General features: G+C 63.7%; 48 protein-coding genes and 4 pseudogenes (2 of these 52 only partly in view). 28 read left to right on the forward strand and 24 right to left on the reverse strand.

The window, feature by feature from the left end; genetic code table 11:
* Both FEZ61_RS16035 and FEZ61_RS16040 read left to right on the forward strand, forming a co-directional pair.
* Nucleotides 1-427, forward strand: partial view of an ATP-binding protein gene (locus FEZ61_RS16035; RefSeq protein WP_068383792.1) — the 3' portion only. It extends 1796 nt beyond the left edge of the window; the window shows 427 of its 2223 coding nt (coding positions 1797-2223); its start codon lies off the left edge, out of view; the stop codon is at nucleotides 425-427.
* A gap of 207 nt (nucleotides 428-634) precedes the next feature.
* Complete coding sequence (locus FEZ61_RS16040; RefSeq protein ID WP_093254550.1) at nucleotides 635-1222, forward strand: LysE family translocator; 588 nt, start codon at nucleotides 635-637, stop codon at nucleotides 1220-1222.
* Here FEZ61_RS16040 and FEZ61_RS16045 read toward each other — a convergent pair.
* The gene (locus FEZ61_RS16045; protein ID WP_173149655.1) at nucleotides 1202-2026 is read right to left on the reverse strand and encodes an AraC family transcriptional regulator; all 825 of its coding nucleotides are present in this window, start codon (nucleotides 2024-2026) and stop codon (nucleotides 1202-1204) included. The two genes, FEZ61_RS16040 and FEZ61_RS16045, sit on opposite strands and share 21 nt — an antisense overlap.
* Nucleotides 2027-2466: 440 nt before the next feature.
* Here FEZ61_RS16045 and FEZ61_RS16050 point away from each other — a divergent pair, with 440 nt between their 5' ends.
* The 3 genes from FEZ61_RS16050 to mqo all read left to right on the forward strand — a co-directional run bounded on the left by FEZ61_RS16050 (nucleotide 2467) and on the right by mqo (nucleotide 5400).
* The gene (locus FEZ61_RS16050; protein WP_017640008.1) at nucleotides 2467-3375 is read left to right on the forward strand and encodes an AEC family transporter; all 909 of its coding nucleotides are present in this window, start codon (nucleotides 2467-2469) and stop codon (nucleotides 3373-3375) included.
* A gap of 97 nt (nucleotides 3376-3472) precedes the next feature.
* Nucleotides 3473-3868: a cupin domain-containing protein gene (locus tag FEZ61_RS16055; protein WP_017640009.1), complete on the forward strand. Its 396-nt coding sequence runs from the start codon at nucleotides 3473-3475 to the stop codon at nucleotides 3866-3868.
* 17 nt (nucleotides 3869-3885) lie between these two features.
* Complete coding sequence (gene mqo / locus FEZ61_RS16060; protein WP_173149453.1) at nucleotides 3886-5400, forward strand: malate dehydrogenase (quinone); 1515 nt, start codon at nucleotides 3886-3888, stop codon at nucleotides 5398-5400.
* Between the two features lie 42 nt (nucleotides 5401-5442).
* Here mqo and FEZ61_RS16065 read toward each other — a convergent pair whose 3' ends face one another.
* From FEZ61_RS16065 to FEZ61_RS16080, 4 genes are all read right to left on the reverse strand, one after another.
* On the reverse strand, nucleotides 5443-6324 hold the full coding sequence (locus FEZ61_RS16065) for an NAD(P)-dependent oxidoreductase (RefSeq protein WP_173149455.1): 882 nt from the start codon (nucleotides 6322-6324) through the stop codon (nucleotides 5443-5445).
* 201 nt (nucleotides 6325-6525) lie between these two features.
* A complete protein-coding gene (locus FEZ61_RS16070; RefSeq protein ID WP_017640012.1) occupies nucleotides 6526-7281 on the reverse strand; it encodes a molybdopterin-dependent oxidoreductase in 756 nt (251 codons plus the stop codon).
* Entirely contained in the window at nucleotides 7268-7894 is a 627-nt protein-coding gene (locus FEZ61_RS16075; RefSeq protein WP_017640013.1) for a cytochrome b/b6 domain-containing protein, read from the reverse strand. Before FEZ61_RS16075 ends, FEZ61_RS16070 begins: the two co-directional genes overlap by 14 nt.
* A 69-nt stretch (nucleotides 7895-7963) precedes the next feature.
* Nucleotides 7964-8575, reverse strand: a complete 612-nt coding sequence (locus FEZ61_RS16080; protein WP_017640014.1) for a hypothetical protein — start codon at nucleotides 8573-8575, stop codon at nucleotides 7964-7966.
* Nucleotides 8576-8695: 120 nt separating this feature from the next.
* Here FEZ61_RS16080 and FEZ61_RS16085 point away from each other — a divergent pair, with 120 nt between their 5' ends.
* The 3 genes from FEZ61_RS16085 to FEZ61_RS16095 all read left to right on the forward strand — a co-directional run bounded on the left by FEZ61_RS16085 (nucleotide 8696) and on the right by FEZ61_RS16095 (nucleotide 16019).
* A complete protein-coding gene (locus FEZ61_RS16085) occupies nucleotides 8696-9367 on the forward strand; it encodes a heavy metal response regulator transcription factor (protein WP_027598269.1) in 672 nt (223 codons plus the stop codon).
* Entirely contained in the window at nucleotides 9364-10746 is a 1383-nt protein-coding gene (locus FEZ61_RS16090) for a heavy metal sensor histidine kinase (RefSeq protein ID WP_017640016.1), read from the forward strand. Before FEZ61_RS16085 ends, FEZ61_RS16090 begins: the two co-directional genes overlap by 4 nt.
* A gap of 140 nt (nucleotides 10747-10886) precedes the next feature.
* Entirely contained in the window at nucleotides 10887-16019 is a 5133-nt protein-coding gene (locus tag FEZ61_RS16095) for a DUF4011 domain-containing protein (protein WP_173149457.1), read from the forward strand.
* 506 nt (nucleotides 16020-16525) lie between these two features.
* Here the strand turns inward: FEZ61_RS16095 and FEZ61_RS16100 are convergent.
* Entirely contained in the window at nucleotides 16526-17881 is a 1356-nt protein-coding gene (locus FEZ61_RS16100; protein WP_173149459.1) for an OprD family porin, read from the reverse strand.
* A 154-nt stretch (nucleotides 17882-18035) separates the two neighbouring features.
* On the opposite strand from FEZ61_RS16100, the gene FEZ61_RS16105 reads away from it, so the two are divergent.
* Nucleotides 18036-18971: a DNA/RNA non-specific endonuclease gene (locus FEZ61_RS16105; protein WP_093254527.1), complete on the forward strand. Its 936-nt coding sequence runs from the start codon at nucleotides 18036-18038 to the stop codon at nucleotides 18969-18971.
* A gap of 355 nt (nucleotides 18972-19326) precedes the next feature.
* Here the strand turns inward: FEZ61_RS16105 and FEZ61_RS16110 are convergent, their stop codons facing one another.
* The gene (locus FEZ61_RS16110; RefSeq protein ID WP_017640020.1) at nucleotides 19327-20334 is read right to left on the reverse strand and encodes a hypothetical protein; all 1008 of its coding nucleotides are present in this window, start codon (nucleotides 20332-20334) and stop codon (nucleotides 19327-19329) included.
* Nucleotides 20335-20459: 125 nt separating this feature from the next.
* Complete coding sequence (locus tag FEZ61_RS16115) at nucleotides 20460-21806, reverse strand: Nramp family divalent metal transporter (RefSeq protein ID WP_064307416.1); 1347 nt, start codon at nucleotides 21804-21806, stop codon at nucleotides 20460-20462.
* Between the two features lie 218 nt (nucleotides 21807-22024).
* Between FEZ61_RS16115 and mntR the strand changes: the two genes are divergently transcribed.
* Nucleotides 22025-22474: a manganese-binding transcriptional regulator MntR gene (gene mntR, locus FEZ61_RS16120; RefSeq protein WP_017640022.1), complete on the forward strand. Its 450-nt coding sequence runs from the start codon at nucleotides 22025-22027 to the stop codon at nucleotides 22472-22474.
* 101 nt (nucleotides 22475-22575) lie between these two features.
* Nucleotides 22576-23889 (forward strand): PAS domain-containing methyl-accepting chemotaxis protein, encoded by a 1314-nt coding sequence (locus FEZ61_RS16125; protein ID WP_173149461.1) that lies wholly within the window; start codon nucleotides 22576-22578, stop codon nucleotides 23887-23889.
* A gap of 20 nt (nucleotides 23890-23909) precedes the next feature.
* Here the strand turns inward: FEZ61_RS16125 and FEZ61_RS16130 are convergent, their stop codons facing one another.
* Nucleotides 23910-25070: an MFS transporter gene (locus FEZ61_RS16130; protein ID WP_173149463.1), complete on the reverse strand. Its 1161-nt coding sequence runs from the start codon at nucleotides 25068-25070 to the stop codon at nucleotides 23910-23912.
* Nucleotides 25070-25603, reverse strand: a complete 534-nt coding sequence (locus FEZ61_RS16135) for a GNAT family N-acetyltransferase (protein ID WP_017640025.1) — start codon at nucleotides 25601-25603, stop codon at nucleotides 25070-25072. Before FEZ61_RS16135 ends, FEZ61_RS16130 begins: the two co-directional genes overlap by 1 nt.
* 64 nt (nucleotides 25604-25667) lie before the next feature.
* On the opposite strand from FEZ61_RS16135, the gene FEZ61_RS16140 reads away from it, so the two are divergent.
* The 7 genes from FEZ61_RS16140 (at nucleotide 25668) to FEZ61_RS16170 (ending at nucleotide 31977) form a co-directional block, all read left to right on the forward strand.
* On the forward strand, nucleotides 25668-26591 hold the full coding sequence (locus FEZ61_RS16140; protein WP_173149465.1) for a LysR family transcriptional regulator: 924 nt from the start codon (nucleotides 25668-25670) through the stop codon (nucleotides 26589-26591).
* Between the two features lie 71 nt (nucleotides 26592-26662).
* The gene (locus FEZ61_RS16145) at nucleotides 26663-26986 is read left to right on the forward strand and encodes a metalloregulator ArsR/SmtB family transcription factor (protein WP_064309359.1); all 324 of its coding nucleotides are present in this window, start codon (nucleotides 26663-26665) and stop codon (nucleotides 26984-26986) included.
* Nucleotides 26987-27069: 83 nt separating this feature from the next.
* Nucleotides 27070-28116 (forward strand): ACR3 family arsenite efflux transporter, encoded by a 1047-nt coding sequence (arsB, locus tag FEZ61_RS16150; RefSeq protein ID WP_017640028.1) that lies wholly within the window; start codon nucleotides 27070-27072, stop codon nucleotides 28114-28116.
* A complete protein-coding gene (gene arsC, locus FEZ61_RS16155) occupies nucleotides 28113-28538 on the forward strand; it encodes an arsenate reductase (glutaredoxin) (protein WP_173149467.1) in 426 nt (141 codons plus the stop codon). Before arsB ends, arsC begins: the two co-directional genes overlap by 4 nt.
* A gap of 11 nt (nucleotides 28539-28549) precedes the next feature.
* Nucleotides 28550-29725, forward strand: a complete 1176-nt coding sequence (gene chrA, locus FEZ61_RS16160) for a chromate efflux transporter (RefSeq protein WP_173149469.1) — start codon at nucleotides 28550-28552, stop codon at nucleotides 29723-29725.
* Between the two features lie 177 nt (nucleotides 29726-29902).
* A complete protein-coding gene (locus FEZ61_RS16165; RefSeq protein ID WP_173149471.1) occupies nucleotides 29903-31153 on the forward strand; it encodes a hypothetical protein in 1251 nt (416 codons plus the stop codon).
* A 146-nt stretch (nucleotides 31154-31299) separates the two neighbouring features.
* Nucleotides 31300-31977, forward strand: a complete 678-nt coding sequence (locus FEZ61_RS16170; protein ID WP_017640032.1) for a type 1 glutamine amidotransferase domain-containing protein — start codon at nucleotides 31300-31302, stop codon at nucleotides 31975-31977.
* 349 nt (nucleotides 31978-32326) lie between these two features.
* Here FEZ61_RS16170 and FEZ61_RS16175 read toward each other — a convergent pair whose 3' ends face one another.
* Complete coding sequence (locus tag FEZ61_RS16175) at nucleotides 32327-33241, reverse strand: NmrA/HSCARG family protein (RefSeq protein ID WP_173149473.1); 915 nt, start codon at nucleotides 33239-33241, stop codon at nucleotides 32327-32329.
* 76 nt (nucleotides 33242-33317) lie between these two features.
* Here FEZ61_RS16175 and FEZ61_RS16180 point away from each other — a divergent pair, with 76 nt between their 5' ends.
* Nucleotides 33318-34352 carry a LysR family transcriptional regulator gene (locus FEZ61_RS16180; protein ID WP_242455174.1) on the forward strand — a complete coding sequence of 345 codons (1035 nt, stop codon included), beginning with the start codon at nucleotides 33318-33320 and terminating at the stop codon, nucleotides 34350-34352.
* 244 nt (nucleotides 34353-34596) lie between these two features.
* A complete protein-coding gene (locus FEZ61_RS16185; RefSeq protein ID WP_173149474.1) occupies nucleotides 34597-36543 on the forward strand; it encodes an EAL domain-containing protein in 1947 nt (648 codons plus the stop codon).
* A gap of 478 nt (nucleotides 36544-37021) precedes the next feature.
* Here FEZ61_RS16185 and FEZ61_RS16190 read toward each other — a convergent pair whose 3' ends face one another.
* The gene (locus FEZ61_RS16190) at nucleotides 37022-37396 is read right to left on the reverse strand and encodes a helix-turn-helix domain-containing protein (RefSeq protein WP_017640036.1); all 375 of its coding nucleotides are present in this window, start codon (nucleotides 37394-37396) and stop codon (nucleotides 37022-37024) included.
* A 170-nt stretch (nucleotides 37397-37566) separates the two neighbouring features.
* On the opposite strand from FEZ61_RS16190, the gene FEZ61_RS16195 reads away from it, so the two are divergent.
* Nucleotides 37567-38592 (forward strand): NAD(P)-dependent alcohol dehydrogenase, encoded by a 1026-nt coding sequence (locus tag FEZ61_RS16195; RefSeq protein ID WP_173149476.1) that lies wholly within the window; start codon nucleotides 37567-37569, stop codon nucleotides 38590-38592.
* A gap of 687 nt (nucleotides 38593-39279) precedes the next feature.
* Here FEZ61_RS16195 and FEZ61_RS16200 read toward each other — a convergent pair.
* The 3 genes and pseudogenes from FEZ61_RS16200 to FEZ61_RS16215 all read right to left on the reverse strand — a co-directional run.
* Nucleotides 39280-39434, reverse strand: a pseudogene (locus tag FEZ61_RS16200) (transketolase family protein); the annotation flags it as partial.
* Nucleotides 39435-39644: 210 nt separating this feature from the next.
* Nucleotides 39645-40259: a TetR family transcriptional regulator gene (locus tag FEZ61_RS16205; protein ID WP_017640038.1), complete on the reverse strand. Its 615-nt coding sequence runs from the start codon at nucleotides 40257-40259 to the stop codon at nucleotides 39645-39647.
* 228 nt (nucleotides 40260-40487) lie between these two features.
* Entirely contained in the window at nucleotides 40488-41213 is a 726-nt protein-coding gene (locus FEZ61_RS16215) for an SDR family oxidoreductase (RefSeq protein WP_173149478.1), read from the reverse strand.
* A gap of 158 nt (nucleotides 41214-41371) precedes the next feature.
* Between FEZ61_RS16215 and FEZ61_RS16220 the strand changes: the two genes are divergently transcribed.
* The 3 genes and pseudogenes from FEZ61_RS16220 to FEZ61_RS16230 all read left to right on the forward strand — a co-directional run.
* On the forward strand, nucleotides 41372-42259 hold the full coding sequence (locus FEZ61_RS16220) for an AraC family transcriptional regulator (protein ID WP_242455175.1): 888 nt from the start codon (nucleotides 41372-41374) through the stop codon (nucleotides 42257-42259).
* Nucleotides 42260-42271: 12 nt separating this feature from the next.
* A pseudogene (locus FEZ61_RS24455) lies at nucleotides 42272-42900 on the forward strand (Gfo/Idh/MocA family oxidoreductase); the annotation flags it as partial.
* 6 nt (nucleotides 42901-42906) lie between these two features.
* Nucleotides 42907-43495: pseudogene (locus FEZ61_RS16230) on the forward strand (substrate-binding domain-containing protein); the annotation flags it as partial.
* A gap of 295 nt (nucleotides 43496-43790) precedes the next feature.
* Here the strand turns inward: FEZ61_RS16230 and FEZ61_RS16235 are convergent.
* On the reverse strand, nucleotides 43791-44147 hold the full coding sequence (locus FEZ61_RS16235; RefSeq protein ID WP_242455188.1) for a hypothetical protein: 357 nt from the start codon (nucleotides 44145-44147) through the stop codon (nucleotides 43791-43793).
* Nucleotides 44148-44156: 9 nt separating this feature from the next.
* Nucleotides 44157-44360, reverse strand: a pseudogene (locus FEZ61_RS24705) (TetR family transcriptional regulator); the annotation flags it as partial.
* Between the two features lie 242 nt (nucleotides 44361-44602).
* On the opposite strand from FEZ61_RS24705, the gene FEZ61_RS16245 reads away from it, so the two are divergent.
* A complete protein-coding gene (locus FEZ61_RS16245) occupies nucleotides 44603-46660 on the forward strand; it encodes a PAS domain-containing protein (protein WP_157225817.1) in 2058 nt (685 codons plus the stop codon).
* Nucleotides 46661-47026: 366 nt separating this feature from the next.
* Entirely contained in the window at nucleotides 47027-47647 is a 621-nt protein-coding gene (locus FEZ61_RS16250) for a tyrosine-type recombinase/integrase (RefSeq protein ID WP_173149482.1), read from the forward strand.
* A 185-nt stretch (nucleotides 47648-47832) separates the two neighbouring features.
* Here FEZ61_RS16250 and FEZ61_RS16255 read toward each other — a convergent pair whose 3' ends face one another.
* The 3 genes from FEZ61_RS16255 to FEZ61_RS16265 form a co-directional block, all read right to left on the reverse strand.
* A complete protein-coding gene (locus FEZ61_RS16255; RefSeq protein ID WP_017640045.1) occupies nucleotides 47833-49152 on the reverse strand; it encodes an NtaA/DmoA family FMN-dependent monooxygenase in 1320 nt (439 codons plus the stop codon).
* A gap of 159 nt (nucleotides 49153-49311) precedes the next feature.
* Entirely contained in the window at nucleotides 49312-50154 is an 843-nt protein-coding gene (locus FEZ61_RS16260) for an NAD(P)-binding domain-containing protein (protein ID WP_256204531.1), read from the reverse strand.
* Nucleotides 50155-50868: a nitroreductase gene (locus FEZ61_RS16265; RefSeq protein WP_017640047.1), complete on the reverse strand. Its 714-nt coding sequence runs from the start codon at nucleotides 50866-50868 to the stop codon at nucleotides 50155-50157.
* Between the two features lie 105 nt (nucleotides 50869-50973).
* On the opposite strand from FEZ61_RS16265, the gene FEZ61_RS16270 reads away from it, so the two are divergent.
* Nucleotides 50974-51348 (forward strand): helix-turn-helix domain-containing protein, encoded by a 375-nt coding sequence (locus FEZ61_RS16270; protein ID WP_178121603.1) that lies wholly within the window; start codon nucleotides 50974-50976, stop codon nucleotides 51346-51348.
* Between the two features lie 494 nt (nucleotides 51349-51842).
* Here FEZ61_RS16270 and FEZ61_RS16275 read toward each other — a convergent pair whose 3' ends face one another.
* Genes FEZ61_RS16275 through FEZ61_RS16285 form a run of 3 tightly spaced genes read right to left on the reverse strand, consistent with a single transcriptional unit; the run spans nucleotide 51843 to nucleotide 55909 of the window.
* The gene (locus tag FEZ61_RS16275; protein ID WP_017638602.1) at nucleotides 51843-53186 is read right to left on the reverse strand and encodes an MFS transporter; all 1344 of its coding nucleotides are present in this window, start codon (nucleotides 53184-53186) and stop codon (nucleotides 51843-51845) included.
* Between the two features lie 57 nt (nucleotides 53187-53243).
* Nucleotides 53244-54629, reverse strand: coding sequence for a four-carbon acid sugar kinase family protein (locus FEZ61_RS16280; RefSeq protein ID WP_017638603.1), 1386 nt, complete (start codon nucleotides 54627-54629; stop codon nucleotides 53244-53246).
* A gap of 2 nt (nucleotides 54630-54631) precedes the next feature.
* The gene (locus FEZ61_RS16285) at nucleotides 54632-55909 is read right to left on the reverse strand and encodes a ribulose-bisphosphate carboxylase large subunit family protein (RefSeq protein ID WP_173149484.1); all 1278 of its coding nucleotides are present in this window, start codon (nucleotides 55907-55909) and stop codon (nucleotides 54632-54634) included.
* 188 nt (nucleotides 55910-56097) lie between these two features.
* On the opposite strand from FEZ61_RS16285, the gene FEZ61_RS16290 reads away from it, so the two are divergent.
* Nucleotides 56098-56976 (forward strand): LysR substrate-binding domain-containing protein, encoded by an 879-nt coding sequence (locus FEZ61_RS16290; RefSeq protein ID WP_026083551.1) that lies wholly within the window; start codon nucleotides 56098-56100, stop codon nucleotides 56974-56976.
* A 39-nt stretch (nucleotides 56977-57015) separates the two neighbouring features.
* Here the strand turns inward: FEZ61_RS16290 and FEZ61_RS16295 are convergent, their stop codons facing one another.
* Nucleotides 57016-57098, reverse strand: the end of a protein-coding gene (locus FEZ61_RS16295) for an SDR family oxidoreductase (RefSeq protein ID WP_017638606.1). Its footprint extends 685 nt past the window's final position; the window shows 83 of its 768 coding nt (coding positions 686-768); its start codon lies beyond the right edge, outside the window — the gene reads right to left on this strand; the stop codon is at nucleotides 57016-57018.

Genomic DNA, 57098 nt, shown 5'->3' on the forward strand with positions numbered 1-57098 from the left:
CGTCTGTGCGCAACCCATCCTGCTGTCGCGACCGCTGGCGGAGATCAAGAACATCAGCCTGGAATACGCGGCCGATCAGGATATTCAGGTGCTGGTGGAAGCCGAGCGCATCTTCCAGGTGCTGATGAATCTGCTGGGCAATGCCATCAAATTCACCGCGCCGGGTGGTCTGGTCCAACTGAGCATGCAGCGGGTCGGTCCCATGGCCCAGATCAGTGTGAGCGACAACGGTCGTGGCATGAGCCAGGCGCAGCAGGCGCGGGTCTTCGAGCGTTTCTGGCATGTGCAGGAAGACAACCCCACCGGCCATGGGCTGGGGCTGTATATCGCCAAGGGCATCGTCGAGGCCCATGGTGGCGAGCTGAGCGTCACCAGTACCCTGGGCGAGGGCAGTACCTTCACCTTCACCCTGCCCATCGCGCCCTAGCCGTCAGGACGTGAAAGAAGAAAGCCCCGGTGGCCGACAGCGACGTTGAAACCACCGGGGGAGCGCTCGGCTCGCTGTAATGGACGTCAGCGAAACGCCGCGAATTCCCGCCTTTCGTCGGGCTCGAAGGGTCATTTTCTTCAATACGGCGGACGGTCACGCTCGCTAGGGTCAGGTCTGCGCAATCGACGAGACCTAGCGATGACCCTGACCCTGATCCTGTCCATGGCCACCTTTGCCCTGGTGGCTTCCCTTTCGCCCGGCCCGGTCAACCTGGTGGGCTTCAATACCGGCCTGACCCATGGCTGGCGCCCGGCCCTGTGGCATGTCGCGGGCGCCACCCTTGGCTTCGTGGTGTTGCTGGTGGCGGTCGGCCTTGGCCTGCATGGGGTGCTGGCGGCCTGGCCGATGCTGCTCTGGGTCTTGCGCGCGGCCGGCGCGCTCTTTCTGCTGTACCTGGCGTGGAAACTGGCGAGGGCCTCCGGGGACCTGGGCACCGGCCAGCTGCGGCACTGTCCGGGCTTTCGTGATGGTGCCTTGTTGCAGTGGCTCAATCCCAAGGCCTGGCTCGCCGCCGCGGCCGGGGTGGCCCTGTTCGTCGGCGAGGATCGCGGGCGCCTGGCGCTATTCGCCGTCCTCTATCTGGTGATCTGCTTCGCCTCGCTCGCCTGCTGGGCGGTGGCCGGCGAATGGCTGCGCGGTCGCGCCCTGGCGGCGCCCCGCCTGCGCCTGCTCAATCGCGGCCTGGCGGTGCTGCTGGTGCTGTGCGCCGCCTCACTGCTGTGGGAGGGTTGAAGCGGCGCGGTACTGGCCAGGGGTAGCTGCCACCAGGCGCTTGAAGGTGCGCTGCAGATGCGCCTGGTCGGCGAAGCCGGTGGCCAGGGCGACCTCCGCCAACTCCTCGCCCTGGCGCAGTCGTTGCCGCGCCAGCCGGATGCGGCGGTCGATCAGATAGGCGTGGGGCGTCAGGCCATAGCGCCGGCGAAAGCTGCGAATCAGCTGAGTGGGCGAGAGATCCGCCACCTGACTGAGCTGGTCCAGGCTGACGCCCTCGCCGCAGTGGGCATCGAGAAACTCGGCGGCCCGGCGCAAGCGGCGATCCTCACGCTCCCGCGCGGCAGCGATGGGCGTGCGCCCCAGTCGGGCCAGCACGGATTCGAAGTACAGCAGCGCCCGGCTCTGGCGCTGCAGTGTGGTGCTGTCGGGGGCGACCAGGCAGGCATGCAGGGCCTCCAGGCCAGCGTAGAGGGTGACATCCCTGGACAGCTGCACGGCCAGCGGTTGGAAGTCCTCGGCGCCTGGGCGCTGCAGCTCGGCCAGCCAGCCAGCATCCACATGCAGCATGCGATAGCGCCAGGCGTCCTCGCCCTGGGGATTGCAGGCATGGACGTCGCCGGGATTCATCAGCACCAGGGTACCCGCCCCTACCAGTTCGCGGGTCGGTCCATTGTGATAGCGGCTGCGCCCACCCAGCACGGTGCCGATGGAAAAGGTCTCGTGAGAATGAGGGGCATAGCAGAGCGCGCGACCGTCCTGGATGGAGCGGGCTTCGAGAAAGGGCAGCGCGGGATCGCGCCAGAAACTCGGGGTGGTGGTCATCATCCTTCTCCCCGCAAGGACCGCCAGTGCCCGGGCCGCCCCGGGAATCCAGCCGGTAGCTTAGAGGAAGGGCAACGCTCCCGCATCCAGGAGCGACCGACGCGGCGCGCGGAAGCGCAGCCGCGCGAAGAGCGAGAGGTGAAATCACAAGAAGGCAAGCACGGGAATCCGACCAAGGTCTAGATGCGACAATTTTCCGCACAAGATCTGTAAACAAAAGTTTCTAAACACCGTCAACAGGAGAGCAAAGCCGCCTTCCAGAGCGCTTCAGGCGAGGCCACCACCTCCGCCGTAGGGCACGCCTGGAGCGACACCTTGTCGATCCCAGCTCAGGAGTTTCGGATGAACCGTCGTACCGCCGACATCCCCGCGCGACTCACCTGCCAACCACCTTCAGCCGCTGCCCCTGGCGCCCTCGTCATCCCTGGGAGGGCGCGGCCATGATCGAGATCATCGCCCAGGCCCTCGCGCCCATCGTCTTCGTCACCGCCCTCGGCTGGTGTGCCGGTCGCTGGCGAGTCATGCCCGCGGAGGCGAGCAAGATCCTCGCCGCCTTCGTAGTCACCTTCGCCCTGCCCATCAGCCTCTTTCTCGCTGCCGCCAAGACCCGGCCCGAACAGATCCTCAACCTGCCCTATGTGGCGACCCTGGCAACCGGCCTGATCGGCATCTGGCTACTGGGCCTGGCGCTGGGTCGCGTGCGCGGCGGACACAACTGGCGCGAGGCGACCCTGCGTGGCATCACCGTGGCCTTTCCCAACATGGCCTACTGCGGGCCGCCGGTCCTGCTCGCGGCGGTCGGCCCGTCCGCCCTGTTGGCGGTGATCGTCGGCAACCTGATCGTCACCCTGGTGATCATTCCCTTGTCGCTGGTGCTCTTGAGCAGTGGCGGGGCCGCCCAGGCGCTCGCCAAGGCCGTGCGCCAGCCGCTGGTGCTGCTGCCCTTGCTGGGACTGGCCTGCGCCCTGCTCGGCCTGCGGCCCCCAGCATTGCTGGTGGCGGCGACGGACGAAATCGGCCGGGCGGCAGGCGGCGTCGCCCTGTTCACCCTGGGCCTGATCCTGGCCAGCATCCGCCCAAGCTTCGACCGGGACATCCTCGGCAACCTGCTGCTGAAGAATCTGCTGCAGCCGCTAGTGCTGCTGGGTATGGGTCTGGCGCTGGGCCTGCACGGCGAGCTGCTCCAGCAGGTGTTCCTGCTCGGCCTGCTGCCATCGGCCACCGCGGCGCCCAGCCTGGCCATGGCCCAGGGCGTCTATGCCGAGGAAGCAGCGCGCAGCGTGTTGTTCAGCACCCTGCTCGCCATTCCCGGAATAGCCCTGGGCATCGTACTGGCGGCCAGCCTGTAAGAGGCCGGCCCTCACGTGAACCGGGGCCCGGCGGGTGCCCCGTTGCCTTGGTGAAACCCGCGCCGCAAGCAACCTACCGATGTTTCAGGAGACAGAAATGGCCATTCGATGTGTACGGCTCTGGACCGGCAACGACGGTAATTCGTTGTTCGAGGAAGGGCAGTTGGAACTGGGCGAAGGCCTGCATGGCAAGGCCTCAGGCCTGCCCATCGCGGTAAACGAGCTGTCCTTCCAGGAAACCACGGCGGGAGGTGCCTTCGAATGGCACCAAGACCCGCAGCCCCAGTTCGTCATCACCCTGAGCGGCACCCTGGAGTTCGAGGTCAAGTCGGGCAAGACCTTCGTGCTGCGGCCCGGCGACGTCCTGCTGGCCCAGGACGACACTGGCTCCGGGCACCGCTGGAAGCTGCTCGGCGACGAGCCCTGGCGGCGTGCCTACGTCATCTACGAGCCCAACGCGAACCTGCGCTTCGTTCCCAACCAGCCGGCGTAATGCCTGAGGAAACTGTCATGTCGTCATTGTCTTCCACGGATTCGCCCGACGTCGTGTTGATCGGCGCCGGCATCATGAGCGCTACCCTGGGTACCCTGCTCAAGGAACTCGACCCCAGCCTCAGCGTGACGCTGTTCGAGAGCCTGCACGATTGCGCCCAGGAGAGTTCCCAGGGCTGGAACAACGCCGGTACCGGCCATGCCGCCAACTGCGAGCTGAACTACACGCCGCAGCGCAATGACGGCAGCGTCGACATCGCCAAGGCGCTCAAGGTGAATACCCAGTTCGATCTCTCGCGCCAGCTCTGGGCCTCCCTGGTCCGCAAGGGTGCGATCCCGGACCCGCAGGCTTTCATCCACGCCTGCCCCCATATGAGCTTCGTCTGGGGTGCGGACAACGTCGCCTTCCTCCGCGAACGCTATCGGACGATGAGCGCCCATCACTGCTATCACGGCATGGAATACAGCGAGGACGGAGCCCAGATCGCTCAGTGGGCACCGCTGATCATGGAAGGACGCGGTGCCGACGAGCCGGTTGCCGCCACGCGCATGGTGACCGGCACCGACGTCGACTATGGCGCCCTCACCCACCTGCTGGTGCGCCAGCTCAGTCAGCAATCCGGTTTCGCCATGCACTATCACCAACGGGTGGTGGACCTGGCGCGTACCGACAGTGGTTACTGGCGGGTGACGGTGGAGGACGTCGAGCACGGTGGGCGCACGGAGGTCACCGCCAAGTTCGTCTTCATCGGTGCCGGTGGCGGCTCGCTGCCGTTACTGCAGAAGTCCGGCATCCCCGAAGGGCACGGTTTCGGCGGTTTTCCCATCTCCGGCATCTGGCTGCGCTGCGACGTCCCGGCGCTGGCCGAACGGCATCAGGCCAAGGTCTATGGCAAGGCGCCCTCGGGTTCGCCGCCCATGTCGGTCCCACACCTGGACACCCGCATCGTCGGCGGCCAGCGCTCGCTGCTGTTCGGACCCTATGCGGGCTTTTCCTCGCGCTTCCTCAAACACGGCGCCCTGACCGATCTCTTCACCTCGCTGCGTCATGACAACATCCTGCCGCTGCTGAACGTGGCCAAGGACAACCTGGACCTGACCGAATACCTGATCGGGCAGATCTTCCAGAGCTCCAGCCAGCAATTCGCCATGCTGCAGCAGTTCTTCCCCCTAGCGAAGAAGCGCGACTGGCAGGAAGCGGTGGCCGGGCAACGGGTGCAGACCATCAAGCCCACCGGCCAGCATGGCCTGCTGAGCAAGAAGGGCGAACTGGAATTCGGCACTGAACTGGTGAGCGCCGCGGATCGCTCCATCGCCGCGCTGCTCGGCGCCTCACCGGGTGCTTCGACAGCCGCAGCCATCGCTCTGGAGGTGCTGGAAACCTGCTTCCCGGAGCGTCTCACCGAAGACGCCTGGCTGCCGGCGTTGCGGCGCATCCTGCCGACCTACGGCCTCGACTTGAAGACCGACGCGGCAGCCTGCCGGCAGAGTCGCGCCGAGACCGCCAAGGTCTTGGGGATCGCCGACGTGTGAGGCTCCTCCTTGGCCGCATGCACGGGCATGCGGCCATCCCCCTTACCGGGTAGCGGCGTCTTCGGCTTCTTCCAACAGGACATCGGCCGTGATGACGTAGTCCGCGTCGGGATGCAGCTCGGCGCCCAGGGCCAGTTGCTGCGCTGCAGCGGCCAGGGTTGGCGCGCCCTGGAAGGTGGCATTGAGTTCGGCCAGCAGGAGGCCCATGTCCTTGTGCATCAGCGCCGCCGGGAATTGCGGCGCGAAGTCGCCGTCGCGCAGGGCTGCCAGCTTGCGCTGGTGGTGGGGCGAAAGCACCGCCAGGTCACCGAACACCTGGAACAGCACCTCGGCATCGAGACCGGCGCGGGTGGCATAGGCCAGGGCTTCGGCCAGGGCGGCGAGACCCGCGCCCATCAGGCCGTTGATGGCCAGCTTGATGGCCGCGCCTTGCCCGGTCGGACCGACGTGATGCACGGTCTTGCCCAGGGTTTCGAGGATCGGCCGCGCACGCTCCACCGCCTCGGGTTCGCCGCCGGCCAGGACCACCAGTTGCGCCTGTTCCGCCTCGGGGGTGCTGCCGGACACCGGTGCCTCGACCACGGCGATGCCACGGGCGCGGCCGGCCGCTTCCAGGCGCAGCGACAGCGCGGGCGAATTGGTGCTGGTATTGATCAGCAGGCGCCCGCTTTCCAGACGGGCGAGGACGCCGTCGGCACCGAGCAGCACCTGTTCGAGGATGGCGTCATTGGGCAGAGAAACGATCACCACTTCCGCCTGGGGCAGCAGGGTCGCCAGGGGCTCCATGGGCGTGCCGTGGCGCTCGCCGTCCTGCTGGTGTTCGGCGTAGGCGCGGACCGGATAACCGGCCTCGCGCAGGTTGGCGCCCATGCGCTGGGCCATGGCGCCAAAGCCAATGAAACCGATCGAGGGATGAGCGGACATGAGGGGAGCTCCCGGTAGAGGATGGTGGTATCTCGACTCTACCTCCGGGCCGGGGTTCCGCCATCAAAAGCTTAGGCAAAGTCTCGCGAGCTAGAGCCAAACAAGGCGAAAAGACCTGAGGAAGCGCAGTTTACGAGTGGTAAATGAGCATTCCGAAGGTCTTTTCAACGCAGTTCGGCCGACGCGCAGCAGACGTTGCGCCTAGATCCCGCTGAACCAGTTGTAGCCCTGGTCCTCCCAGTACCCGCCGGGATAGTCGTTGGTCACGAACAGGGCCTGGATGTGCTTGGGATTCTTGAAGCCGAGCTTGGTGGGCACCCGCAGGCGCAGCGGATAGCCGTAGTCCGGAGGCAGCGCGACCTGGCCGAAGTCCAGCGCCAGCAGGGTCTGAGGATGCAGCGCCGAGGCCATGTCGATGCTGGAGTAGTAGCGGTCGGCGCACTTGAAGCCGACGTACTTGGCCGTGGTGTCGGCGCCGATGCGTTCGAGGAAGGTACGCAGGGGCACCCCACCCCACTGGCCGATGGCGCTCCAGCCTTCGATGCAGATGAAGCGGGTGATGTCGGCGCGCTGCGGCAGGCGGCGCAGGTCTTCCAGGGTCCAGGCCTGTTTGTTGGCGACCAGGCCGGAGACCTCCAGGCGGTAATCGCTCAGGTCGACTTCCGGAACGTTGTATTCGGGGTAGAAGGCGTTGAAGGGAAAGGGATCGGTGATCTGGCTGGCGGCATAGGTCGGCGCCAGGCGTTCGCGACCGAACAGCCAGGCCTGCACCCGGTCGTTGAAGCGCGACATGGACCAGAGCACCTTGTCGACGCTGTCGCCGTCCTGCAGGTTGCAGCCGCTGAGCATGGCCAGGGCGCCCACCGTCAGGCCCTGCTTGAGCAGCAGGCGTCGCTGCAGATTCTCCACCTGCCGCTGTTGCGCCGGTTCCAGGCGCAGGCGTTCACGCCGACTCATCGTTAACCTCCTCGTGCGCCCGACCGGTGATCATCGGCGGCAGGGTGCGGGGGACCAGGATGACCAGGGCCAGGTGCACGACGACGAAGGCGCCGATGCCGGCCATGGCGAAGAAATGCACGTAGCGAGCGGTGTCGAAGCCACCGAGCAGGGCCGCCAGCCCCTGCAATTGCACCGGTTTCCAGATCGCCAGGCCGGAGAGCACCACCAGCACGCCGAGGGCCAGTACGCCCCAGTAGAGCAGGCGCTGCACGGCGTTGTAGGTGCCGAGGTGATGACCCAGACGCAGGCGCACGGCCGCGGCGAAATCACGGCCGATGGCGCGCGGTGACAGCGGCAGGAAATCCCGCCGGAAGTGGCCGCTGAACAGGCCATAGAGCAGATAGATCAGGCCGTTCGCCAGCAGCAGCCAGAAGACCGCCAGGTGCCAGGCGATGGCGCCGCCCAGCCAACCGCCAAGGGTCGCCCAGGCGGGAAAGGTGAAGGGGAACAGCGGCGAGGCGTTGTAGATCGCCCAGCCGCTCATGAACATGCAGGGCATCGCCAGGGCGTTGAGCCAATGGGTGAGGCGCACCGGCCAGCGGTGCACCAGACGCCGTCGCGAGGTGGTCATGATCTGTCCCTCTTCACCGCGAGATGGGGGCGGTCGCCATCCCAATCAGGCGACCGCGGGGGGGGGGTCTTACATGGGCGGGGTGAAACCGTCCTTACCTACGGCCACGCCCTTGGCGTGCTTGCCGTCTTCGGCGGGGAACAGCACCACCTTGGCGCCGGGCTTGAGCAGGCTGCGGTCGCCCTTCTCGACATAGGCGATGGGCACGTCTTCCGGTACCACCAGCTGCTTCTCGCCGCCTTTGTACTGCACGGTCAGGGTACGGCCATTGGCCTTCTTGAGTTCGCCCACGGTACCGTTGGTCATGGTGCCGGTGCTGCCGTCAGCGTTTTCCCAGCCGTAGTGGCCTTCACCGGAGCCGCGCAGGCTGGCCTCGAACACGGTCACCTCCAGCGCCTTGAGGGTGCCATCGGGCTGAGGGGTGGCGGCGGAGCCGATGAAGCTGTTGGCTTCGATGCGATCCAGGTTGGCCTTGGATACGGCGCGGTAGCTGGTCTTGTCGTCCAGCATCAGCGTCTGGTGGGCACCGTTGCGGGTGGTGAAGGCCAGGGTGTCGCCCTGGACGCTGTCCACGGTGCCGCGCATGGGCTTGACGGTGGGCATGGGCGCGGCCTGGGCCAGCAGGGCGCTGCTGGCGAGCAGCAGGGCAAGGGAACCGCGGAGCAGAGTCTGGGTACGCATGAAGCCTCCTGGGATAGGGAATCGCCCCGCCACAGTGCGACGCGTGGGGGGTCAGCAAGATGACCGGCGAATGACAAAAATGTCACCCAGCGAAGCGACCGGAGGCCCTACCATTACGTCATGCACATTCTCCTCATCGAAGACGACCAGAAGACCGGCGAGTACCTGAAGAAGGGTCTCGGCGAATCCGGCTACGCGGTCGACTGGACCCAGCACGGCGCCGATGGCCTGCACCTGGCCCTGGACGGCCGTTACGACCTGATCATCCTCGACGTCATGCTGCCCGGCATCGACGGTTGGCAGATCATGGAGGTCTTGCGCAAGAAGCTCGACGTGCCGGTGCTCTTTCTCACCGCCCGCGACGGCCTGCAGGATCGCATCCGCGGCCTGGAGCTGGGCGCCGACGACTACCTGGTCAAACCCTTCTCCTTCGTCGAATTGCTGCTGCGCATCCGCACCCTGTTGCGCCGTGGCGTGGTGCGCGAGCCCGAGCATTTCCACCTGGCCGATCTGCAGCTGGATCTTCTGCGGCGACGGGTAACCCGCGGCGACGACCTCATCGTGCTGACCAACAAGGAATTCGCCCTGCTGCACCTGCTGCTGCGCCGCGAAGGCGAGGTGCTGTCGCGCACCCTGATCGCCGCCGAGGTCTGGGACATGAATTTCGACAGCGACACCAACGTGGTGGACGTGGCCATCAAGCGGCTGCGCGCCAAGGTCGATAACCCCTACCCGGTCAAGCTGATCCATACCGTGCGTGGTATCGGCTACGTCTGCGAGGTTCGGCCTTGAGTGCGCGCTCACCCTCGCTGATCCTGCGCGCCACCCTGGGATTCGCCCTGGTGGCGCTGCTCGCCGTGGGCGGTGCCGGCCTGTTTCTCTACCACAGCCTGGAACGGACGGTGCTGGAGCGCGCCGACTACGCTCTGCTCGGTCGCCTGGCGCATTTTCGCAGCCTGCTCAGCGCCGACCTGTCGCTGGAGACCCTGGGCCGCAGTCCGCAGCTGTTCGCCAACATGCTGGGCAACGAGCAGGATGTCTTTCTCATCGGCGCGCCGGGTGCCAAGCCGGTGATCGCCTCCAATCCGCTGAATATCGCCCTCCCGGATCTTGCCGTGGTACCCCAGACGCGGCGACCGACGCCGGCCGATATACGGGAAGGCACCCTGGCCGACGGCACCCGCTGGCGCGCGGCGCGGGTCGCGGTGAACACCCCCGAAGGCCCGGTGGAACTGACCGCCGCCCATGTGCTGCGCAACGAAGACACCACCCTGGCCGATTTCCGGCTGGGGCTGCTCGGCGCTGTGACCCTGGCCTTCCTGGCTACCGCCGGGCTTGGCTATCTGCTGCTGCGCCGGGGCCTGGCCCCCTTGCGGCGCATCGCCCGCCATGCCGGTGGCATCACTCCAACCCGGTTGGCTGCCCCCCTGGAATTGACCGATGCTCCGCGCGAGCTGCAACCGCTGGTGGAAAACTACAACGCCATGCTGGCGCGGCTGGCCGACGGCTATGGTCGGCTGGTGCAGTTTTCCGCTGACCTCGCCCACGAGATCCGCACCCCGATCAATGCCCTCATGGGCCATACCGAGGTCGCTCTGCGCCAGGTACGCAGCAGCGAGGAATACCAGACGCTGCTGGCCTCCAACCTGGAAGAGCTGGAGCGCATCTCGCGCCTGGTGGAAAGCATCCTCTTCCTTGCCCGCGCCGACGACGCCCAGGCGGTGCTGACCCCGCAACCGTTGCGACTAGACGAAGAGCTGGCACGCATCGCCGACTATTTCGAAGGGCCGGCCGACGAGCGCGGCCTGCGCCTGGTCGTAGCAGGCGGCGGTGAGGTGATCGCCGATCCGCTCCTGCTCCGTCGCGCCTTGAGCAACCTAGTGGCCAATGCCATCCGCTATGCCGACCCGGATGGCGAGATCCAGCTGCAGGCGGACGGCGGGCGCATCCGCGTCAGCAATGCCGGTCCCGCCCTGGCGCCGGAACACCTGCGACGGCTATTCGATCGCTTCTATCGCGCCGATCCCTCGCGTCATCAGCCCCATGATTCCAACGGTCTGGGCCTGGCCATCGTCGCCGCGATCATGCGTCTGCATGGTGGGCGTGCCGAGGTCGAGCAGGATGCGCGGGGCATCCATTTCAGCCTGGTCTTCCCGACCCCGGCCGCCTGAACCGCGACCTGCCGCTCAAACCACGCAACCGCCCGTCACCAAAGGACTTTTTCCGCTTGCCCAGGCGGGCTATGGGCTGCATCGACCCGCCCACTACTGTACATTCATCTACCTTAGGCAATAAGCAAGGGTGGTAGGCGATGAGCGTGGATGTCGAACTGGTGCTGGCCGGCAAGATCGGCTTCGCGGCGCACCAGAACGCGGTGCCCGTGCTGCGTGAATTGCGCCTCACCCACAGCGGCCCCGAACCCCTGGCCGACCTCAGCCTCACGGTGACCGCCGAGCCGGCTTTCGTGGTGCCGCGCACCTGGCACCTGGAGCGCCTTGATCCCCAGGGCACCCTCTATCTCGATGATCGCGACCTCGAATTCGACGCCGCCCTGCTCGGCAGCCTCCAGGAAAGCCTGGTCGCCCAGCTGACTTTCACGGTGCGCCAGGGTGACGAGATCCTGCAGACGCGGCGCTATCCGGTCGAGCTGCTGGCCCGCAACCAGTGGGGCGGCGTGGACAGCATGCCCGAGCTGGCAGCGGCGTTCGTCATGCCCAACGACCCGGCGGTGGATCGCCTGCTGGGGGCAGCCGCCGAGGTCCTGCGCCGCGCCGGCAAATCCACGGCGCTGGATGGTTACGAGGGGGAGTCGCGCCGCCGGGTCTGGGAGCTCGGTTCGGCGCTCTGGTCGGCCCTGTGCGGCCTGCAGCTGACCTACGCGGTGCCGCCGGCCAGCTTCGAGCGCCAGGGCCAGAAGATCCGCACGCCCGGCGCCATCCTCGACGGTGGCCTGGCCACCTGCCTGGATCTCGCCCTGCTCGCCTGCGCGGCGCTGGAACAGGCCGGCCTCAATCCGCTGCTGGTCATTACCCGCGGCCATGCCTTCGCCGGGGTCTGGCTGCAGCCCCAGGAATTCGCCCAGCTGCTCACCGACGACGCTGAGCCGGTACGCAAGCGGGTGGCGCTCAAGGACCTGCTGGTATTCGAGACCACCCAGGCCACCGCCTCGCCGCCGCCTTCCTTCAGCCAGGCCATGCAACTGGCCGAGCGGCAGCTCGACGACGAGACCTTCGTGCTGGCGCTGGACGTCCGCCGTGCCCGCCTGCAACGCATTCGCCCACTGGCGGTGCCCGGCCAGCCGGCCATCAGCGCGGACGGCCTGCTGCTGCCAGGCGAGGCCCTGGAAGAGGCCCCGCCGCTGCCGGCCTTCGACGTGGATGTCGAGGCGGCGCCGACCACCCCGGTCGGGCGCCTGGCGCTGTGGCAGCGCAAGCTGCTCGATCTCACCACCCGCAACCGCCTGCTGCACGTGCCGGACAACGCCCGCAGCGTGCCCCTGCTCTGCCCCGAGCCGGCGGCGCTGGAGGATCGCCTGGCCGAGGGCCGGGCGCTGCGCCTGGTGCCGCTGCCGGACCTGGCGGTGAGCGGGCGCGACGCCGTGCTGCACGAAGCCCGCGAGCACGAGAATCTCGACGACGAATACGCCCGCGGCGCCCTGGCCCGCGGCGAGGTGGTCGCCCCCCTGGATGCGACCAAACTGGACGCGGCCCTGGTGGAGCTCTATCGCCGCGCCCGCAGCGATCTCGACGAGGGCGGCGCCAATACCCTCTACCTGGCGCTGGGCTTCCTACGCTGGAAAAAGGCCGCCGACGATCCCAAGCACTACCGCGCGCCGCTGATCCTGCTGCCGGTGCGCCTGGAACGCCAGAGCGCCGCCAGTGGCATCACCCTGCACCTGTTCGAGGACGAGCCGCGCTTCAACCTGACCCTGCTGGAGCTCTTGCGCCACGACTTCGACCTGGACATTCCCGGGCTCGACGGCCCGCTGCCCGGCGATGGCAACGGCATCGACGTGGATGGCATCTGGACCAAGGTGCGGCGTGCGGTGCGCGACCTGCCCGGCTTCGAGGTCAGCAGCGAATTGCTGCTCGGCCAGTTCTCCTTTGCCAAGTACCTGATGTGGAAGGACCTCACCGAGCGTAGCGACCAGCTGATGGAAAGCCCGCTGGTGCGTCACCTGCTGGAGCGCACTACGGAATCCGGCGCCTACCTGAGCGGTGGCAGCTTTCCCCGCGAGCGCGAGCTGGATCGCCAGGTCACCCCGGCCGAACTCTTCACCCCGCTGCCGGCGGATTCCTCGCAACTGGCGGCCGTGCTGGCCTCGGCCGGCGGCCAGGATTTCGTCCTCGACGGCCCGCCCGGCACCGGCAAGTCCCAGACCATCGCCAACATGATCGCCCACAACCTGGCGCTCGGTCGGCGGGTCCTGTTCGTCGCCGAGAAGCGCGCCGCCCTGGACGTGGTCTATCGCCGCCTGGAAGCCCAGGGCCTCGGCGAATTCTGCCTGGAACTGCATTCGAGCAAGGCCTCCAAGGCCGAGGTGCTCAAGCAGCTGGAGCGCGCCTGGGACACCCGCGACGGCCTCGACGAAGAGGAATGGCTGGTCGAGGCCGCCGAGGTGGAGCGCCTGCGGGATCGTCTCAACGCCGTGGTGGAGCGCCTGCACCGCCGCTGGCCCAATGGCCTGACCCTGCAGCAGAGCATTGGCCGCGTCTTGCGTGACGCAGCTCCCGATACCCCACGCCTGGCATGGTCCCAGGCCGATGCCCACGACGCCGAGGCCCTGGCCGAGTTGCGCAGCGCCGTGCGCCGCCTGGCCCTGCACGCCGAAACCGGGCGCAGCCTGGCGGCGGATTTCGCCCTCTTGCCGGCGCATCCCTGGTCCAACGCCTGGCAGGACGCCCTGGTCACCGCTGCCGAACGGCTGCGCGACACCCAACACGCCTTGCAGCAGGCGCGGCAACGCCTGCGCGATGTCCTCGGTCTGCCACTGGCCGACCAGGTGGCGCCCCGTCGCCTGCTGGAATTCGCTGAGTTGCTGCAGAACGCCGCTGGCCAGGATCTGGCCTTCGCCTTCGGGCCCGGCGCCGCCGAGCGCCAGCGTCACCTGGGACGCGCCCTGGAATTGCTGCGGGACTACCAGGCGCTGGAGCGCGAGCTGTCGGTGCCCTATGCCGCCGAAGCCTGTCGCCGCGTCGCCCTGACCCAGCTGGAAACCGCCTGGGATGCCGCCGGCCGCCGCTTCTGGATCTTCGCCAGCCGCGCCCAGCGACAGGTCACCCAGGACCTCGCCCGCCAGGGCGAAACCCAGGGCCAACCCGATGTCGCCGCCGACCTGCCGCGCCTGCGCCGCCAGCGCACCCTGCTCACCGAGCTGGACGATCTGGCGCCCACCCTTGGCGGTATCGCCGGCTGGCAGGGCGTCACCAGCGACCTCGACGCCCTGCTCGCCCGACGCGCCTTGGCGGAAAGGCTGAGCACGGCGCTGCCAACCCTGGCGGAAACGCCCGAGCAGCTGCTGGCCCTACGCCAGGCGGCAGCGCGGCGGTTGCAGCATCCCGAGGATCAGCCGGTGGACACCACCCTGGCCCCGGCCAGCAGTGCCTTCGCCGAGGCCCTGGATGCAGCCGAAGCCGCTCGCCAGGCATTCGCCGCGCAGGCGGGACTGGCCGGTGATACCGCCGCCGCCGAGCTGGTACGCACCGCCGCCGCGCTGCTGCGGCAGCCCGGTCGGCTCAAGGCCTGGTGTGACTGGCAACGCGTCCGCGAAGAAGCCGACGCCCTCGGCCTGGCACCCCTGATCGCCCGCGCCACGACCGCCGCGGCCGACGATCTCCCGACCCTGTTCGAGACCGCCTATGCCCGCTGGTTCGCCGCCACCGCCCTGGACGCCGAGCCGCTGCTGCGCGACTTCGTCCCGGCCGAGCACGAGAGCGACATCCAGGCTTATCGCCGGCTGGACGACCGCCTGCAGACCCTCGCCGTGCGCCATATCCGCGCCCTGCTCTGCCATGGCCTGCCGCCGAAGAACGATGCGGCGCGCCAGGGTGGCGGCTTCGCCGTGCTCAAGCACGAGTTGCAGAAGCAGCGCCGACACCGGCCGCTGCGCCAGTTGGCCCTGGAAATGGGCGACGCCCTGGCGCGACTGGCGCCCTGCATGCTGATGAGTCCGCTGTCCATCGCCCAGTACCTGCCCCCGGACGGCGGCCTGTTCGACCTGGTGATCTTCGACGAAGCCTCGCAGATCGCGCCCTGGGACGCGGTGGGTGCCATCGCCCGGGGCGTGCAGGTGGTGATCGCCGGCGACCCCCGGCAGATGCCGCCGACCCGCTTTTTCGACCGCGCCGCCGGCGAGGACGACACCGCCGAGGACCTGGAAAGCATCCTCGACGAATGCCTGGGCGCCGGCATCTACAGCCACAGCCTCAACTGGCACTACCGCAGTCGCCACGAGAGCCTGATCGCCTTTTCCAACCATCACTACTACGACGGCAAGCTCATCACCTTTCCCGCCCCGGAGATCCGCCCGAGCGCGGTGGAGTGGCGGCGGGTGGACGGCGTCTACGCCAAGGGCAAGGGGCGCCACAACGCCCTGGAAGCCCAGGCCATGGTTGCCGAGGCGGTCAAGCGCTTGCTGGATCCGGCCTTCGCCGGGCTGAGCCTGGGCATCATCACCCTCAACAGCGAACAGCAGCGGCTGGTCACCGACCTGCTCGACCGCGCGCGCCAGCAGCACCCGGAGATCGAGGCGCACTTCGCCGAGGACCTGGCCGAGCCGGTGGTGGTGAAGAACCTGGAAACGGTCCAGGGCGACGAGCGCGACCTGATCATGCTCGGCATCGGCTTCGGTCCCACCGAGCCGGGCGCCAATACGATGTCGATGAACTTCGGTCCGCTGAACAAGGACGGTGGCTGGCGGCGCCTCAACGTCGCCGTGACCCGGGCACGGCGGGAGATGCTGGTGTTCTCCTCCTTCGATCCGGGGCTGATCGACCTCAATCGCACCAATGCCCGCGCCGTGCGCGATCTCAAGCTGTTCCTGGAATTCGCCCAGCGCGGCCCTCAGGCCCTGGCGGCGGCGGTCAAAGGTTCGCTAGGTGGGCACGACTCGCCCTTCGAGGAAGCCGTGGCCCAGGCGCTGCAGGCCAAGGGCTGGCGGGTGGTGCCGCAGATCGGCGTCTCGCGCTTCCGCATCGACCTGGGCATCGTCCATCCCGACCGGCCGGGGGACTACCTCGTCGGCATCGAATGCGACGGCGCCACCTACCACAGCGCCGCCACCGCCCGCGACCGCGACAAGACCCGCAGCGCCATCCTCCAAGGCCTCGGCTGGACGCTGTTGCGCGTCTGGTCCACCGAATGGTGGATCGACCGCGCCGGGGCGACCGAGCGGTTGCATGGGGAGATCGAGCGGCTGCTGGAAGAATCGCGGGCGAAGGCCTGAGGGTGAGGCTTGTTGGGCTTCGCTGCGCTCAGCGCCAACCTACGGCGATCCGAGCCTGTAGGTTGGGCTGAGGCGGCTCCATCGCCGAAGCCCAACAAGCCGCGCTGACCTCGGCACCGTTGGGCTTCGCTGCGCTCAGCGCCAACCTACGGCGATCCGAGCCTGTAGGTTGGGCTGAGGCGGCTCCATCGCCGAAGCCCAACAAGCCGCGCTGACCTCGGCACCGTTGGGCTTCGCTGTGCTCAGCGCCAACCTACGGCGGTTTGTCTGGAACCGTAGGTTGGGCTGAGGCAGCTCCATCGCCGAAGCCCAACAAGCCGCGCTGACCTCGGCACCGTTGGGCTTCGCTGCGCTCAGCGCCAACCTACGGCGGTTTGTCTGGCACCGTAGGTTGGGTTGAGGCGGCTCAATCGCCGAAGCCCAACAAACCGGGCTCGATTTCGGCACCGTTGGGCTTCGCTGTGCTCAGCGCCAACCTACGGCGATTTGCCCACCACTCAGCGGTATCAAAGAATATTCAGCGGATACTCGGTGATCAGCCGCGTCTCGGCCACGGTGCCGCCGGTGCTTTGGCTGCCGGAATGCCAGGCCTGACGCAGGCGGAAGCTCAAGTCCTTGGCCGGGCCGTTCTGCAGGACGTACTTGGCCTCCAGATCGGTCTCGTGTTCCTTGTCGCCGTCGCCATAGAGCCCGGCATAGGCCGAATCCGCCGCTACCTTGCTGCCGTCGATGCCGCTGCCACGGGTATGGCGCACCATCAGGCTCAGCCCCGGCACGCCGTAGCTTTCCATGTCCAGGTCATAGCGGGCCTGCCAGCTGCGCTCGCCCGGACCGTTGAAGTCGGAGAACTGCATCGAGTTGCCGAGCAGGATGGAGTCACCGAAGGCACCCGGCACCGGCGCGCCGAAGACCGCGTAGTCGAAGGGCTGGTCGCCGTGGATGCGCTGGTGGATCAGGGTGAAGGTGTGGGCGCCGGTCTGGAAGGCGGCGGCCAGCGAGCCGGCGGTGTTGGCGATGCTGCCGGCCTTGGCGCTGCCGGCGTCCAGGGTGCGGTAGAGGTTGGCGTCGAAGGTCAGACTCTGCTCGGCGGCCAGCGGCAGCACATAGTTGAGGTTGCCGTAGTACTGGTCCCAGACGTCTTCGAAGTGCCCGGCGTAGAGCGAAGCGCTGAGATGATCGCTGAACTTGTAGACGCCCCCGGCATAGCTGGCCGAGGCCGCTTCCACGCCGGCGTAACCGGCGAAGATGCCGCCGTCCGAGCCGGTGGTGCGCGGCGCCGTGGCGGCGGTGAAGTGACCGCCTTCCAGCATCAGGTGATCGACCTCCTGGCTCACCAGGCTCCAGCCACGGGCGGTCTGGGGAAACAGCCAGTTACCGCCCGCCGCCAGTACCGGCGCCGTGGGTTGCTGGTCGCCGTACTTGAGCACGGTGTTGGAAACGCGCAGCTTGACGGCCGCTCCGCCCTTACTGAATTCGCTGCGCTGGCTGCCGTCGCCGTCCACCGGCATGTTCGGGGTATTGGCGTGGCCATCGCCGCCATCCAGCTTGAGGCCCAGGTAGCCATAGGCATCCACCCCGACCCCCACGGTGCCCTGGGTGAAGCCCGAGGTGTAGTTGAGCAGGAACGCCTGGGTCCAGCTGCGCGGATCCCGGCTGTTGCGTGCCTCGGCGCCATGGCCGTCGCCCTCGTTCTGGCGCAGGTAGTAGTAGTTGCGCAGCAGCAGGGTCAGGTCACCGTCTTCGACGAAGCCCTTGGCATCGGACTGCTGACTGGCCAGGGCCGCGCCAGTAAGGAGCAGGCCGGGCACGCCGAGCAGCCAGACGCGCTGACGGGCAAAGGGGGAAAACAGCGATAGCTTCATGGGCGGTTCACTCACGGATCTCGGTTGGGAATCGTTAGGTCGCGAACGAGTTTGCCAGCTAGCGCCAGTGCATACCACTTCGCTGACCGTCGTCATCGCCCGGTAACCTCCCTGTGCTGCGCTGGCGGTCCGCCCCTTGCGTTCGTGGTCCACCATGCCCAGCCAGCCCTTTGCCGTCGATCTCGCCTATCGTCCGCGCCTCGCCGATCTGCGTCCCCTGCTGCCAGCGCAACCCGCCGGCCTGCGCGCCGAACCCCGCATCACGCCCGCCGCCAGCCTGGCGGATCGGCAGGGCTACCAGGCCGCTTTCCTGGGTGACTTCCAGGTCCCCTGGCCAGGCCCGAGCGCCGCCCTGGCCACCGACGTCCATCCCCTGCCCGCCTCGGGCGATCGCCTGGACTACACCCACTTCTCGGTAACGCTCTCGCGCAGCCGACGGATGGCGCTTTGGGTCGGGGTCAATATCGATGGCGGCCAGCACCGGGACGTGCCGCGTAGCCGCGACGCCTGGGCCTATGACGGTCGAGTGCCGCTGGAGGCCCAGCTCGGTGAGGCGCTCTATGCCGACAACCTGCTCGACCGGGGCCACCTGGTGCGGCGCCAGGATCCCAACTGGGGCCCCGCTGCCGCCCAGGCCAACCGTGACACCTTTCACTTCACCAATTGCGCGCCGCAGATGGCCGCCTTCAACCAGCGGACCTGGCTGGAACTGGAAGACTATCTGCTCGACAACACCCAGCGCTGGCAGGCACGCATCACCGTCTTCAGCGGCCCGGTGCTGCGCCCGGACGACCGTGTCTATCGCGACGCCCGGATTCCCGAGGCCTTCTGGAAGGTGGTGGCCTTTCTCGGTGACGACGGCAAACCCTCTGCCAGTGCCTACCTCATCGACCAGCGCCGGGAGCTGGACGAGCTGTCCATCGCCTTTGGCCGCCTGCGTACCTACCAGTGCAGCGTCGTGCGCATCGAACAACTGACCGGCATCGACTTCGGCCCGCTGCGCGACCATGACGGCTTTTCCAACGAAGAGCGCGCCACAGGCCAGGCGGTGGAGCAGGCCATCCAGGGACCGGGCGACATCCTGCTCTAGCTGGGCTGGCCGCAGGCGCGTGACAGGCTGTTGCGCAGCCCCAGCAGGAGAGCCCGGCCAGGTAGAGTTCGGCAGCATCCGCCAACCCCAGGCGTAGCGCCCAGGTATTCACCGCCAGGGCCGGTCGGTAGAAGGCCAGGTCGCTCAGCATTTAGCAGGCCGCCAGTAGTCCGGTGCGCGGCCAGGCCAGGCTCAGGCACGCCCTGATCGCCCCGCTGACCTATCGCCACCTGTTCGTGCCGAGCGGCCAGACAGCTGGAAAAAGCGATCACCCAAAAACGCCGATGCCCGGACCGTCGCCAGTCCGGGCATCTAGTCTTGCAGCGGAAGCCGAAGGATCCGCCAGAGGGGGCGCTTAGGCAGCGACCACCTTGTTGGCCGGCTGGGTACGACGACCCAGGGCACCACCGATGGCGCCGACGATGCCGCCGATCACCAGGCTGATCAGCAGCACCCAGCTGGCCTGGGAGACCTTGCGGGCGGCCACGTCAGCGGCTTCACGAGCCTTCTGCTCGGCCTGGGCCTTGAGCTCCTGGTACTTGGCATAGGCCTGCTGGTAGGTCTGCTGGGCCTTGTCGACGATGGCATTGGCCTCGGCGTCGCTCTTGCCGGTACGGGCCTTGATCAGGTTGACCAGGGCCTGACGGTCGGCGGCGTTCCAAGCCTGGTCGCCACGGGCCTTGAGACGGTCCAGCAGGGCGGTCAGCTGGTCATCGGTCTGCTGCGGGTTGTTGGCGCTGTTCTGGGCGGTGTTCTTGGCATCCTGCTCGGCGCCCTGGGCCTGCTGCTGCAGATTCTCCGGCTGCAGTTCGGCTTTGCCGGTCTGGCGCAAGGCGGTTTCCAGTTCGTTCTGCAGATCGCCCAGGTCGAGCTGGATGCCCTGCTGGCGCAGTTGATCCTGAACCTGGTTGGTCAGCGCCGGTGCGGCCTGGGACAGGCCACTGCCGATCATCGACAGACCGCTGCCCGCCACGTTGAGGCCGGTACGCACCACGCCGCTCACCGCGCTGGACACCAGATAGACGCTGACCAGGGTCACACTGGCCCAGACCAGGATGCCGTGCAGGGCGCCTTCGCGCTGGGCCAGGCGACCGGCGATCCAGGCACCGATGAAGACCGAGACCACGGCGCTGACGCCGACCCAGATACCGGTGCCCTTGCCCAGGCCATCCAGCGGATTGGCTTCCTGCTGCGGATCGATGGAAGCGGTGCCGATGGCGGTGCCGAGCAGGCTCAGTAGCAACGAAACCGTCAGGGCGATGACCACGCCGGCGATGATCGAGCTCCAGGAGATACGCTTGAGCAAGGGGGCGGTGGCCGTGGTGGCCGCATAGGCGGGAGTTTGGCGGGCGTCGTAGGACATGGCGAGTGCTCCGGGATGGTTAGGGGAAGAACTTATTGTGGTAACGGATGGATACCCTTCCGCTTTAACAAGTTCCCAAACCAGCACGCCAGAGCCACCGAAGGTCATCAGACCTCAGACATCCTCTAACCCAACAGGATATCGGCCAGCAGCTTCACATTGAGCACCACGATCAGTCCGGCAATCGCCCAGGCCAGCACCTGCGTGACCCGACCGATCACGAAAGAACCCATCAGCTGGCGATCCGAGACGAAACGCACCAGCGGGATCACCGCGAAGGGCAGCTGCATGGACAGCACCACCTGGCTCAACACCAGCAGCTTGGCCGTGCCGCTCTCGCCATAGAGACCGGTCACCACCACCACCGGGATGACGGCGATACCGCGGGTGATCAGCCGCCGCGCCCAGTCGGGGATGCGCAGCGACAGAAAGCCTTCCATGACGATCTGGCCAGCCAGGGTCGCGGTGACGGTGGAGTTGATGCCCGACGCCAGCAGGGCGACCGCGAACAGCAGCGAAGCGATACCCACGCCCAGCATCGGCGACAGCAGGTGATAGGCGTCCTGGATCTCGGCCACGTCGGTGCGCCCGGCACTGTGGAACACCGCCGCGGCGGTGATCAGGATGGCGGCGTTGACGAACAGCGCCAGCATCAGCGCCAGGGTGCTGTCGGCCACCGCCCAGCGCAGGCCCATGCGCCGCCCCTCCTCGGTGCGCGGATAGGCGCGGGTCTGGACGATGGAGGAATGCAGATAGAGGTTATGGGGCATCACGGTGGCGCCGATGATGCCGATGGCCAGGTAGAGCGCGGCCGGATTGGTGACGATTTCCGCCTTGGGCAGGAAGCCGTCGGCGATCGCGGCGATGGACGGCTGGGCCAGCACCATCTGCACGCCAAAGCAGACGAAGATCAGCGTCAGCAGCGCGATGACGAAGGCTTCCAGCCAGCGAAACCCGCGATTCATCAGCAGCAGGATGAGAAAGACGTCCAGCGCCGTGAGGATGGCGCCCCACATCAACGGGATGCCGAACAGCAGATTGAGGGCGATGGCGGTGCCGATCACCTCAGCCAGGTCGCAGGCGATGATGGCGATCTCGCAGGCGATCCACAGCAGCAGACTGACCGGCCGCGAATAACGTGCGCGACAGGCCTGGGCCAGGTCCAGCCCGGTGGCGATGCCCAGCCGCGCGGCCAGGGCCTGCAGAAGGATGGCCATGAGGTTGGAGAGCAGGATCACCGACAACAGCAGGTAGCCGAATTGCGAGCCCCCGGCCAGGTCCGTGGCCCAGTTGCCCGGATCCATGTAGCCCACCGAGACCATGTAGCCCGGGCCGACGAAGGCCAGCAACCGGCGTAACCAGCTGCCACCCTCGGGTACCGGCACGCTGGCATTCATCCGCCCCAGACTGGGCCGGGCGGAAGGCGCGGACTCCTGCCAGGCTGGCTCGACATAGCTGGCGGATTCTTTCATGGCGGACTCGTGCGGCAAAATAGGAATACCCTTTGGAGAATTTAGCCTAGGCTAAAATTCACACATTCAGCAATAAAAAATCTCTATCTCATCCGTCGATAACGCCCATTGGCGAAGGAATCTTTGGTATTCGCCCGCAACTCGGTCAAAATGGCGCCCGAACGCGTCCTCTTGACGCGCCTCAGGTCTTTGCGGAGAAGGTCATTCAGGTGGGCAACATGACAAAGGACGACGAACTGCTGAATCGGTTGGTCGATCCATCCATTCATATGGAAGGTTTTCAACAGGTCCGCGAGGCGCATCGTCAGGAGCTGATCGAAGACTATGTCGAGCTCATTTCCGATCTTATCCGGGACGGCGGTGAAGCGCGCCAGGTGGACATCGCCGCGCGCATCGGCGTGGCCCAGCCGACCGTGGCCAAGATGCTCAAGCGCCTGGCCGCCGCCGGCCTGATCGTGCAGCGCCCCTATCGCGGCGTCTTCCTCACCCCTGAAGGCGAGGCCCTGGCCGAAGCCAGTCGCGCCCGCCACCATGTGGTGGAGACCTTCCTGCTGACCCTGGGCGTGGACGCCGATACCGCGCGCCGCGACGCCGAAGGCATGGAGCACCATGTCAGCGAGGCCACCCTGGCCGTCTTCCGGCGCTTCATCGCCAGTCGTCAGGCGTAGGCTGCGGCTTTAGTCGAAAGTCGCCACGGCTCCCCCTTCAGAATATCCGGGTACCGTCGAAGTAGTGGAAGTCATACTTTCACTCTTCTTGGTGCCCTGCCATGTTCAATCGCCCTCTCAAGACCGAACTCGTCCAACTGCGGGCCGAGGTCGCCGAACTGCGTCAGCTGCACGCCGGCTTCGAAAGCCAGGCGCTGAGTCTTACCGTGGATGACCGCGGCAATATCGAGCGCGTGAACGAGCGCTTCTGCCGCGAGATGGGCTACCGCTCCGAGAACGTGGTGGGGCGTCCCCTGGACGCCTTCATTCCAGAATACGTTAAACAATTGCCCTGCTATCGCGACCTCAAGAGCGCGCTCAGCCAGGGCACCCAGACCAGCGGCATGTACCGGCTGCTGCGGGCCAACGGCCAGGAAGCCTGGCTCTATGCGACCTGGCAGCCGCTGCGCGACGCCGCTGGCCGCATCCACAAGACCATCTGCTACGCCAACGACCGTACCGAACAGGTCGAGACCTCCACCGAGCATTCCGGCCTGATCAACGCCCTGCTGCGCTCCACCGCGGTCATCGAATTCAACCTGGCCGGCGAGGTGCTCACCGCCAACGACCGCTTCCTGCAGGGCATGGGCTATTCGCTCAAGCAGATCCAGGGCAAGCATCACCGGCAATTCTGTACCAGCGAAGAAGCCAACTCCGCCGACTACCAGGCGTTCTGGGCGCGGCTCAATCGCGGGGAATTCATCGCCAGCCGCTTCAAGCGCATCGACAGCCACGGGCGTACCGTCTGGCTGGAAGCCTCCTACAACCCGGTACTCAACACCCGCGGCGAACTGTACAAGGTGGTCAAATTCGCCACCGTCATCACCGAACAGGTCGAGCAGGAACAGGCGGTGGCCGAGGCGGCCAAGGTGGCCTTCGACATCTCCCAGCAGACCGATGAGAGCGCCCGTCAGGGGGCGGAGGTGGTGCAGGACACCGTCTCGGTGATGCGCAAGATCGCCGAGGAGCTGCAGGTCGCCTCCAACGGCATCGAGGCCCTGGGCGAGCAATCGCTGGTGATCAGCACCATCGTCAAGACCATCAGCGGCATCGCCGAGCAGACCAACCTGCTGGCGCTCAACGCCGCCATCGAGGCGGCGCGGGCTGGTGAACAGGGCCGCGGGTTCGCCGTGGTGGCCGACGAGGTCCGTCAGCTGGCCGGTCGTACCAGCAAGGCCACCGAAGAGATCGTCGGCGTGGTGCAGCAGAACCAGCAACTGGCGCAGACCGCGGTCGCCAACATGGCGGCGAGCAAGCACCAGGCGGAACAGGGCCTGCAGCTGGCCAACGCCGCGGGTACCCGCATCACCGAGATCCAGGACGGGGCCCAGCGTGTGGTCGGTGCGGTGGGTCAGTTCGCCCGGCGCCTGAACTAGCTCGCGGGCCGGCTCCCGCCTCAGGCCGGCGCCGGACGCCGCCGCCGGAGCAGCCCCAGCGCCGCCAGGGTCACGCCCAGGCTGACCAGCAGGCACAGCCCGAGCAGGCCCCGATCGCCCCAACTCTCCCGCGCCAAGGCATAGCACCAGGGCGCGGCCGCCGAGAGCAGAAAACTCGGCGCCAGCAGCTTGCCGGTCAGGCGTGCGTAGAGCGCCCGGTCGAACAATTCCAGCGGCAGGCTGGCCCGCAACACCGCCACCAGGCCGTTGAGGGCGCCATAGCAAAAGACGAAGCCCGCCGTCAGCAGCAGGTGGCCTTCGCTCGCCAGCGCCAGGGCGAAACTCAGCGGCAGGCCCAGGCCCAGCAACAGATTGAGCTGGCGCGCCGACAGCCGCTGTCCGGAGGCCAGTTCCGCCAGCCGTGCGCAAACCTGGCCGATGCCCCACAGCGCGGCCACGCCGACCGGTACGCCCCGCTCGGCCAGCAGCGCCGGCAGATGGGCCGAGAGCCCCGCCGAAAGAAAGCCGATCAACGCCATCCCGGTGGCGAACAGCACGCCAGCCAGGCGTGGCGAACCACCCGCCGCCGCGGGCGGCAACTCGGCACTGGGCAGACGTCCGCGGACATTGGGCAGCGGCATGAGCAACAGCAGGCCGGCCAGGGCGATGCCGGCATAGACCACCAGGCCCAGGCGCCAGCCAAGCACCTCCAGCAGCCAGTGGCCCAGGGGCCAGAACACCGCCGAGGCCAGCCCGCCGAGCAGGGTGATGCGCACCATCACCGCCCGCGAGCGTTCGCCGGCCAGGCGCACCAGGGTGGCGAAGGCGGCGTCGTACAGCGACAGCCGCATGCCCACCCCCAGGGTCACCCAGGCCAAATAGAACAATGGCGCCGACTGGGCCGCGGCCAAGCCTAGGCAGCCCAGGGCATCGAGCACCAAACCGAGCTGCAGGGTGCGGCAGCCACCCAGGCGTTCGATCACCGCGCCGCTGAAGGGCGAGATCAGACCCATGGTCAGCATCGCCAGGGAAAAGCCGCCATAGACCCAGCGCGCATCCCAACCCAGTCCCGCAGCCATGGCCGGGCCATAGACCCCCGGCAGATAGAAGGCCAGGCCCCAGGCCAGCAACTGCATCAACCCCAGCTGCCAGATGGCGCGATCGCTCGGCATCGGCGTCATCAGCGTGTCCCCGGGGTACGCTCGCCCTCGCCCAGGCTGAGTTGCATCAGGACCGTGTCCACCCAGCGTCCATGCTTGAAGCCCACCGCCTCGAAGGTGCCGACGGTGCGAAAGCCCAGCCGCTGGTGCAGGGCGATGGAGCCCTGGTTGGCGCTGTCGCCGATCACCGCTACCAGTTGGCGAAAGCCCGCCGCCGTGCAGGCCGCGACGATATCCTCCAGCAGCCGCCGACCGATCCCCTGGCCACCCAGGCCGTCGCGCACGTACACCGAGTCTTCCGCGGTATGGCGGTAGGCCGGGCGCGGTCGATAGAGCACCGCATAGGCATAGCCCAACACCTCGCCGTCCCGCTCGGCCACCCGATAGGGCAGCCCGGCCTGACGCACCGCCGCCAGGCGCCGTTCCAGCTCGGCCACGTCCGGCGGCTCCAGCTCGAAGCTGGCGCAGCTGTGCAATACGTGCTGGGCATAGATGGCCTGGATGGCGGGAAGATCGGCGGAGGTGGCGTCACGCAATTGCAGGGCGGTGTTCACGAGGTTGATCCATCCAGGGGTCGATGGGGCGATCATGCCGGGACGCCCAGCCAAAGATAAAGCTATGCTCGATTATCTCCGGTATAAGCGAAACCTTGGCATGGCCGACCTCAACCTCACCCAACTGCAGACCCTCGTCCAGGTGGTCGCCACCGGCAGCTTTTCCGCCGCGGCCGATCGCCTGGGGCTGAGCCAGCCGGCGGTCAGCCTGCAGATTCGCCAGCTGGAGCGGCGCCTGGGGCTCAAGTTGCTGGAGCGCCTGGGGCGCGGCCTCAAGCCCACCGCCGCCGGCAGTCTGCTGCTGGAACACGCCGACCATATCCAGACGGCGGTGGACCAGGCCCTGCAGGCCCTGGCCAGCCATGGCGAGACGGTCAGCGGACGGGTCGCCATCGGCACCGGCGCCACCGCCTGCATCCATCTCCTGCCGCCGCTGCTGGGCCAGTTGCGCCAGCGTTTTCCCCAGCTGGATGTGCGCGTCAGCACCGGCAACACCCTAGACGTCTTGCGCGCGGTGGAAGACAACCGCCTCGACCTGGGACTGGTCACCCTGCCCGCCAGTGGCCGCAACCTGCAGGTGGAGCCGCTGCTGGAGGATGCCTTCGTCGCCCTGCTCCCGCCTGCTAGTCCGCTGCCCAGGGGCGCGCTGGCGCCGGCTGCGCTGGCCGAAGCGCCGCTGCTGGCCTTCGAGACCGGCAGCAGCACCCGACTGCTGATCGACGACTGGTTTCGCCGCGCGGGCCAGCCCAGCCGACCGGTGATGGAGCTGGGCAGCATCGAAGCCCTCAAGGAACTGGTGGCCGCCGGTCTCGGCTACAGCCTGGTGCCCGGTATCGCTGTGGCCACCGAACACCATCGCCAGGGCCTGAGGGTCCAGCCGCTGGCGCCGCCGCTGACGCGCACCCTGGCCCTGGTGCTGCGCCGCGACAAACCCCTGAGCCGTCCGCTGCAGCAGGTACTGGAAGCGCTGCGGCGGTTGCGCCGCTGATCGAGAGGCTCGACTTGGCAACGAACACGCCTTAACATTCAATGATTCAACGATCATTGAATTATCGAATCATGCATGAAGACAGCGCCGTATCCGCCCTCGCCGCCCTCGCTCACGCCCAACGCCTGAGGGTTTTTCGCGCCCTGGTGGTGGCGGGCACGGGTGGCCTCACCCCCAGCCAGTTGGCCGACCAGCTCGAAGTGAGCCGCAGCAACCTCTCCTTCCACCTCAAGGAGCTGGCCACCGCCGGCCTGGTGTCGGTGGAACAGCAGGGTCGCAACCTCATCTATCGCGCGGCCTACGACCAGATGAACGCCCTGCTCGGCTACCTGACCGAGCACTGCTGCGCCGGCGGCGACTGCGTGGTCAGCGAACCCTTGCGCTGTTCCTGCTGATCCTCGACCAACCCCCATCCACCGACCGCAAGACCAGGCCCGCCATGCACAGTCCCCACGCCTGCCCACCGGCAGTACCCGCCATGAACACCTTCGAGCGTTACCTCAGCCTCTGGGTAGCGCTCTGCATCCTCGCCGGCATCACCCTCGGCCAATGGGCGCCGGATCTGTTCCGCTCCATCGGCCGGATCGAGGTGGCCCAGGTCAATCTGCCGGTCGGCCTGCTGATCTGGGTGATGATCGTGCCGATGCTGCTCAAGGTGGATTTCAGCGCCCTCGGCCAGGTGCGCCAGCACTGGCGCGGGATCGGTGTCACCCTGTTCGTCAACTGGGCGGTCAAGCCCTTCTCCATGGCGCTGCTCGCCTGGCTGTTCATTCGGGAAGTCTTCGCCCCCTGGCTGCCGAGCGACCAGCTGGACAGCTACATCGCCGGGCTCATCCTGCTGGCGGCGGCGCCCTGCACCGCCATGGTCTTCGTCTGGAGTCGCCTCACCCAGGGCGATCCGCTGTTCACCCTGTCCCAGGTCGCGCTGAACGACACCCTCATGGTCTTCGCCTTCGCCCCCATCGTCGGCCTGCTGCTGGGGCTGTCGTCGATCGCGGTGCCCTGGGCCACCCTGCTGCTTTCGGTGATCCTCTATCTGGTGCTGCCGGTGATCCTCGCCCAGCTCTGGCGACGCGCGCTGCTGCGCCAGGGCCAGGCTGCCTTCGAGCGCACCCTGGCCCGCCTGGGACCCTTCTCGATGGGCGCCTTGCTGGCCACCCTGGTACTGTTGTTCGCCTTCCAGGGCGAGGCCATCCTGGCGCAGCCGCTGGTGATCGCCCTGCTGGCCGTGCCCATCCTGATCCAGGTGCTGTTCAATTCGGCGCTGGCCTATTGGCTGAATCGCCTGGTGGGCGAGAGCCACAGCGTCGCCTGTCCGTCGGCGCTGATCGGCGCGAGCAACTTCTTCGAGCTGGCGGTGGCCGCCGCCATCAGCCTGTTCGGCTTCCACTCGGGCGCCGCCCTGGCTACCGTGGTGGGAGTCCTCATCGAGGTACCGCTGATGCTGCTGGTCGTGCGCCTGGTGAACGGCTCGCGCGGTTGGTACGAACGCGGCGCCCTTTCCTCTCGTCGAGACCGTCCATGAACAGCGACATCACGATCTATCACAATCCCGCCTGCGGCACCTCGCGCAACGTGCTGGGCCTGATTCGCAACGGCGGCGTCGAGCCGACGGTGATCCACTATCTGGAGACACCGCCCGACCGGGCGCAGCTGGAACGGCTGATCGCGGACCTGCGCATGCCCGTGCGCGACCTGCTGCGCCAGAAAGGCACGCCCTATGCCGAGCTGGGGCTGGACGATCCGCAACTGGACGACGCGGCGCTGATCGCCGCCATGCTGCGCCATCCCATCCTGATCAACAGACCCATCGTCGTGACGCCCCTGGGCACCCGGCTCTGCAGGCCCTCGGAGCAGGTGCTGGAGATCCTGCCCGAGCCGCAACGCGGGCCTTTCGTCAAGGAAGACGGCGAGGTGGTAGTTCCGCCTGCGGCGCCGCGCGGCTGATCTGGGCCGCCATGCGCGACATCGCCCGCGATAAGGACAGCGCCTGGCAGGTCTTTCTGATCTTTCTGCGCCTGGGCTGCACCAGCTTTGGCGGCCCCATCGCCCACCTGGGCTATTTCCGACAGGCCTTCGTCGCCCGTCGCCAATGGCTGGACGAGCCCGCCTATGCCGAGTTGGTCGCGCTCTGTCAGCTCTTGCCCGGTCCGACCAGCAGCCAGGTCGGCATGGCCCTGGGCCTGGGCCGCGCCGGGGGCTGGGGTCTGCTGGCGGCCTGGCTCGGCTTCACCCTGCCTTCGGCCCTGCTGCTGATCTTCTTCGCCCTGGGCCTGGCCCACTATCCTGGGCTGGCCGACTCGGCGGCGGTGCATGGCCTCAAGGTCTTTGCCGTGGCGGTGGTGGCCCAGGCGGTCTGGAGCCTGGGCCGCAGCCTGTGCCCGGATACCCCGCGTCGCGTCCTGGCGCTGGTCGCCGCCGGCCTGGCGCTCTGGCTGCCCGGTTCGGCGGGGCAACTGCTGGGGCTGGGCCTGGCCGCCCTGGTCGGTCGCCTGGCGCTGGCACCGACCGCCACGCCGCCGGCCCTGGTCCTGCGAACCGGACTCTCCCGGCGCCTGGGGATTGTCGCCCTGCTGCTGTTCCTGTTGCCGCTGCTGCTGTTGCCCGCCTGGAGCAACTTGGCCGAGGGTGTCTATCGCGCCGGCGCCCTGGTCTTCGGTGGTGGCCATGTGGTGTTGCCACTGCTGCAGGCGGTGGTGGTGCCCAACGGCCTGGTCAGCGATGGCCAGGTCATGGCCGGCTATGGCCTGGCCCAGGCGGTACCGGGCCCCTTGTTTACCTTTGCCGCCTACCTTGGCGCCCTGGTGCCCTCGGCCTTGCCCGCCTGGCTCAACGGCCTGCTCTGGACCCTACTGATCTTTCTGCCCGGCGCCCTCGTCCTGCTCGCCGCCCTGCCCTTCTGGCAGACCCTGCGCCAGAACCCCGGCTGGCAGCGCGCCCTCACTGGGCTCAACGCCGGCGTAGTCGGCCTGCTGCTGGCGGCGCTCTACGATCCGGTCTGGACGGGGGCCATCCGCGGTCCGCTGGATGTCGCCCTCGCCGCGCTGGCCCTGGCGCTGCTCCTGCACACTCGCTGGTCGCCGGTGCTGATCGCGCTGTTGGTCGTTCTAGTCGTCAGTCTATTGAACTTTTAGCGCACTACCGTTTGGCGGCGTGCCACTAGTGGCCCGATGAAATTGCGGCGTGGTTCGCTGTAGCTCCGTGGAAAGCTAGGCACTGTCGGCGTGACGTTCAGCTGTATGAAACGTCTTGCCCTGCGCGAGAACGTGTCCAGCGAGCGCTCGGCCTGACATGCATTAAGGATGACCGCCATGACCTACAAGAACCCCCTGGACTCCGCCGCTCCCCTGTTCACCACTGCCGCCACCAAGGCGCCGCTGACCGCCGCGCCCGCCAAGGCTGCCGGCACCGCTGACGGCGTCACCTACTACGCCTTCCAGAGCCAGCCCCGGCTCACCCTCGACATCAATACCGCGCCCGAGTACATCGGCTTCGCCAAGACCTTCGACGCCAAGGGCCCGCACTATGCGCCCGCCTCGACCCTGAACGAACTGACCCTGACCGGTCATTGGGAAGACCAGGTCACCCGCCTCGACGGCCATACCCGCGGCGCCACCGCCAGCGACGGCACCCTGGATTCGAGCATCACCAAGCTCACGGTCAGCCTCACCGACGTGTCGACCAATCAGTTCAACGAGAGCGATCTCATCACCCTGGACAACTTCGATGGCCTGCAGACCTTCGACGGTTCCACGTCCACCGCCGGCCTGTCGATCGACTTCCTGCATGGCTACACCGAAGGCCATGACTACACCTATGCCAGCCAGAGCGCCTTCCTGAAGAGCGTGATCACCGGCAGCGGCCGTGACTCGGTGAGCGTCAGCACCATCGCCGCCGCGGAACTGGAAAGCATCGCCTCTCTCGCCCACTCGCGGGTCAAGGCCATCACCGTCGATACCGGCGCCGGTGGCGATCAGATCAGCGCCCATATCCAGCAGGCTGATGTCACCATCAACGCCGGCGCTGGCAACGATTACGTTGACCTGCTGTTCACCAAAGGCGTGGCCGCCCACAACGCCAACCTGAGCGGCAGCTACGGTCACGGGGCCACCATTACCCTGGGCGAAGGGCCCGATTACCTCACCCTCGAACCCAGTCTGGTCAACTTCGATGGCAGTAGCAGCGCCACCGCCAACCGTTCCCTGGCCGCCAACCATGTGACGGTCACCGACTACAACGCGAACGATGACCACATCATCTTCGGCTTCGCGGTGTACGACGAGAAAGCCGTGGTCACCATCCAGGACGCCGCCCTGGCGAAGGCGACCAGCCTGTTCGCCGCGCTCAACACCGTGACCCAATCCACCACCGGCCTGGTCAATGCCGCCGTCTTCCACTACGGCCAGGACACCTATGTCTTCCGTGACGCAGGCTACGAAGGCCAGGTCGACAACCTGGACTCGCTGATCAAACTGGTAGGCGTTCATAACCTCGATGACGTCGCCAGCACCGTTTCCGCTCGTGAGCGCTATGAGCCGGGCGGCACGCTTGGCTGGGGTTGATCGCCCCTGAACGCCACGGCCGCCCCAACCGGGCGGCTCGCCGGCTGCTTCTGTGAGGTATTCGTGGCTTACCACAAGAGCCGGGCACTCACAGCAGGAACCCAGGGTCTGTCTAGCGATACCCTTCCGAACACGAGGAACGCGCGATGAAGATCCTGATGGTCCTGACCTCCCACGACCAGCTCGGCGACACCGGCAAGAAAACCGGCTTCTGGCTGGAAGAATTCGCTGCCCCCTACTACGTGTTCAAGGATGCCGGTGCCGAGATCACCCTAGCCTCCCCCGCCGGTGGCCAACCGCCGCTGGATCCCAAGAGCGACGCCCCCGACGCCCAGACCGAGTCCACCGAGCGTTTCAAGACCGATCCCGAGGCGCAAAAGGCGCTGGCTGGCACCGTCAAGCTCGCTGAAGTGCACGCCGACGACTACGACGGCCTCTTCTATCCCGGCGGCCACGGCCCGCTCTGGGACCTCGCCGAATCCCGCGACTCCATCGCCCTGCTCGAAGCCTTCGCCCAGTCCAACAAGCCCTTCGGCCTGGTCTGCCACGCCCCTGGTGTGCTGCGCCACGTCAAGGCCGCCGACGGCACCCCGCTGGTCAAGGGTCGCACCGTTACCGGCTTCACCAACAGCGAAGAAGCCGGCGTGCAACTCACCGACGTGGTGCCCTTCCTGGTGGAAGACGAGCTGAAGAAGCTCGGCGCCCGCTACGAGAAGGGCCCGGACTGGGGCGAGTTCGTGGTCGAGGACGGCAACCTGGTCACCGGCCAGAATCCGGCCAGTTCGGAAGCCGCGGCGGATGCCCTGCTGACCAAGCTGGGTTGAGCATCCCGGACAGGAAAAAGTCCGCCTGATGGCGGGCTTTTGCGGGTGCGGCTCTAGGCTCCGCGGGAATCGCTCGTACCCCTGATCAATCGTCCACAAGGATCGATCAGCTGTATCGAACCGGCCAGTAGGCCCCAGACGCTCGACACAGGCCTCGCTTCGGGTGTGATCAAATTGCCACGACGCCACCCTTGCTGCGGACTACAAGACCTACCACTGCGGTACACCAGCGCTCCCCATCAGCGAACATCTGGCGCAAGCCTCTCTGCATCGTCGAGGCGCCCTATCGCTGAGCCGTAGGCCGCGTGCCAACGCAACGTCAGGCGCCGCACTCGAGGAACGCAATGATTCAGACCGAGGGTGTGGCGGCGAGCCGGAGCCTGTCCCGCGCCCAGACGGCAAAGGGCGTCGGCGTCTTGCCCGCCACCCTGTTCGCCAGCGCGATCCTAGCGTCGTGGGAGCCTGGCCCGAGGTAGGTGTAGGTCTGATAGTAGGCCAGCGTCTCGCCCAAGGCATCGGCTCCGGGAAAGAAGCCTGCATAGGCCTCGCGAGGAACTTGCGTGAAGGTCACCTTGTGCCCCAGGCCAACGAAGGTGTCGACCAGATCGTTGAAGCTCATGAAGTCGCCCACCAGCGGAAGGTAGGCACCGTCGCCCGTTTCGTCTGGATGCGCGAAGGCGCCCGCCACGAGGTCGCCCAGTTCGCCTATGTCACCCATGTGCAGGCAGCGCACCTTCGGATCGATAGGCAGCGTCCAACCCAGGCTTCCGTCCGGCTGCGTTTGCGGACCGTACGGCCCTACGAAGTTCTGGTAATACGCCGGTGGAATCACGAAGGTGTGCCGTGCAAACCCAGCCTGCTTGACGATCGAGTCAACCTTCGCCTTCCCGGTGAACTGAGGCACCTTGAATTCGCCGCCGCTGATGGCTTCAACGTCCGGCAGGGTGGACCAGATCAGATGCTGCACACCGGCGGCTTTCGCGGCCTGGACCGCCGCCCCGGCCTGCCTGATTTCATCGGTACCGGCTTGCCAGAAGTTGGTGACGAGAAAGACGCCGTAGGCCCCTTCGAGCGCTGCGGCGAGCGTCTCAGGCCGCTCCAGATCTGCGAAGACCACTTCGTCAGCGGCACCCTCGTACCCGGCCGGGTCACGCGTGAGCGCACGTACCCTGAACCGCCCGCCTTGGCTCAGGGCCCGCACGACCCCTCCGCCTTGATTACCGCTCGCACCGAATACGGCGATCAGTCTCTTTTCGCTAGACATCCTTTACCTCGTTCGATCTCGATCAGGCGCCTAGCCGGATGCCAGGCGCGCGTGTCAGGGTGATTCGAACGCCATCTTGCGTTTGGCTGATCGATGGATCAATACTTCAAAAAATGGCATCACTTGCTATGATTTGATCCATATGAGCGAGCCAATAGAAACAGCCGAACTCGTCGCCTTCACCAAGACGGTCGAGGCCAAATCCCTTTCCCGCGCCGCGGCCGAATTGTGCATTCCGCGGGCCACCGTGAGCCGACGTCTTGCCCGCCTCGAGGAACGTCTTGGCGCTCGCCTGCTGCTTCGCACCACGCGCAGTCTGGTCCTTACGGAGGTGGGCGAGGTGTTCTATCGGGAGGCCTGCATCGCACTCGAGGCGGTGCGTCTCGCCGAGCAGAGCGTGCGCAGGACAGACGACGTGGTGCGTGGTGATCTGCGCGTCTCCACGCCACCCATGCCGGGCTTTGGCTTCCATGCCATGCTCTGCGAATTCGCGGCGCGCTATCCCGAGTTACGCGTCCATATCCACACCTCGAACCATCACGTCGACCTGCTTCGCGGTGACTACGATGTCGCCCTCAGGGCCAGCAGCCAGCTCGAGCCCGGCCTGATCGCCCGCACCCTCTTGCGCGACCAGATGATCGCCGTCGCGGCGCCTACTTATTTGGCCGCTCGCGGCATGCCGCGCACGCACCACGATCTCAAGCATCACCACTGCCTGCTTGGCTTCACGCGCGGCGAGCTCTCGGAAACCCACTGGCCCTTGACCTCCGGAAGCAAGCTTCATGTGGAAGGCACCTTCTTCTCGAACGACATCGCCCTGCTGTGTGAGGCGGCCGTAGCCGGACTTGGCATCGCGCTCCTTCCCCAAGACCTCGTAGCGCGAGACCTAAAGAGAGGCGCGCTCCAGCAGGTCCTTGCCGACGTCGTCGGCACTGAACTGCATATCGCGCTGGTCTATCCCGACCGCACCTTCCTGCCGCCTCAGGTGCGTGCCTTCATCGATGCGGTCGTCGCCTGGATACCCCACAGACGTGCCGTGGAACCCGGCGCTGCGACATCCGGGCAGTTGGCTGCGCCCAGAGCTTCGCGCGACCAAGGAGCGGCTTCCTGACGGTACGCGAAGACCGCACAGGTGTGGAAAGCCGGCCTTCGCCAAAGGCTTCACAGCAATGTATCGGCCCTGGAAAGGTAAAGGCCCGCAACTCCGGCCAAGTGCCATTAGTCGCGAAGACTGCAGAAAAGCAGGCGCCAGCCGACAGCCTCTCATGAGCGCAGCCTCTAACCCTGCGCCGCCCAGGCTGGAAAGGATATTCCGTGCAGTTGGTTACCTGGTCGTATTTTCAGAGCCTTGCCCGATGAAGAGAATCCTGCTCGGCGTGCGCGCCCTGATGTCCGTGCCCAAGGACAATCCTGGCCTGGTCAAGGCGCAATACCTCGCGCTGTCGCGCCAGCTGCCGATGATGTACTTCATCCTGCTGACCAACACCCTGATGCTGGCCGGCACCCACTATGCCGTCGCGCCGCGCTGGCTGGTGGTGTATTGCCCGTTGCTCATGACGCTGTTCGGCGTGATCCGGGCGGCCGAATGGTTCCGCACGCGCAATCAGCCGCGCAGTCCGGCGCAGATGCTTTCGGCCCTGAAGCGCACCAACAGGCTCGCGCCCATCGTGGCCTCGGCCTTCACCGCCTGGGCGCTGGCGCTGTTTCCCTATGGCGACAGCTATACCCAGGCGCATGTGGGCTTCTACATGGCGATCACCGTGATCGGCTGCATCTTCTGCATGATGCACCTGCTGCCTGCGGCCCTGGCCACCACCGCCGTGGTCAACACCGCCTTCGTGGTGTTCTTCGCCTCCACCACCATCAGCACCTTCGTGGCCACGGCGATCGACGTCCTGCTGGTATCCATCGCCATGCTGGTCATCCTCAAGGCGCAGTACGGCGACTTCACCCGCCTGGTGAACATGCAGGCGCAAACAGCCAAGCTTAGCGAGGAAAACCTCAAGCTCGCCAACCAGGACAGCCTGACCGGCCTCGCCAATCGACGGCAGTTCTTCTCCCGCCTCGATACGCTGCTGGCCGACGCGCGCGCCCAGGGGACCCGCCTGGCCGTGGGCCTGATCGATCTGGACGGCTTCAAGCCGGTCAACGATCTCTATGGCCACAGCGTGGGCGACCGGCTGCTCTATCAGGTCGGCCAGCGCCTGAGCGGACTGCTCGACGAGGACGTCCACCTGGCCCGCCTGGGCGGCGACGAATTCAGCCTCATCATCACCCGGGTCTTGAACGACGAGCAGCTGCGGGCCTTTGGCGAAAAGGTCTGCGCCAGCCTGCGCGAGCCGTTCCTGCTGGTGGACATGCCCATCCAGATCGGGGGCTCGCTGGGCCTCGCGACCTTTCCCGACCAGGCCTTTACCGCCACGGACGTCTATGAATACGCCGACTACGCCCTGTACCAGAGCAAGCGCCACCGCCCCGGCACGGCCTGCCTGTTCAGCACCGCCCATCGCCAGCAACTCAATCGTGAAGGCCTGACCGAACAGGCCCTGCGCCGTGCCGACCTGGAGCGCGAGTTCTACATGGTCTTTCAGCCCATCGTGGACATCCACAGCAAGCAGACCGTGGCCTTCGAGGCCCTGGCGCGCTGGGAAAGCCCGGAGCTGGGCAACGTCCCGCCGGGTGATTTCATCGCCACCGCCGAGCGCGTCGGCATGGTCAATCGCCTCACCCTGCCCCTGCTGAGCAAGGCCCTGAACGCGGCCGTGCGCTGGCCCACGGGCATCCGCCTGGCCTTCAACCTCTCCGCCCACGACTGCGGCTCGGAAGACGCGGCCCAGCAGATCGTCGAACTGATCAAGCGCAGCGGCTTCGACCCGGCCTGCCTCGACTTGGAAATCACCGAAACCGCCGCCATCCAGGACCTGCCCCAGACCCAGCGCGCCATCAGCCGCTTTCGCGCACTGGGCTGTGGCATCTCCCTCGACGACTTCGGCACCGGCTATTCCAGCCTGAGCCAGATCCACGCGCTGCCGCTGACCAAACTCAAGGTGGACCGCACCTTCGTCACCAACCTCCACCTCGACCCGGCCAGCTTCAAGATCGTCAAATCCCTGATCGCCCTGTGCCAGGACATGCAGCTGGAATGCATCGTGGAAGGGGTGGAAACCGCTGCGGAACTGGGTGCGCTGAAGAATCTTGGTTGTACCAGGGCGCAGGGTTATCTGTTCGCCAAGCCCATGCGGGCGAGTGATATCAGGGGTTGGTTGGAAGGGGAGCATTTGGCTGAGGTATTGGCGGTTTGACTCGCAGGGGTATCAGGTGCGACGCGGGCTCTTGTCCAGGCAGCGATCTCTGGTTCAGCCACGTCCGCTCACAACTGTAATCCCGCAACACCTTGCCTCGCTTGGGTTTACGTAGGCACTCATGCCACTTCATGTAGAAGCTTGAAGAAGTTTAGGTTAGGCCGATGAGTATGGGCTTGACCCTACACCCCTGAAGCCTACGGAAAGCCGATAGAGACATACTCGCTTACGCGACACGCTCAGTTCACCGGTCCTAGAAAATGAATACCGTGATGTGATCATTGTATGGCTGCTGGCGGCCAGAAACGCATGTCGACAAGCGACCGCTACCGACCCAAAGCTGTCGTTGGCGGTGGGCAGCTACCGGCCAGAAGCGGACGTCGACAAGCGACTGCTACCGATCTTTCACAGCCATTCAAATACCAGCGATGAACGTTGGAAAGCAGCCTTCCATACGCAAGGGCCGAAAGGTCGGCATCTATCCTTCCAGCAGTGCACCGCGACTGGCTTCGCACTTCAAGAAGGCCCAATCGATCAACGCCTCGATCGACGGGCCAAGCGCGAGCCCTAGCTCGCTTAGCGCATACTCCACCTTGGGTGGAACTTGCGGGTAGACCGTCCGCGTGATGATCCCGTTTTTCTCCAGTTCCTTAAGTTGCTGGATCAGCATCTTTTGACTCACGCCCTCAACCCGCTTTTCCAGTTCTGAGAATCGCACCGGCGCCTTAGCTGCGAAGAGCTGGACGATGATGACTATCTTCCACTTTCCCTCAAGAACCCGCAGGGTCTCGCTCGTTGCAGCCGCCCATACGAGCTGCTGCTGAGGGTCTTCGCATCTCCAATCTCGTTTCACTTAACTTACCTTTTGGTGGGTAACAAACCTATCGGTAGGTTCTTGCATATACCTATAGCTACCTCTAATTTTGCCCCCAAAGCAATTTTGCGGCTACAGCCCGAACGAGCTGATGCCCGTTCTACCCTCAGAACGAGGACGGCTACGCCGAACCAGCGAGGACGATGACGATGACGAGGACGATGAAGGTTGTTCGATGGACATCCGGCGACAAGCCGGGCCTGGAACTGCACGACGAGGCCGTGCCGACGCCAGGGCCTTATGATGTGGTGATCAAGGTTCAGACGGCCTCCCTCAACTACCGCGACCAGGCCATCCTTGATGGCGAGTATGGCGGGCCGACCAAGCCGAACGGCACGCCCCTTTCGGATGGAGCGGGCGAGGTCGTCGCGATCGGTGAAGCCGTGACGCGCACGAAGGTGGGCGATCGCGTCAGTGCCTCATGCCACCCGCACTGGATCGGCGGACCCCCGCGTCCGGAGTATCAGCCCCACAGCCTCGGCATGACTACCGACGGTTGGCTGGCCGAGCAGATCAAGGTCCACGAGAACGCTATCGTTCACCTGCCGGACTACATGTCCTACGCCGAAGCAGCGTCTCTACCGTGCGCCGCTGTCACCGCCTGGACCGGGCTCAACCTGTCGTCGCCCCTCCAAGCGGGTGAGACGGTGCTGGTTCAGGGCACAGGGGGCGTTGCGCTCTTCTCGCTCCAAGTGGCGACGATGTTCGGCGCGAAGGTCCTCGCGATCACATCGTCCGATGAGAAGGCGGAACGTCTCAAGGCGCTAGGAGCCGCGGCCGTGGTCAACTACCGAACCCATCCCGACTGGGACAAGGAAATCCTCGCCCTCACAGACGGCCGAGGCGTCGACAAGACCATCGACATCGCAGGCGAGAAGACGATCGTGAAGTCGGCGGCGGCAACCCGCAAGGGCGGCGACATCACGCTGGTTGGCTTCACCAGCGGCTTCGGCGGCGGCCTCCCGCCGATCGATATTCTCTCGCGCAGCCTTCACGTAGCGGGAACGGCGATCGGGCCGAGGGCGAACTTCGAGGCACTGCTGCGGGCCATGGCTCTGCACGAGATGCATCCGGTCCTCGATCAGACCTTCCCGTTCGCGGACTACCAGGCAGCTTATCAGCGGCTAAAGAGCGGCAACCACGTCGGCAAGGTCGTGATCGACGTCGCGAACTGAGCGATCGCCATATGAATAGATATGGGCCCGGACGACGAACAAACCGATTAATCCACTTCAGATCCCGCGAAACCAATCCCCCGTGAATTTCTATTTACATCCACGAAAGCGTTTGATAGCCGTGTGATAACTTCATTCGGTAGCCCGCATAGCTACCTAGCGAATGCTCTTGCCCGCCCGTTGCTCCACGGAGCGGGTTTTTTTTAGCCTCAGACGCCGGTGATAAGCACACCTTTCGCACGCACTGCTGCAGCGCAGCTATCTGGCTTCGGGCAGCGGTGGGCAGCTTACCAACGTACGTCGTTGGCATTTGAATGGATGTGAAGGATCGGTAGCAGTCACTTGTCTATCTCCGCTTTTGGCCGTTAGCTGCTCTCCGCCAACGGCAGCTATGGGTAGTGGGCGGCATGTCATTCAGCGCCAAGCCGAGCAGGTTGCTCTGGCTGCTGGAGTTGGGCGTCAACAGCGATAGGCACTGTCTAGGTTCTGGCGTCAGCCGCAGGCTGTAGCTGCCGAGGGAGAGCACCTAGGACCGCCTACCCGACGCCGACGGTATGCCGATTCGCCGGCTGGGCACAGGCATCATCGAGTGCGCCCGAGGTAGGCACTGGATGAGGAGAAAAGGCCCGTCGAGGCGAGGCCGCTAGGCGTGCGCCGGCGCCTTGGACGACCTCGCAACCAGGCCTCTTACAACCAAGCCTTGATCTGCTGGCAGACCGCGGTGGTGGAGATGCCGTAGCGGTCGTGCAGGGTCGGCAGCGCCCCGGCGTCGAGGAGGCGTCGGGCAATGCGATCTGGCGGAAGCTGGGCGTCACGCCGTTACGCAGCAGGGCGGTCGCGACGAAGCCCTCGGCTTACTACGGACAGGTAGTGAATGTGCGTCGGTGGTGGCGGCAACAGATCGCGCCGCAGGAGAGCCCTTAGAAGGTGGAAGAAGACTTCCCGCGACACCACGGCATCGACTCTAACAATAGGAAGGTCGACAATTACGGCTGTCTAATACCGGGCGACACCGGCCGCTGCCAGGCCGGTGTCGCCCCGGCCATTTGCCCTCAAGACCAGTCTTTCACCAGCGACCTGAAGTAGAGGTTGAAGGTCAGCCGAACATCCAGGAGCGGCTCGAAGACCTCTCGGTCACGAAGGATGCTAGCCAAGGTGCCGAAAAAGAAGCTATGCAGCTGTAGGCTGGCACTTCTCGGTGTGATCCCGACCTGCAGGCGCTGCTGTTGGCCGTCGAAGAGGCGTTCGAGGAGCGCTACGAATTCACGGGTCAAGGCATTCTCCCGCTGCTCAAATTCATGTATGTCCTGAGTTAGCTCGTAGCGGTGCACAAGGATGGTCATGACCCGACGCTCCCGTCCCGGCTGAACGAACTTTTCCATGCATTCGACGCACAGTTCGTACAGCCTCATCAAGCAGTCGCCCTCTCCATCCGCAAGCAATTGCTGGTTGACTTTGTCGAGCGGAATGCGGATTCGGTCGAATAACTCACGGAGAAGTTGGGCCTTGTCCTTGAAGTGCCAATACACTGCTCCTCGAGTGACCCCGCAATCTCTGGCGATCATTTCAAGGCTGGTGCGCGATACACCATTGGTGAAAAATAACGCTTCAGCTGCATCCAGAATGGTCTGCCGAATATTCTCAGCGTCTTCCTTCGTACGGCGCATGGATATCTCAGTTTACAGGGGCTGATTTTCAAAGCCTTCGATATGACAGCCATCGAAAAGACTGCAAACGCGAACGCGCCTCCCTCGCCACTAGCGAGCGTCTCTGCACTTGCCGGGGCTTCGGTCGATTCATCGAGCGGCAGATCGTAGACACCGTCGAACCTGACGTCAGGAACAACGGTGGGCTGGCGGAACTCATGAAGATCTCTGCCAAACCTCTTTCCAACCCTACATTGCCCAGGCCGTTGGACGTATGACGAGCTCGTTGACATCGACGTCGTCTGGCTGCTCTAGCGCATAGCGGATCGCTCGTGCAATTACATTAGGAGATAGTCCCTGCGGCATTGACGCTTTGATCATTGCGGCAATATTGGGGTCAGTGACGTCATGGCCAAGCTCGGTTACGGTAGGTCCGGGCGAGATGATCGTCGTGCGAATCATGTCATGCTCTTGGCGCAACCCTTCGGTTATCACACGTACAGCATGTTTGGTCGCGGAATAGACAGAAGACGACGGTATCACCATGCGTGCTGCAACTGACGCAACGTTAATGATATGTCCGTTCTTTTGCATGATGAACCCAGGCAGTACGGCCGCTATGCCGTTGAGAACGCCGTGAATATTCACGTCGATCATCCGCTTCCACTCGTCTCTCTTGAGCGCCGCGAGCATCGATAGCGGCATGACGCCTGCATTGTTGACCAGGGCGTCGATCCGACCGAAGCGCTCCTTTGCGGCTTCGGCGAACGCGTCGAATGCAGCAGCATCAGTCACGTCGAGCTCACGCCAGGCAACGCTATCCCCAAGCTCGTCTGCGAGCGCCTTCAACCGTGTGCCACGACGCGCACCAATGAAAAGCCGAGCGCCCGCCGCCGCAAGCTCCCGCGTCGTAGCCTCGCCGATGCCACTCGATGCGCCAGTGATGAGTACAACCTTATCGATTTTTGAGGTCATGATTCGCTATCTCCGTCTTCAAATGACGGAATCAGAATGTCACTTAGTTTTCTGAACGCGGTAGCGCGATCCTACGAAATCTTTGCACAATCCTCTAAGATTACGAGCAGCACTGGCTAGCGCGTCGATTTGAGCTCAGAGGTAGCTTCATGGATAGGATGAAGGAACTCGCGCAGGCAATCTATCGCCATGCCCCTGATACGGGCCTTTGCGCCACAGCCATACCACGCTTTTCGTTGGTCTATGTAGATCGCCCTAGCGTTCCGACACCTGTCGTCTATGAGGCCGGGCTATGTCTGATAGCCCAAGGGTCTAACCGCGTTTCGATGGGCGAGCGTAGTGTGGTCTACGACGCGGCGCACTATTTGGTGGTTTCCGTCGACATGCCTCTGTTGTGTCACGTCACCGATGCCAGTCCAGACCTGCCCTACCTCTGCTGCAAACTCGGATTCGATCCCGCGCTTCTCACAGAGCTGATGATGGCAGAAAGCGGTACAGCGCCCCGCGTCGACTTACCAGCAATTGGGGTGTACCCAAGTGATCCGGATCTTATCGAAGCAGTTTGCAGACTTGTTCGACTCCTCGACCGGCCTGAGACAATCCGGGCGCTGGCTCCGCTCATTGAGCGTGAGATCCTTTACCGGCTACTCATCGGCCCGCATGGGCCGATGCTGCGACACGTCGCAATGGCCGGCAGCCATGTCAACCAGGTAGGTCGCGCCATTGGCGCAATTCGGCAGCGCTTCGACAGTCAGATCAGGATTGAAGATATTGCCGTCGAGGCTGGCATGAGTACATCTTCGCTTCACGCGCATTTTAAAGGCATCACAGGCATGACGCCCCTCGAATATCAGAAGCAGTTGCGATTACAGGAAGCACGCCGCCTGATGCTGATAGGGGGCGCGACAGCAGGCAAGGCAGGGTTCGCGGTTGGCTATGAAAGCCCGTCGCAGTTCAGCCGAGAATATCGACGTTTGTTTGGTGCTCCACCCCGGCAGGACATCGAGCGGCTGCATGCTGCGTCTTCGACAACCCTGTCATTGTAGAAGCTCTCGACCGAGCTGGTGGTGGCCGCCGCCCGGGCCGGCCAGACGGTGTTCTGCGAAAAGCCCATGGCCGTGATCCTGGAAGAGGCAGACCGGGCCATCGCCGCCTGCGCTGAAGCTGGCGTCGCCCTGCAGGTGGGTTTCAACCGGCGACTCGCCACCAGCTTGCGAACCGCCCGTGAGCTGATCACCCAGGGACGTGTCGGCCCCCCCAGCTGCTGCGCTCGCTCACCCGCAATCCGGCGCTCCATAACCCGGCGGCGGTGAAGCCCTCGACCATCTTCCTGGAAACCCTGATCCACGACTTCGACACCCTTAACTTCTTCAATCCGGGCGCCCGGCCGACCCAGGTGTACGCGGTCGCTGACGCCCTGGTGCGCCCGGACTTCCGCGACAAGGGCCTACTGAATACCGCCGTCGTCACCATCCGCTACGACAATGGCGCCATTGCCACCGCCGAGGCCAACTTCCAAGCGGTGTACAGCTGCGACGTGCGCGGTGAGGTGTTCGGCAGCGCGAGGATGCTGACCGCCGGGGATGCCCGGACCAGCGAGCTGGTCTGCTACGGTGTCGCAGGAATCAGCCAGACCACCCAGCGCTCCGACGCCGAACTGCTGCGCGACGCGTACCTGGCCGAGATGCGCGCCTTCGTCGATGCCCAGGGCGACGTCGTCCGCCAGCTGAACCAAGTGCAGAACTTCCTGGTGCAGAACGTGGACGCCGTGATCGTGCTGCCGGTGGACACCGCCGCCGCCACCGTCAACATCACCCGCGCCGCCACCATCGAGAAGGTTCCGCTGGTATACGTCAACCGGCGCCCGGACGATCCCAAGCTGCCCGCCGGAGTGGTCGCCGTCGCTTCGGACGATCTGCAGGCGGGGCAGTCGTAGGGGCAGTTTATCGCCAAGCAGCTGAACGGCAAGGGCAGCATCGCCGTGACCATGGGCGAGCTGACCCAGAACGCCACCCGCGGCCGCTCCGAGGGTCTCAAGGAAGCCCTCAAGGCCTTCCCCCGACACCAAGCTGGTCGCCCAGCAGAACGCCGATTGGGATCGCAGCAAGGGCATGGACCTGACTAGCAATTTGTTGACCGCCGGGACCCGCTTCTACGCCATCGTCGCCAATAACGACGAGATGGCCATCGGCGCCGTCATGGCGCTGCAACAGGCCGGAATGGGCAAGGGTCAGGTTCCGGTAGTGGGGGTGGGTGGCCTACCCGACGGCCAGGCGGTGATATTACACCCCTAGCTTCAAGTAGCGACCGGGAGCGCGCCAGCCTGAACGCGGTAGCGTCCCGAAATTGTGCGGGTCGCTGCCCGAAAAGGGGGATCGCCCTACTGGAACGCCCCCCGAAGGCGGAAAACTAAATTCCAGGGCAGTTCGGTGACGCAACCCGCGGTGGCAAGGCTTCAAGGCCGGTCGCTTGCGCCACTGGCGCACCGCTCGCCACCCGTTATGGCAAGTCTTTTACCAGCGACCTGAAGTAAAGCGTGAAGATCAGTCGCACATCCATGAGCGGCGCAAAGATGTCTTAGTCACGAAGGATGCTAGCCAGCGTGCCGCAAAACAGGCTATGCAGCTGTAGGCTGGCGTTTCTCGGCGTCACCCCGGCTTGCAGGCGTTGCTGTTGGCCGTCGAAGAGGCTTTCGACGAGCGCTACAAATTCGCGGGTCAAGGCACTCTCACGCTGTTCAACTTCATGCAGTTCCGCAGTGAATTCGCATCGGTGCACAAGGATCGTCATAACACGACGCTCCCGCCCCGGCTGCACGAACTTCTCCATGCACTCGACGCTCAGTTCATACAGCCTCCTGAGACAATCGCCCTCCTCATTCACATGCAACTGCTGGGTCACTTCGTCGAGTGGAATGCGGATGCGATTGAGCATCTCAAGGACCAGCTGCACCTTGTCTTGGAAATGCCAATACACTGCTCCACGAGTGACCCCACAATCTCTAGCGATCATTTCGAGGCTGGTGCGTGAAACACCATTGGCGAGGAGGTCAGCCTTAATCAGTTGTACGGGGTATCTGGGTGCCTGAACGGTTTCGAAAGCACCACTCCTCCGTCGCAGGCTGTACGGTCCTGTTCCCCCGACCAGCGCTCGATATCCTGCTTGTAAGAAAGTGTCTTAAAACGCACGATAACGAATGCCTATCCGTCGAACCCTCACCGTCTCTATCACCCCGGAACAAGATGCCTTGATACGGGCATGCTTGCATTCTGGCCGATTCGCCAGCGCCAGCGAGGTTGTCCGGGCAGCCCTTCGGCTTTTGCAGCACGATGAGCGCCAAGTCGATCGCCTAGTTACCGACATGCCCTCGACGCAGCACAGCCAAGAGCATGTCTGAACATAGCGCCTACTCGCCAAGCGGGCCACTGGACTCAACCGCTGCCCTTGACCGTCAGGTGCTCTTCTCAACAGCACCGGCCCCCATGCTAGTGGTGGACGTTGACAGTCCGCGGTTCACCATTATTGACGTCAATGACGCCTACTTGGCGGCGACCCTACAAACACGAGCCAGGCTGGTCGGTAGCGGCTTGTTTGACGCTATGCCCGACAACCCCGCTGATCCCATGGCTACGGGTGTCACGAACTTGCGCGCCTCTATTGAGCGCGCGATCGCTACCAAAGCGCCGGATCGGATGCCAGATCAGAAGTACGATGTTCCTCTTGATTCAGGAGGCTTCGAAGAGCGCTGGTGGGAACCGGTCAACGCCCCTGTTATCGGTAAAGAGGGTGAAGTGGTGGCGGTCGTTCACCATGTCACCGATGCCACCGGGCGGGTCCGCGCAGATGAAGCTTTGCGCCGTCTAAACGAGACGCTAGAGCAGCAGGTCCGACAGCGCACTGCGGAGCTGCAGCTGTCACGGGACATCATCCAATCATCCACTGACCCCATTTGTGCGTTTGACACTGAGCTACGCCTCATTGCCTTCAACCAAGCGCACAGTGATGAGTTTTATCGCATGTTCGGCTACCGGATGCAGATAGGCGATGTGTTTCCCGACCTACTCCCGCCCGATCAAGCATTGGTGATGCGCAGCTTCATGACACGCGCTTTGATGGGGGAGTCCTATACGGTTACGGAAGTCTTCGGTGATGCCCGTCTTGGCGTACGTCACTGGGAGTTTTCCTACTCGCCCTTGCGTGATCTCCAAGGCCGCATTCTGGGCGCGTTTCACTACGCCCGTGATATCTCGGCGCGCGTGCATGCAGAAACCGAGTTAGGACTTACCCAGGAAGCGCTACGCCAATCGCAGAAGATTGAGGCGATAGGTCAGCTCACGGGGGGAGTAGCTCACGACTTCAATAACCTGCTTACCGTGATCAGAGCCTCCACTGACCTGCTCAAACGCCCTAATCTCGCGCCTGACCGTAACGCGCGCTACATTGCGGCCATCTCGGAGACGGTGGATCGAGCCTCGAAGGTGACCAGCCAGCTCTTGGCGTTCGCGCGCCGGCAGAAGCTCAACCCTGAGATGTTTGATGTGTGCGACAGCGTCCATGCCTTGACGAGCATGCTGGGAACCCTCATCGGCCAGCGCATTAGAATCGTGACTGAGCTTCCCGGCCAGACCTCCTATATCAGCGCTGACCTAAACCAGTTTGATACCGCCCTAGTCAACATGGTCGTGAATGCTCGCGATGCCATGAACGGTGAGGGCCAGCTCACCATCAGCGTAAATAGGGTTGAGATGATGCCGGCGATCCGGAGACATCCATCCGTTCAAGGTGACTATGTTGCGGTCTCGATCAGTGACACTGGTAGCGGCATTGCAGACGAGCATCTTGCGCAGATCTTCGAGCCCTTCTTTACTACCAAGGAGATCGGTCACGGAACGGGCCTAGGTCTCTCTCAGGTGTTCGGATTTGCCAAGCAGTCCGGTGGTGAGGTTGACGTCAAAAGCGAGTTAGGTCGTGGCACCACCTTTACGCTTTATCTTCCTCACGCAGTAGGATTTCTGCCGACCATCGGTACAGCGGAGCCAGAAGCCCTGGTAGACGGTCAGGGTACCCGCGTACTCGTCGTTGAGGACAATACCGACGTAGGCAACGTTGCCGTACAGGCGCTGACCGACCTAGGTTATGTCACTGTATTGGCTGCCAATGCGGAAGAGGCGCTGGCAGAGCTCAGGAAAAATGCTGAGCGATTCGATGTCGTGTTTTCGGATGTAGTGATGCCGGGCATGAGTGGCATCGATCTCGCGCATCGAATCCGCGAGGACCATCATGACCTACCGGTGCTGCTTACCTCCGGCTACAGCCATGTCCTGGCGCAAAATGGCACGTACGGCTTCGAGCTGCTCAACAAGCCTTACTCGGTCGAGCAACTCTCTCGTCTTTTACGCAAGGTCACGACCTGGCGACGACGGACACATATTCTCGGAAAGCAGTAGTTCGAATGTCCGACTTGGCGCGTCATAGCGGCAATTAATCTGCAACCCCATGCTGGACGAGACTTACCCAAGATCGCGTCAAACAGCTCGCAGTCATTTGGACGTTGCCTAGTGCTGCAAGTGAGGCTGGATTACCGCTGTAAATTGCTCTGCCCCACAAGGCTTAGCTAGAAAGCAGGCGTTGCGGGGTAAGGTGCGGACCCGTTCACCTTTCGAGTTGTCCCCAGAGTCCTGCTGGCAAGCAAAGCACCTATATCGGACGACCGTTTTTTGGCCGTTTCCGCCTCGGCGTCCGGCCGATGTGTCGGATAGCTCCGTCCCATGGTCGGGCCCATGCTTGTACTCCCTAACTGAGGAGAACAAGCCATGAAAGCGATAGCAGTCGTTAGTCACGAGCCTTGGAACAAGGGAAAGCTCGTTGGTCAGAAAGCCCCGCTCCGGATTAGGGATATCTGGGCTATCCGCGTCAGACTCCAGCTTGCGGAGAAAACCAGGGACTTGGCTCTATTTGACCTGGCAATCGATAGCAAGCTGCGCGCCTGCGACCTCACTAGGCTGCGCGTGCGGGACATAGCCCACGGGGAGCACGTCTCACCGAGAGCTATCGTGATGCAGCTAAAAACTCATCGTCCGGTGCAGTTTGAGATTACAGAGCAGACACGCTCAGCGGTGGAGGCTTGGATACGCCATGCCAAGCTTCGAACTGAGAACTTCCTGTTCCCAAGTAGGCTCGCCCGCTCCGAGCATATTTCTACCCGACAGTACGCACGGATTGTCAAAGCCTGGGTGACAGCGGTTGGTCTGGATCCAGCCTTGTACGGAACCCATACCCTGAGGCGAACCAAGGCGTCGCTGATCTACCGCAGGACCAAGAACCTCAGGGCCGTACAGCTCTTACTGGGCCATACGAAGCTGGAAAGCACTGTCAGGTACCTTGGCATCGAGGTAGACGACGCTCTGGAGATGGCCGAGCAGACAGAGGTTTAGCCGCATGACCTGGCGACGGCTGCGGGGCCGTCGCTATCCGACCCAAAGCTGCCGGTCAGCACTGGCAGAAGTCGGCCAAAGCAGACGTCCGAAGGTCAAACGGGCACAGCTCGCTGACCTCTGCTCCCGGCATTTTTGCAGCTAGTCTTGAAGCGAACTTGCCTCCCTCGTAGCTGCAAGCGGCATTAGAGACGAGGATCGCGCCCGTATTGACCAGGTACATCAAGATGATCGCGGAGCGTAGTTCCCTCATAATCCCAATGAAACAGGCCGCGATCCTGAAGAAGCGGTATCACTTCGTCGACAAGCGGGGGCAACCCGTCTTCAAAGACGTCCGGGCATAACCAGAAACCGTCTACAGCTTCGGCCTCGAACCACTTTTGCATGTGGTTGGCGACTTCAACCGGTGGACCTACGACCGTCGGGTGGTAGTCAATGACACCGTGCGCCAGGACGTCACGCAGCGTCCAGCCTTCTTTGGCGATCTTTAAAGCGTTTTCGGAACGGGGATCATATGGTGATGGCTTGGCTTGGGCGAGCTGTTCAGGCGACAGGGGCTCATCAAGGGGAGCATGCTTAAGCGGAAGCCCGAGCAACCGACCGAGATAGCCGAGGCTTTGTGCAAGAACGTTTCCGTTCATTGCGATGCGACGATTCAGCCCTGCACGGCGATCTGCTGCGATGGTCGTCATGAGGCCTGCAAAAAATTTGACCTCGTCAGGATCGCGTCCCGCGCGTTCGGCCGCTGCTCGCAACGCCATACGCTCGTCGCGTGCTTCCTCGATCGTGAAGACCGCACCAATCACACCGCTGGCATAACGCCCCGCGACCTCCTGTCCCTGCTCGCCGCCGCCTGCCTGGAAGATTACCGGTTGTCCTTGTTCGGACGGAGGGAGTACGAGCGGACCGGTGGAGCTTACATGTTGCCCGCGTAGGTTAACCGGCCGAATCTCGGACAAGTTCGCGAATAGGCCAGCCTCCTTGTCGTGGAGCCAGGCGTCACGACCCCAGCTGCCCCACAGTGCTTGGACGAGCTGAATAACCTCGTGTAGCCGCTCGTATTTTTCCGCACGCGGCGGCAAGTCGCGTCCGTAATTTGCGGCTACCATCGGGTCGCTCGTCGGTACCGCGTTCCAGCCCGCCCGCCCGCGGCTCATCAGGTCGAGTGCCTTGAACTGACGCGCAAGGTTGAAGGGTTCGGTGAAAGTCGTCGATCCTGTCGCTACCAGCCCTATCCGCTCGGTCCCGCGCGCGACCGCTGCGAGCGTCATCATAGGCTCCATGTGGACATGCTGCGCGTCAGTGGCGATGTCGGCCTTCAACGCTGGGAAGTCAGGCATGAACAGGAACTGAAATTTGCCGCGCTCAGCTTGCTGGGCGTAGCGGACTAAGTTATCGAAGTTCGTGAAGTTCGTGGCATCAACGCCCGGCCACCGCCAAGCTCCCGCCTGAGAGCCATAGCCATTACCGAAAACCATTCCGATGAGCATCTGTCTAGTGGTCATGTCGTTTCTTGCTGCTCTTGGATGCCTGAAGCCGCCGGACGGCTTGGGTGATCCGCCAACAGCTTGCGAGGCTGACACACGGATGGTGGCAGGGGCCCAGTGCCCTCGCCATCTGGCTACCGTTGGCGACAAAGTGTCCTAGTCGCCTTAATGGCATCGTTACATGTTGATGGCACGGAGCAAACGTACACCCCAGTCCTCATCCGGATTGGTAGTGCCGTCGCCGAGCCGCTCCTGAATTACGGCAACTCCGAGGTCCCGGCGCTTCGGCAGCCTTTCGCGTTCGGCAGCGTCTAGAGCCGGGCGTAACTCAGGAAGCGTCAGGTCCGTACAATAGACCGGCGCGCCCGGCTGCTGACGCCAGGAGTCTGCGAGCGAGCCCGCGTCGTAGGCATCCAGGCCACTATCATTAACCAGGGCCATGGCGATGGCGCGATCCCTGTCCCTGTCAGCTGCAACAGGGATCGCAATTCGGTGAGAGGCTCCCTCCGGCTTGCTCTTCTTGGCGAAGGAAGCTGAGCCAATTGCATTCCATGCCTTGGCAATTGGTCGACCGAGCTGTTCGGCAACCCAGACGCTTTCAACCTGACCGCCCTCGATAGCCTCGATCTTTTCGTCTCGGAACGGATAATAGTTGGACGTGTCGATTACGACAGTTTCGTCAGGAAGCCGCGATACTAACGAAGCAATCTTCGGGATCGCGGCGAGAGGTATCGACAGGATGACGACGTCTACGTCAGCGACCGCCCCGGTCGAGGTGGCGGCGCGGGCACCACATGCAAGCAGTTCAGGATCTACCGTCTCAGGTCCGCGTGAGTTGGCCACCTTTACGTCATGACCTACCGCGCTCAGCTTTTGGACCAGTGTTTTCCCTATATGGCCAGTACCCAGAATGCCGATCTTCACAGTGATTATCCTCGTGATAGTGGTGACTGGTTTCGGACTTTTTGCCGGTGCTCGGAATAGACGACATCCCTCAAAAAGCGACTCTGTACATAGCACTCAGCGATGGAAGGTGACGCTCTCGGAAACGGGGACACGGTCCATTCTCATACGATTCCCCGGCGCCTCTTCGTCGGGGTAGCCGAAGGAAATGCCGAAGAGCATTTTTAGCTCATCCGGGATACCGAGATACTCTCGGATTGTTCCCGCGAAGAAGCCTAGCGACGTCTGTGGAATACCGCCGAGACCACGAGCCGCCAGCGACAGCAGGAACGTTTGCCCGTACATTCCGATGTCTCCAGCCACGCGGACATTGTCACCGAAGGAAGGCATGAACAGCAGCGCGACATGCGGTGCGTTGAAGAATGAGTAGTTCATTGCGGCAGCACGTTTGCGGCCCTCCTTGTCTGCCCTCATGACGTTCATCGCCTCGTAGTACGCTTTCCCTTGGGCGTCCTTTCGCTCGCCGTACGAGCCGTAAAACTCGCTCATCTCAAACGTGAAGTCCGGTGTGAATTCGCCCATATCGTTCTTTGAATGGATGATTTCGGAAAGTCCGGCCAGCTTGGCACCTGAAACGATGTGGACACTCCACGGCTGGGTGTTGCAGTTGGACGGGGCGCATTGCGCATCGTGCAATACGTCCTGCAAAACTGTGTCCGGTATGGGCGTATCGAGAAATCCACGAAAGGATCGCCTGATGCGCGCGGTATCCTGGAACGTGAGAGTGTCGTTTTCATTGGCGGCGTTGAGCAGCTTGAGTGGAGTATTCATGCAATACCTCTAGTTTGCTAATGCTCCTACACTAGGTACTATGTATAATTCAGGCAAGAACCCACTAAAAGGTGGGATACCCACCAAAAGGTAAGTAAGGTGGCATTGGATAGAGATTGGAAGTGTGAGGACCCCAAGCAACAGCTTGTCTGGGCAGCCGCAACGAGCGAAGCGCTCCGGGTTCTGGAGGGAAAGTGGAAGATGGTCATCATTGTCCAGCTATTCGCAGCCAAAGGCCCGTTACGTTTCTCCGAGCTTCAGCGCCGGGTTGAAGGCGTGAACCAGAAGATGCTGATCCAGCAGCTCAAGGAATTAGAGAAAGACGGGATCGTCACGCGGACGCTCTTTCCACAAGTGCCACCGAAGGTGGAATACGCTCTCGGCGAACTTGGCCTCGCGCTCGGCCCGACGTTGGAAGCTTTGGTCGACTGGACTTTTCTGAAGCGTGAGCTGGAAGGTCAAGCCCTCAAAGATTCTTAAGCAAGGGAGATTCGTACTTCTCGCAGCTTCCCGAAATATTTCTCCATTGGCGCTGAGTAGCGGTTGTTACACCGGATATCCATTTAAGCGAAACTTTTAAAAACAGCCCTATGTGTTAACAGCCGTTGGTGTACGTCCGCTTTTGGCCGCTAGCCGCTCTTTACCAGCGGCAGCTTCGGGCCCATCGCTATCTGACCAGTAGCTGCCCTTCGGCGAGGACAGCAAACGACCAGAAGCAGGCAGTAGTTAAATACCGCTAGAAGACCGCTTTTGGCCGTAGCCCCACAAGAGCCATGACGTCACCAGCTCCCGCCGTCGTTGGCACGCCGTCAGAATCTTTCATTTGATCACGATCATCATCCCGTACTCGTCCTCTAGGGTCACTAGAGTCACGTCGCTGGATGTATCTGACTGCTACCGGCCAACGACCCAGCCAGCAATCCGGGGCGGCTGGGCATGGCGCCTTCCTCGAGCTAATGCCGTACTCAGCTCGATCAGTCGTTCACGATATCGATATCCCTTGTTTCGGCAGAGAGGTAGACGCAGGTTGCGGAGATCACTGCGAGACTTATGGTCAGTATCGAAATAGCGTAGGGCGAGCCGTAATGGTTTAGTAGGTACGCCCCGAGGATAGGTGCGGTTCCGCCGCCGATAATGCCCCCAACGTTGGTCGCCATTGCAAAACCTGTAAACCGAGCACTAGGACCGAATGCCTCACCGGTAAATGACGGTACCGCACCGTAGACCAGTCCGTATCCCGTCATGAACAGGCACGAGCCTAGGACCATTGGTAGAAACTGGCCCATGGAGAATAGGTACCAGAAGGGAAAGGCGACCAGCGCTGTGAACGCGAAGCCAATAAGCATCGTGGTACGTCTGCCTATTCGATCCGCCAAAGCGCCGGCGCAAGGCACGACCACCAGGTGGGTGCAGACCGCGACCATAGCGACCGATAGCACGAAGGCGTTGGATAGCCCTAGTTCCCGCTGGCCGTAACTCAGCGCGAAGACGGTGAACAGGTAGAACGTGGAGAAGTGGCAGATGTTGGCGCCGGCGACCAGCAGCAGTTGCTTGGGATAGCGCTTGAAGAGGCGCATAGCGGGTGACTGGCTAGGGGTCACGTTCGCCGAACGCTTCGCGGCGGTCTCCAGGAATACTGGAGATTCGGGCACCTTCGAACGAACGAAGACCCCAACGATCAGTAGTACGAGGCTGGCGACAAACGGAATGCGCCATCCCCAGGAGTAAAAATCCTCCTTGGATAACGCGCTGCTGACGATCAGGAGCAAACCAGCCGAGGCGATGAATCCGAACACCGGGCCAATATTGTTGATCGCGGCGTACAGTCCACGTTTTCGCCTGGGCGCATGTTCGAGAAGCATGAGCACGGCGCCACTGTATTCGCCTGCGAAAGCAAAGCCTTGGATGAAGCGCAGGACACACAGCATGATCGGCGCCCAGATACCGACGCTTGCATAGGTCGGCAAAAGGCCGATACCTACGGTGCTCAACCCCATGACTATCAGCGTGAGGTAAAGCAACTTCTTCCGACCGATACGATCGCCGAAATGCCCGAGCACTAGGGAGCCTAGGGGTCTGGCGATAAAAGAAATGGCAAAGGACGCAAGGGAGGCCAGCCGCGAGACAGCCTCATCATGCCCAGGAAAAAACAGGGGAGCGAAGATCAGAGCCGCGGCAGTTCCATAGAGGTAAAGATCATAAGTTTCGAGCGCCGTACCGAAAAGGCTGCCGGCGACCACATTCTTCATGGACTTCTGCTTTTCCGCGTCCACGTGTTCAAGGGGGGTTTCACTTATGCTGGATATAGAGGTCTGCATGGTTTCACCTGTTGTTATTGTAGATGTGCCAGTGCTGTACTTGACGTTGCTCGATTACTAGCCTCTTAAAGCCCTGACGAAATAATCCCGGTCTCCCATTTGCCCGCCTTTCAGAGCGATTTCCAAGGACTTCAGATAGGGCTTTTCCGAATGCATCTGGCACAACGGTGCGCCGGGCGAGAGATAGGACTTGATAACCAATGCATCTGGATTTAGGACCTTGGTTATTTGGCTGGAGGTATCCCCTCCAGAAATCACGAGCCGCTTCAGCGGATAGGCTTCGAGAATGGCCAAGACCACATGACCCAACTCGAACGCCAGTCGTTTGCCGCCGTAAGTTCTTGCGTTGTCACGATTGAGGCCTTCGGCGACCATGGCTTCGATCATCTGCTCGATGCGTGGATCGGCCGTACCCTTGGCGGTATGCATGACGACAGATTTTCCCGCTGCGAGATAAGCGAGTGCAGCTGTCACCAGTTCCTGGAGTATGGCGCCACGCCGGGCGTCGCTTATGAGTCCTGTAGTGTCTACTGGCAACTCGACGAAGCCATCGGCGAGCGCTGTATCGATCTGAGCCTGGCTCAGCGGTGAGGCGCTACCCGACACCACGAGCACCTGTGCAACAGGATGCAACGGAGCGACTTGGGCTTGGTGGTTACACGTCCGGCCGCCTGCGTGCCAGTGTTGTGTCAGTCCGTACTCCACACCGGACGAGCCCACCACGAACACGGAAGTGCTGCCGATGGCGAGTTCGGTAAGGGCCCGACCCGCTGCGGTTAGGTGTTCGTCAGTGACGCCGTCGAACAATACTGCATCATGCTCACGACCCACCTCACGGGCCAGAGCGGCAAGATCCTCCGTTTCTTCAATATGCCGGATGGTTACCTTGGCAATGTCTAGGTTCGCCTGCTGGCCGATGTGCACACTGAGGTCGGCTTCCTGCATCGGCGTGATCGGATGAGCCCGCATGATCGGATGACGGTCGATCCGGTGAACCTGGTGATCCGTCTTGGACAGGGCGAACAGATTGCCGAAGGCACAGTACCGACCTAACTTGGGATTGCCAGCAATGATGGGAATGCCGGTGACGTCGAAGATCGCCGATGCCAGGCCGATCACGTGGCCGATGCTGCCAACGCTTGGCGCGCTGTCAAACGTCGAGCACACTTTGTAGTGCACCACTGACGGTGACAGCTGTTTGATCGCGTGGAACACCGCGGGTAGGGCGTCGTCCATTTCTGCGTTGGACATCGCACGGCTATCACCGGCGATGCCAATGGCATCAAAGCCGCCAAGCTCCGCGATCAGTTGTGACGACGGTGGCTGGAGGAACAGCGCGCACTTGAGTCCGGCCCCGGTCAGCACTTCCAGAGCATCCGTCGAGCCAGTGAAGTCGTCGCCATAGAAGACAAGCGGAAGTTTCGAATTGGCATCCTCAGCCATCTTCAGGCCCCCCCGAATTTCTTTAGCGCGGCACTCAAGGCTGGACGGCCTTCGGCGTACTGATGCAAAGGCACATGCTGCACTGCAGCCTCCCAGCCCTCGCGCATGCTCTGCACGCCAGCCTCGATACCTTGCGGGTGACCGATGATGCCTCCGCCCGCCAGATGCATGAGGTCGACCGACTTGAGTGCGTTGTAAAGAATCGGGGCCTGCGCAGCCCACTGGCCGGAAGAAAACACGGGCAGCAACGGCTGTATGCCGGCGAAGGAGCGCAAACAACTCTGTGCCGATGAAATAACGGACTCGTCCGGCTCCCAGAACTTGCTCTGGACTCCGTTGACATGCAGATGGTCGATGCCCGCTAGGCGCCATACCTTTTGGTAGACGTCGAAGGAAAAACCCAGGTTAGGGCTTCGCGTGAAAGCGCCCCACCCATTTCGATGGCCATGGATAGGCAATTGGGAATGCTTGCGGATGTGTTCGACGGCAGAGTGGCCAACCCAGTTCAGGCACAGCATCACGCAGGTGCCACCCGCCTCACGCACGGCATCGTGCCGCCGCAGCATTTCGTCCACACCGCCTGAGATATTGATGGCATACATAGGCATCCTGCCTAGCCGATCAGCATGACGGTGTAGCACCTGCATGACAGCGCTGAGCCGGGCATCGAAAGACGCATAGGTCGGGTCAATTAACAGCTCATCATCCTTGAAGAACTCGATACCACCTGCGCAGAGGGCATCGACCGTCTCAGCAGTCTGCTCAGGGGTCAAGCCGATGCTGGGCTTGATGATCGTGCCGATGATGGGCCGATCGTGTACGCCACAGAGGGCACGCGTACCTTCGATGCCAAATTGAGGCCCGAGGAACGTAGAAGCGAAGCGCTCGGGCAGTTCCAGATCCAAGACCCTGAGAGCGCTCACTTCGCCTAGCTCGAAGAGGTTTCCCGCTATGGTTGTCAGCAGCGCGGGAATGTTGGTGCCAATGTTGGCGATAGGGAATGCAATCGTGACCTCGCCACGATGGAAGTGATTTGACGGGTTGTGCCTTGTGAGATAAGCGCTGTGCAAGGAGGCTGTATCTACAGCTGGCAGCGTCTTGATGGATACGACCCGCGCACGGGAGCGCTCTTTCAACTCCGCAGACTCACCTGGAACGGAGATGAAGGTGCCACTCGATTGTTCGCCGGCGATAATCTCCCCGACTTTCTCGATCGGAAAGTTACTTTCAACAAAGAAGCGAGCGCTGAACTCTTCCCTGCCTGATGGATAACCGGACATAAAGTATTCCTCGAGCTAATTATTGTTGTCGATCTTCAGCAAAAAGCGTCTGCAGATGTACTTTCAATATACATTGACCACTCACCTGGCCAATCGATATGATTTCCTAAGCGTGCGACAAAAACTCACACTCAGCGCGGGTTGCCGTTAAAAGCGGCGCGCCCAGTCGGCTAGCGAGGTACCAAGCGATGCCCTCTACCCCACGGCCATCCCTAAATGCTTTGAGAGCCTTCGAGATGACTGCTCGAAAGGGCACGTTCAGCGAGGCGGCCGAAGCCCTGTCGGTGACGCATGGCGCAATCAGTCGGCATATTCGGAGCCTGGAGGACTCACTTGGCGTGGTGTTGCTGACGCGCAATGCGCATGGCACCACGCTCACTTCAGAAGGCGCCAAGCTTGCAGCCGGCCTCAGGCGCGGATTCGCATTGATCCAGGAAAGTGTGGAGCAGGTGCGGCCTCAACCGCTGGAGCTTTCTTGCTCTGCCTCAATCATGATGCACTGGCTACTACCTCGGCTGGCAAAGTTGCACAGTCGCTTTCCCACGATGGAGCTTGGGCTCAAAACTGGACATGGTCCTATCGACTTCATTCAGGAAGGCGTCAGCGTCGCGATTCGACTAGATAGCATCCAGCCACCCGCAGGTACCGTTCCCATCCCGCTCACACGTGAATGGATAGGAGTGATCTGCTCGCCGGAGTATCAGGCTGCCTCTGGAGTGAACGACGTCGGCCAGCTAGGCCGGGAACGCTTGCTGGCCACCAAGACTCGGCCACACGCGTGGAGTGATTGGTATGCGGCGGTGGCGCGCCCACCGATAGAAACGCTCGGTATGGAGTACTTCGAGCATTTTTACCTGCTGATACAGGCGGCGAAGGTTGGACTCGGAATGGCCTGCGTTCCCAGAATGCTGGTGCAGTCCGAACTCGACAAAGGGGAACTTGTGGCGCCTTTTGGCTTTGCCGAGGGTCCAGCCCACTTGGTTCTCTGGGTATCTCCAAGCGCTATGCAGCGGCCTGATACCGCGAACCTCGCACAATGGCTTCGAGAAGAAATGGCAAGCAGTTGAGGCGCGATCTGAGTGTGATAGCGCCTCGGAACTAAGGGATTAGATATCACCTGCGCCCCAAGCCAGGAAGCCACCGTCCACAGGCAGGACGATGCCATTCACATAAGCTGCTACGTCAGATG

Source organism: Pseudomonas sp. MS15a(2019) (genome assembly GCF_013277805.1).
Taxonomy (GTDB): Bacteria; Pseudomonadota; Gammaproteobacteria; order Pseudomonadales; family Pseudomonadaceae; genus Chryseomonas; species Chryseomonas benzopyrenica.

Bases quoted from the DNA above. Each gene is read 5' to 3' on its own strand.
- FEZ61_RS16165 (WP_173149471.1), top strand. From the start codon at position 29,903: ATGACCTACAAGAACCCCCTGGACTCCGCCGCTCCCCTGTTCACCACT.
- FEZ61_RS16115 (WP_064307416.1), bottom strand. From the start codon at position 21,806: ATGAAAGAATCCGCCAGCTATGTCGAGCCAGCCTGGCAGGAGTCCGCG.
- FEZ61_RS16275 (WP_017638602.1), bottom strand. From the start codon at position 53,186: ATGCAGACCTCTATATCCAGCATAAGTGAAACCCCCCTTGAACACGTG.
- FEZ61_RS16070 (WP_017640012.1), bottom strand. From the start codon at position 7,281: ATGAGTCGGCGTGAACGCCTGCGCCTGGAACCGGCGCAACAGCGGCAG.
- FEZ61_RS16235 (WP_242455188.1), bottom strand. From the start codon at position 44,147: ATGCTCAATCGCATCCGCATTCCACTCGACGAAGTGACCCAGCAGTTG.
- FEZ61_RS16250 (WP_173149482.1), top strand. From the start codon at position 47,027: ATGAAAGCGATAGCAGTCGTTAGTCACGAGCCTTGGAACAAGGGAAAG.
- FEZ61_RS16170 (WP_017640032.1), top strand. From the start codon at position 31,300: ATGAAGATCCTGATGGTCCTGACCTCCCACGACCAGCTCGGCGACACC.
- FEZ61_RS16215 (WP_173149478.1), bottom strand. From the start codon at position 41,213: ATGACCTCAAAAATCGATAAGGTTGTACTCATCACTGGCGCATCGAGT.
- FEZ61_RS16145 (WP_064309359.1), top strand. From the start codon at position 26,663: ATGCATGAAGACAGCGCCGTATCCGCCCTCGCCGCCCTCGCTCACGCC.
- chrA (WP_173149469.1), top strand. From the start codon at position 28,550: ATGCGCGACATCGCCCGCGATAAGGACAGCGCCTGGCAGGTCTTTCTG.
- FEZ61_RS16075 (WP_017640013.1), bottom strand. From the start codon at position 7,894: ATGACCACCTCGCGACGGCGTCTGGTGCACCGCTGGCCGGTGCGCCTC.
- FEZ61_RS16175 (WP_173149473.1), bottom strand. From the start codon at position 33,241: ATGTCTAGCGAAAAGAGACTGATCGCCGTATTCGGTGCGAGCGGTAAT.
- FEZ61_RS16290 (WP_026083551.1), top strand. From the start codon at position 56,098: ATGCCCTCTACCCCACGGCCATCCCTAAATGCTTTGAGAGCCTTCGAG.
- FEZ61_RS16140 (WP_173149465.1), top strand. From the start codon at position 25,668: ATGCTCGATTATCTCCGGTATAAGCGAAACCTTGGCATGGCCGACCTC.
- FEZ61_RS16255 (WP_017640045.1), bottom strand. From the start codon at position 49,152: ATGACCACTAGACAGATGCTCATCGGAATGGTTTTCGGTAATGGCTAT.
- FEZ61_RS16105 (WP_093254527.1), top strand. From the start codon at position 18,036: ATGCCCAGCCAGCCCTTTGCCGTCGATCTCGCCTATCGTCCGCGCCTC.
- FEZ61_RS16185 (WP_173149474.1), top strand. From the start codon at position 34,597: ATGAAGAGAATCCTGCTCGGCGTGCGCGCCCTGATGTCCGTGCCCAAG.
- arsC (WP_173149467.1), top strand. From the start codon at position 28,113: ATGAACAGCGACATCACGATCTATCACAATCCCGCCTGCGGCACCTCG.
- FEZ61_RS16050 (WP_017640008.1), top strand. From the start codon at position 2,467: ATGATCGAGATCATCGCCCAGGCCCTCGCGCCCATCGTCTTCGTCACC.
- mntR (WP_017640022.1), top strand. From the start codon at position 22,025: ATGACAAAGGACGACGAACTGCTGAATCGGTTGGTCGATCCATCCATT.
- mqo (WP_173149453.1), top strand. From the start codon at position 3,886: ATGTCGTCATTGTCTTCCACGGATTCGCCCGACGTCGTGTTGATCGGC.
- FEZ61_RS16045 (WP_173149655.1), bottom strand. From the start codon at position 2,026: ATGACCACCACCCCGAGTTTCTGGCGCGATCCCGCGCTGCCCTTTCTC.
- FEZ61_RS16285 (WP_173149484.1), bottom strand. From the start codon at position 55,909: ATGTCCGGTTATCCATCAGGCAGGGAAGAGTTCAGCGCTCGCTTCTTT.
- FEZ61_RS16100 (WP_173149459.1), bottom strand. From the start codon at position 17,881: ATGAAGCTATCGCTGTTTTCCCCCTTTGCCCGTCAGCGCGTCTGGCTG.
- FEZ61_RS16080 (WP_017640014.1), bottom strand. From the start codon at position 8,575: ATGCGTACCCAGACTCTGCTCCGCGGTTCCCTTGCCCTGCTGCTCGCC.
- FEZ61_RS16065 (WP_173149455.1), bottom strand. From the start codon at position 6,324: ATGTCCGCTCATCCCTCGATCGGTTTCATTGGCTTTGGCGCCATGGCC.
- FEZ61_RS16085 (WP_027598269.1), top strand. From the start codon at position 8,696: ATGCACATTCTCCTCATCGAAGACGACCAGAAGACCGGCGAGTACCTG.
- FEZ61_RS16195 (WP_173149476.1), top strand. From the start codon at position 37,567: ATGACGAGGACGATGAAGGTTGTTCGATGGACATCCGGCGACAAGCCG.
- FEZ61_RS16095 (WP_173149457.1), top strand. From the start codon at position 10,887: ATGAGCGTGGATGTCGAACTGGTGCTGGCCGGCAAGATCGGCTTCGCG.
- FEZ61_RS16130 (WP_173149463.1), bottom strand. From the start codon at position 25,070: ATGACGCCGATGCCGAGCGATCGCGCCATCTGGCAGCTGGGGTTGATG.
- FEZ61_RS16220 (WP_242455175.1), top strand. From the start codon at position 41,372: ATGAAGGAACTCGCGCAGGCAATCTATCGCCATGCCCCTGATACGGGC.
- FEZ61_RS16110 (WP_017640020.1), bottom strand. From the start codon at position 20,334: ATGTCCTACGACGCCCGCCAAACTCCCGCCTATGCGGCCACCACGGCC.
- arsB (WP_017640028.1), top strand. From the start codon at position 27,070: ATGAACACCTTCGAGCGTTACCTCAGCCTCTGGGTAGCGCTCTGCATC.
- FEZ61_RS16245 (WP_157225817.1), top strand. From the start codon at position 44,603: ATGTCTGAACATAGCGCCTACTCGCCAAGCGGGCCACTGGACTCAACC.
- FEZ61_RS16055 (WP_017640009.1), top strand. From the start codon at position 3,473: ATGGCCATTCGATGTGTACGGCTCTGGACCGGCAACGACGGTAATTCG.
- FEZ61_RS16205 (WP_017640038.1), bottom strand. From the start codon at position 40,259: ATGCGCCGTACGAAGGAAGACGCTGAGAATATTCGGCAGACCATTCTG.
- FEZ61_RS16265 (WP_017640047.1), bottom strand. From the start codon at position 50,868: ATGAATACTCCACTCAAGCTGCTCAACGCCGCCAATGAAAACGACACT.
- FEZ61_RS16280 (WP_017638603.1), bottom strand. From the start codon at position 54,629: ATGGCTGAGGATGCCAATTCGAAACTTCCGCTTGTCTTCTATGGCGAC.
- FEZ61_RS16125 (WP_173149461.1), top strand. From the start codon at position 22,576: ATGTTCAATCGCCCTCTCAAGACCGAACTCGTCCAACTGCGGGCCGAG.